Annotated in this window: 45 protein-coding genes and 1 riboswitch (2 of these 46 cut by a window edge); of the genes, 17 read left to right on the top strand and 28 right to left on the bottom strand. The window is 37.3% G+C overall.

The features are described from left to right. From EZ456_RS01685 to EZ456_RS01610, 16 genes are all read right to left on the bottom strand, one after another. Positions 1 to 1,283: the 5' end (the start) of a ligand-binding sensor domain-containing protein gene (locus tag EZ456_RS01685; protein ID WP_165501205.1), read on the bottom strand. It extends 1,582 nt beyond the left edge of the window; 1,283 of the gene's 2,865 nt are visible here — the first part of the coding sequence; the start codon lies at positions 1,281 to 1,283; the stop codon falls past the left edge of the window. Positions 1,284 to 1,393: 110 nt separating this feature from the next. After that, positions 1,394 to 3,763 carry a phosphocholine-specific phospholipase C gene (locus EZ456_RS01680; protein ID WP_131526725.1) on the bottom strand — a complete coding sequence of 790 codons (2,370 nt, stop codon included), beginning with the start codon at positions 3,761 to 3,763 and terminating at the stop codon, positions 1,394 to 1,396. A 131-nt stretch (positions 3,764 to 3,894) separates the two neighbouring features. Beyond that, positions 3,895 to 5,400, bottom strand: a complete 1,506-nt coding sequence (locus tag EZ456_RS01675) for a family 16 glycosylhydrolase (protein ID WP_131526723.1) — start codon at positions 5,398 to 5,400, stop codon at positions 3,895 to 3,897. A 137-nt stretch (positions 5,401 to 5,537) separates the two neighbouring features. Beyond that, a complete protein-coding gene (locus tag EZ456_RS01670; protein WP_131526721.1) occupies positions 5,538 to 6,026 on the bottom strand; it encodes a hypothetical protein in 489 nt (162 codons plus the stop codon). A 17-nt stretch (positions 6,027 to 6,043) separates the two neighbouring features. Further along, positions 6,044 to 6,541, bottom strand: a complete 498-nt coding sequence (locus tag EZ456_RS01665; RefSeq protein WP_131526719.1) for a chitin binding peritrophin-A domain-containing protein — start codon at positions 6,539 to 6,541, stop codon at positions 6,044 to 6,046. Between the two features lies 1 nt (position 6,542). Then, a complete protein-coding gene (locus EZ456_RS01660; RefSeq protein ID WP_131526717.1) occupies positions 6,543 to 7,241 on the bottom strand; it encodes a thioredoxin domain-containing protein in 699 nt (232 codons plus the stop codon). 60 nt (positions 7,242 to 7,301) lie between these two features. Further along, positions 7,302 to 7,505, bottom strand: coding sequence for a helix-turn-helix domain-containing protein (locus EZ456_RS01655; protein WP_205945000.1), 204 nt, complete (start codon positions 7,503 to 7,505; stop codon positions 7,302 to 7,304). A gap of 225 nt (positions 7,506 to 7,730) precedes the next feature. Continuing rightward, on the bottom strand, positions 7,731 to 9,227 hold the full coding sequence (locus EZ456_RS01650) for a retropepsin-like aspartic protease (RefSeq protein WP_165501204.1): 1,497 nt from the start codon (positions 9,225 to 9,227) through the stop codon (positions 7,731 to 7,733). A 19-nt stretch (positions 9,228 to 9,246) separates the two neighbouring features. Next, a complete protein-coding gene (locus tag EZ456_RS01645; protein WP_131526711.1) occupies positions 9,247 to 10,428 on the bottom strand; it encodes a TlpA family protein disulfide reductase in 1,182 nt (393 codons plus the stop codon). A gap of 55 nt (positions 10,429 to 10,483) precedes the next feature. Beyond that, positions 10,484 to 11,869 (bottom strand): TlpA family protein disulfide reductase, encoded by a 1,386-nt coding sequence (locus EZ456_RS01640; protein WP_131526709.1) that lies wholly within the window; start codon positions 11,867 to 11,869, stop codon positions 10,484 to 10,486. An 88-nt stretch (positions 11,870 to 11,957) separates the two neighbouring features. Continuing rightward, positions 11,958 to 13,475: a PKD-like family lipoprotein gene (locus tag EZ456_RS01635; protein WP_131526707.1), complete on the bottom strand. Its 1,518-nt coding sequence runs from the start codon at positions 13,473 to 13,475 to the stop codon at positions 11,958 to 11,960. Between the two features lie 24 nt (positions 13,476 to 13,499). Then, positions 13,500 to 14,258: a DUF4843 domain-containing protein gene (locus EZ456_RS01630; RefSeq protein ID WP_131526705.1), complete on the bottom strand. Its 759-nt coding sequence runs from the start codon at positions 14,256 to 14,258 to the stop codon at positions 13,500 to 13,502. Positions 14,259 to 14,269: 11 nt separating this feature from the next. Then, positions 14,270 to 15,715, bottom strand: coding sequence for a RagB/SusD family nutrient uptake outer membrane protein (locus EZ456_RS01625; protein ID WP_131526703.1), 1,446 nt, complete (start codon positions 15,713 to 15,715; stop codon positions 14,270 to 14,272). Positions 15,716 to 15,717: 2 nt separating this feature from the next. After that, positions 15,718 to 18,804, bottom strand: a complete 3,087-nt coding sequence (locus EZ456_RS01620) for a SusC/RagA family TonB-linked outer membrane protein (RefSeq protein WP_131526701.1) — start codon at positions 18,802 to 18,804, stop codon at positions 15,718 to 15,720. 41 nt (positions 18,805 to 18,845) lie between these two features. Then, positions 18,846 to 19,904 carry a FecR family protein gene (locus EZ456_RS01615; RefSeq protein ID WP_131526700.1) on the bottom strand — a complete coding sequence of 353 codons (1,059 nt, stop codon included), beginning with the start codon at positions 19,902 to 19,904 and terminating at the stop codon, positions 18,846 to 18,848. 100 nt (positions 19,905 to 20,004) lie between these two features. Beyond that, on the bottom strand, positions 20,005 to 20,553 hold the full coding sequence (locus EZ456_RS01610; RefSeq protein ID WP_131526699.1) for a sigma-70 family RNA polymerase sigma factor: 549 nt from the start codon (positions 20,551 to 20,553) through the stop codon (positions 20,005 to 20,007). A 309-nt stretch (positions 20,554 to 20,862) separates the two neighbouring features. Between EZ456_RS01610 and EZ456_RS01605 the strand changes: the two genes are divergently transcribed. From EZ456_RS01605 to EZ456_RS01575, 7 genes are all read left to right on the top strand, one after another. Continuing rightward, a complete protein-coding gene (locus tag EZ456_RS01605) occupies positions 20,863 to 24,180 on the top strand; it encodes a DUF4175 family protein (protein WP_131526698.1) in 3,318 nt (1,105 codons plus the stop codon). A gap of 31 nt (positions 24,181 to 24,211) precedes the next feature. Then, complete coding sequence (locus EZ456_RS01600; RefSeq protein WP_131526697.1) at positions 24,212 to 24,451, top strand: hypothetical protein; 240 nt, start codon at positions 24,212 to 24,214, stop codon at positions 24,449 to 24,451. Beyond that, a complete protein-coding gene (locus tag EZ456_RS01595; protein ID WP_131526696.1) occupies positions 24,451 to 24,744 on the top strand; it encodes a type II toxin-antitoxin system RelE/ParE family toxin in 294 nt (97 codons plus the stop codon). Before EZ456_RS01600 ends, EZ456_RS01595 begins: the two co-directional genes overlap by 1 nt. Before the next feature lie 66 nt (positions 24,745 to 24,810). Then, on the top strand, positions 24,811 to 25,248 hold the full coding sequence (gene ybeY, locus EZ456_RS01590; RefSeq protein WP_131526695.1) for an rRNA maturation RNase YbeY: 438 nt from the start codon (positions 24,811 to 24,813) through the stop codon (positions 25,246 to 25,248). A 555-nt stretch (positions 25,249 to 25,803) separates the two neighbouring features. Next, positions 25,804 to 27,666: an ABC-F family ATP-binding cassette domain-containing protein gene (locus tag EZ456_RS01585; protein WP_131526694.1), complete on the top strand. Its 1,863-nt coding sequence runs from the start codon at positions 25,804 to 25,806 to the stop codon at positions 27,664 to 27,666. A 193-nt stretch (positions 27,667 to 27,859) separates the two neighbouring features. Further along, positions 27,860 to 29,722: a tRNA uridine-5-carboxymethylaminomethyl(34) synthesis enzyme MnmG gene (mnmG, locus tag EZ456_RS01580; protein WP_131526693.1), complete on the top strand. Its 1,863-nt coding sequence runs from the start codon at positions 27,860 to 27,862 to the stop codon at positions 29,720 to 29,722. Positions 29,723 to 29,843: 121 nt separating this feature from the next. Further along, on the top strand, positions 29,844 to 31,490 hold the full coding sequence (locus tag EZ456_RS01575) for an Ig-like domain-containing protein (RefSeq protein ID WP_131526692.1): 1,647 nt from the start codon (positions 29,844 to 29,846) through the stop codon (positions 31,488 to 31,490). 197 nt (positions 31,491 to 31,687) lie between these two features. On the opposite strand, the gene EZ456_RS01570 is transcribed toward EZ456_RS01575, so the two are convergent. Then, positions 31,688 to 32,200 (bottom strand): gamma carbonic anhydrase family protein, encoded by a 513-nt coding sequence (locus EZ456_RS01570; protein ID WP_131526691.1) that lies wholly within the window; start codon positions 32,198 to 32,200, stop codon positions 31,688 to 31,690. A gap of 67 nt (positions 32,201 to 32,267) precedes the next feature. Further along, the gene (gene nadB / locus EZ456_RS01565; RefSeq protein WP_131526690.1) at positions 32,268 to 33,854 is read right to left on the bottom strand and encodes an L-aspartate oxidase; all 1,587 of its coding nucleotides are present in this window, start codon (positions 33,852 to 33,854) and stop codon (positions 32,268 to 32,270) included. Positions 33,855 to 34,304: 450 nt separating this feature from the next. Between nadB and nadA the strand changes: the two genes are divergently transcribed. The 3 genes from nadA (at position 34,305) to thiL (ending at position 37,838) form a co-directional block, all read left to right on the top strand. Continuing rightward, on the top strand, positions 34,305 to 35,303 hold the full coding sequence (gene nadA / locus EZ456_RS01560) for a quinolinate synthase NadA (protein WP_131526689.1): 999 nt from the start codon (positions 34,305 to 34,307) through the stop codon (positions 35,301 to 35,303). Between the two features lie 110 nt (positions 35,304 to 35,413). Beyond that, entirely contained in the window at positions 35,414 to 36,652 is a 1,239-nt protein-coding gene (locus EZ456_RS01555; protein WP_131526688.1) for a dicarboxylate/amino acid:cation symporter, read from the top strand. Positions 36,653 to 36,797: 145 nt separating this feature from the next. Then, entirely contained in the window at positions 36,798 to 37,838 is a 1,041-nt protein-coding gene (thiL, locus tag EZ456_RS01550; RefSeq protein WP_131526686.1) for a thiamine-phosphate kinase, read from the top strand. A 172-nt stretch (positions 37,839 to 38,010) separates the two neighbouring features. Here thiL and EZ456_RS01545 read toward each other — a convergent pair whose 3' ends face one another. Beyond that, the gene (locus tag EZ456_RS01545) at positions 38,011 to 39,387 is read right to left on the bottom strand and encodes a DNA recombination protein RmuC (protein WP_131526684.1); all 1,377 of its coding nucleotides are present in this window, start codon (positions 39,385 to 39,387) and stop codon (positions 38,011 to 38,013) included. A 118-nt stretch (positions 39,388 to 39,505) separates the two neighbouring features. Between EZ456_RS01545 and purU the strand changes: the two genes are divergently transcribed. After that, on the top strand, positions 39,506 to 40,345 hold the full coding sequence (gene purU / locus EZ456_RS01540) for a formyltetrahydrofolate deformylase (RefSeq protein ID WP_131526682.1): 840 nt from the start codon (positions 39,506 to 39,508) through the stop codon (positions 40,343 to 40,345). 363 nt (positions 40,346 to 40,708) lie between these two features. Here purU and EZ456_RS01535 read toward each other — a convergent pair whose 3' ends face one another. Beyond that, on the bottom strand, positions 40,709 to 41,845 hold the full coding sequence (locus EZ456_RS01535; protein WP_131526680.1) for an NAD(P)/FAD-dependent oxidoreductase: 1,137 nt from the start codon (positions 41,843 to 41,845) through the stop codon (positions 40,709 to 40,711). A gap of 84 nt (positions 41,846 to 41,929) precedes the next feature. Between EZ456_RS01535 and EZ456_RS01530 the strand changes: the two genes are divergently transcribed. Further along, positions 41,930 to 42,625: a zinc metallopeptidase gene (locus EZ456_RS01530; RefSeq protein WP_131526677.1), complete on the top strand. Its 696-nt coding sequence runs from the start codon at positions 41,930 to 41,932 to the stop codon at positions 42,623 to 42,625. A gap of 448 nt (positions 42,626 to 43,073) precedes the next feature. Here EZ456_RS01530 and apaG read toward each other — a convergent pair whose 3' ends face one another. Both apaG and dusB read right to left on the bottom strand, forming a co-directional pair. Next, a complete protein-coding gene (apaG, locus tag EZ456_RS01525; RefSeq protein ID WP_029274928.1) occupies positions 43,074 to 43,460 on the bottom strand; it encodes a Co2+/Mg2+ efflux protein ApaG in 387 nt (128 codons plus the stop codon). A gap of 36 nt (positions 43,461 to 43,496) precedes the next feature. Further along, entirely contained in the window at positions 43,497 to 44,504 is a 1,008-nt protein-coding gene (gene dusB, locus EZ456_RS01520) for a tRNA dihydrouridine synthase DusB (protein ID WP_131526675.1), read from the bottom strand. A gap of 43 nt (positions 44,505 to 44,547) precedes the next feature. On the opposite strand from dusB, the gene EZ456_RS01515 reads away from it, so the two are divergent. The 3 genes from EZ456_RS01515 to EZ456_RS01505 are packed head-to-tail and all read left to right on the top strand — an operon-like array spanning position 44,548 to position 46,518. Further along, positions 44,548 to 45,474 carry a CPBP family intramembrane glutamic endopeptidase gene (locus EZ456_RS01515; RefSeq protein ID WP_131526673.1) on the top strand — a complete coding sequence of 309 codons (927 nt, stop codon included), beginning with the start codon at positions 44,548 to 44,550 and terminating at the stop codon, positions 45,472 to 45,474. After that, the gene (locus EZ456_RS01510; protein ID WP_165501203.1) at positions 45,455 to 45,661 is read left to right on the top strand and encodes a putative signal transducing protein; all 207 of its coding nucleotides are present in this window, start codon (positions 45,455 to 45,457) and stop codon (positions 45,659 to 45,661) included. Before EZ456_RS01515 ends, EZ456_RS01510 begins: the two co-directional genes overlap by 20 nt. Before the next feature lie 47 nt (positions 45,662 to 45,708). Continuing rightward, positions 45,709 to 46,518 carry a phosphatidate cytidylyltransferase gene (locus EZ456_RS01505; protein WP_131526669.1) on the top strand — a complete coding sequence of 270 codons (810 nt, stop codon included), beginning with the start codon at positions 45,709 to 45,711 and terminating at the stop codon, positions 46,516 to 46,518. 40 nt (positions 46,519 to 46,558) lie between these two features. Here EZ456_RS01505 and EZ456_RS01500 read toward each other — a convergent pair whose 3' ends face one another. The 3 genes from EZ456_RS01500 to metE form a co-directional block, all read right to left on the bottom strand. Next, entirely contained in the window at positions 46,559 to 47,224 is a 666-nt protein-coding gene (locus tag EZ456_RS01500; RefSeq protein ID WP_131526667.1) for a class I SAM-dependent methyltransferase, read from the bottom strand. A 61-nt stretch (positions 47,225 to 47,285) separates the two neighbouring features. Further along, positions 47,286 to 47,672, bottom strand: a complete 387-nt coding sequence (locus tag EZ456_RS01495; protein ID WP_131526665.1) for an acyl-CoA thioesterase — start codon at positions 47,670 to 47,672, stop codon at positions 47,286 to 47,288. 124 nt (positions 47,673 to 47,796) lie between these two features. Beyond that, positions 47,797 to 50,130 carry a 5-methyltetrahydropteroyltriglutamate--homocysteine S-methyltransferase gene (gene metE, locus EZ456_RS01490; RefSeq protein WP_131526664.1) on the bottom strand — a complete coding sequence of 778 codons (2,334 nt, stop codon included), beginning with the start codon at positions 50,128 to 50,130 and terminating at the stop codon, positions 47,797 to 47,799. A gap of 197 nt (positions 50,131 to 50,327) precedes the next feature. Further along, positions 50,328 to 50,531, bottom strand: a riboswitch (cobalamin riboswitch). A gap of 125 nt (positions 50,532 to 50,656) precedes the next feature. On the opposite strand from metE, the gene EZ456_RS01485 reads away from it, so the two are divergent. Together EZ456_RS01485 and EZ456_RS01480 are read left to right on the top strand one after the other, a co-directional pair. Beyond that, entirely contained in the window at positions 50,657 to 53,353 is a 2,697-nt protein-coding gene (locus EZ456_RS01485) for a M14 family metallopeptidase (RefSeq protein WP_131526662.1), read from the top strand. Positions 53,354 to 53,448: 95 nt separating this feature from the next. After that, positions 53,449 to 54,165 carry a DsbA family oxidoreductase gene (locus tag EZ456_RS01480; protein WP_131526660.1) on the top strand — a complete coding sequence of 239 codons (717 nt, stop codon included), beginning with the start codon at positions 53,449 to 53,451 and terminating at the stop codon, positions 54,163 to 54,165. Positions 54,166 to 54,501: 336 nt separating this feature from the next. Here EZ456_RS01480 and EZ456_RS01475 read toward each other — a convergent pair whose 3' ends face one another. The 3 genes from EZ456_RS01475 to mfd all read right to left on the bottom strand — a co-directional run. Further along, a complete protein-coding gene (locus EZ456_RS01475; protein ID WP_029274918.1) occupies positions 54,502 to 54,723 on the bottom strand; it encodes a DUF3820 family protein in 222 nt (73 codons plus the stop codon). Continuing rightward, positions 54,724 to 55,860, bottom strand: coding sequence for an ATP-binding protein (locus EZ456_RS01470; RefSeq protein ID WP_131526658.1), 1,137 nt, complete (start codon positions 55,858 to 55,860; stop codon positions 54,724 to 54,726). It abuts the gene before it with no gap. A 92-nt stretch (positions 55,861 to 55,952) separates the two neighbouring features. Next, positions 55,953 to 57,671: the 3' portion of a transcription-repair coupling factor gene (gene mfd / locus EZ456_RS01465; RefSeq protein WP_131526657.1), read on the bottom strand. The gene runs 1,620 nt beyond the window's last position; 1,719 of the gene's 3,339 nt are visible here — the last part of the coding sequence; its start codon lies beyond the right edge, outside the window — the gene reads right to left on this strand; the stop codon is at positions 55,953 to 55,955.

Genomic DNA, 57,671 nt, shown 5'->3' with positions numbered 1-57,671 from the left:
TAGCCATCAAACCCGCTTATTCTTTCGGCTTTTCCATCCTTTAAATAAGTAGATGACATGAGCCCGTTTATCCATATTCCTCCCACCTCGTCTTCAGCTATAGAACTGTTATCAAATCTTTCTGGCTTTAATACCTGACTAAATTTATGTCCGTCGTATTTCCAAACACCATTGCCATAGGTAGAAAACCAAATGTTTTTTGCTCTATCCGCATAAACGAAGTAGATTTTTTTATCCTTAAAAGCAGGGATATCGACATTTTGTACATTTTTACCATCGTACTTAAAAACACCCTTGTTAAAAGTGCCAAACCAGAGGTTATCATTTTTATCTGCAGCAATTCCGCTTATAGGGTATGCGATGTTTTGTCCTTTAAACTTATTGTAGTGGATAAAGGCATCTCCCTCATATTTATAAATTCCATCACTAAAACAGGATACCCAAATGTTATTTTCCGTATCGCTAAATATTTCGTTAACCTGGTTATCGCTTAGCCCATTTTCTCCATTAAAATGAATAATCGAACCATTTTTGTGAATAAGGTAAGCTCCTTTTTCAGATCCTACCCACATATTCCCTTTACTATCTTGTGCTATGGAGTAATAGGTATCAATGCCCGGGTTTTTAAAAAATGGTTTTGAAATCCCGTTCTCTAATACATAAATTCCGTTGCGATAGGTTAACAGATAGACTTTGTTTTTAATCTTTCTATCAAAAAGCAACTTACTAATGGATGAAGCAATGACTTCGCGGGGCAATTCCTGATAAAACACCCATTTGTTATTTTTAAGCTGATAAATCCCTTTTTCTGAAACTACTGCATAGAGATTACCGAATTTATCGGCATTGATAGCATGAATACTTTTATCTTCTATCGGATAAAAAACAAGCTTGCCGTTTTCAATTTTAAAAAGTTTACGCCCGGTTATTCCCCACACCGTACCTTGCTTATCTTTAAGTAAATGGCTTACTCCTCTACCTGAAGATAATGTACTTATTTTCCCCTTTTTTAGGGTATTGATTCCTGCTTCTGTACCAAAATAAATCTGATTCTGGTTATCTTCAAGGATACAGTTTATCGAATTTGAACCCAGTCCATCGGCTTTACTATAGGAGGTAAATTGCCTGCCATCGAAATTACTTACCCCGCCAAAAGTGCCAAGCCAAAGCGTCCTGTCTTTTGCCTGATAAATTACCATTACCTGCGATTGAGGCAGGCCATCCTTCAGGCTGTAATTGGTAAAATTATAGCTTTGGGCCGATAGCTTAAGGCTAAAAAGCAAAATGAAAGAAAATATGAAATTTATCTTGATTATAGACAGTTTACTGCACATGTAATACAAAATAAGCATAATTTCTTTCAAAAGCCATCCCCCTTTTTGGGGGATATTTATTATGCGTTGCCCATGTATGGGTCGGTTTGGGTAATTTCTCCGGTTTCTATTTTACCTGCATAACGGTGTTTAAATGTGGTATTACCCGTCTGCACAATACTGAAATCGTACCAATTCGCACTTTTAGCCAGATTAAAGGAAATATTTGTACTCGATTTTGGCTTGATTGTTACCGATTTGCTCCCCGATTTGTATTTGTTATCTACAATTTGGAGTGTAATTAAACCAGCGCCTTTGTTCTCAATAGCGAAAACCAGGGTACCTGTAAGTTTTTTGCTTACCAAACCACCTTGCTCTGGATATGCTTTTACAACAACGGAAGGATTTTTTTTGCTGCCTACGAAATTCCTGTAAAAACCATTCGGACCACTTACTGTTAGGTCATAAACTTCGTTGTCAAAATCATCCAGTTTAATGCTGTCTTTTAACACATCGCCCGCCTTTACGGCATAGGCCCATGTTTTGCCCGCAACACCTTTAAATTTGGCAATGGTATTCATGTTGAAAGGTGCACCAACAGTTTCTATTTCACTACCGAACAAAGTTTTTGCCGATTGAAAAGTAAGTGTTATCTCATTATTAACCAGATTTGCATCAACCGTTAAATGATAAGGTAAGGCACAGGCATGTTTTGTTCCGTTTTCCTGCTTAGGGGCATGATTAGATGTCTCAGCAGAAAAGGATTCGAATTTATTTATTTTTGCAATTTCGGTTTTATTAAGGGCAGTAGGTCCAACCTGAGCGGGTTTATTTTTAGCATTACCAATATTGGTTACCACAACATCCCTCTTTAATGGTTCCGGAGATTTGATTTCTCCTCCATTATATGGTCTAAACACCGAGGTTAAATCGCCACAGATATTTCTTCGCCAATCGCTAATGTTATTACTTTTAATGGTTTTGCCTGTTTTTTTAGCCAACCATTTTTCCATAAACATTAATGATGACGTATGATCGAAAACCTGCGAGTTTACAAAACCACCCTTACTCCAAGGTGAGGCAATAACCAATGGAACCCGATAGCCCAAGCCGATCGGACTTCCCTTTCTTGCTTCAAAATCCGTGGCATAGTTTATTCCTTCAGATACCTTTCCACTGGTTGAATCATCAGGGTTTGGCACCACGAAAGGTGGCTGATGATCAAAGTAACCATCATTTTCATCATAGGTTAGAACAAAAATTGTCTTTTTCCAAACCTCTGGGTTTTTGGTTAAAATATCGAGGGCTTCGCTCACGTACCAGGTTCCGTACAGTGGGGAACTGGTGTGATCGGAAAAACGTTGAGGTGCAACCAACCACGAAACCATTGGTAATTTCCCGCCATCTACGTCCTTTCTAAACTGATGAAAAATATCGCCTTTAGGCACATTAATCGTTTCAGACTTACCCTGGTCATTTTTAAAAGTAAATGGTTCAAGATCGAGATAATCTTTTTGAGAAATGTTTGTCGTAAACGCTTTATCTACTAAGTTCTTTTCTTTTTGAGATAATTTATCATATTTATCCTGAACTTCTTTTGCGGTTAAAGCTGGTTTAACGGTATTATCGCCATTTTTTCTAAAGTAAGCTGATAGTTTAACGTTGTGCCTGCTGATGTACTCTACAGGATTATCGCCGTAATTTCCCAACCAATCGTCTATTTCGCCTTCCGGGAGTTTTGAGGTCCACAGTTCGTTTTGGTATATGCGCCAATCGATACCATTATCTTCTAATGTTTCCTGAAAGGTTGGCCAATCTACGAATACATTATTTTGCGATTCGGCCTGATCGTTATTTACTACCGCAACCCGGTTTGCACTTTTTTCTCCACGAACGGTTCCTGTAAAAAAGAACAGTCTATTTGGTGTTGTTCCGGTTAGCGATGAGCAAAAATGCTGATCACAAATGGTAAAAGCATCGGCCATGGCATAATAGAAAGGAACATCATTCCGATCATAGTAAGCCAACGTCATTGGTGTTTTAACGGGCAGCCATTTATCGTAACGGCCACCATTTCGTGCTGCAACCTGGTCATTCCACGAATGTGGTAAACCACCCTGCCAGGTGATTTTTGTTTTGTTAATATCTACATGAAAAGGAGCATAGGTGTAACCCTGGCCATCTTTTTGCAACCAAACTTTGTTTCCATCAGGTTGAATATGTGGGTGGGGATCGTTAAACCCGCGAACACCTTTCATTTTACCAAACATATGGTCGAAAGACCTGTTTTCCTGCATCAGGAAAACAATATGTTCTGCATCGTAAAATGTACTACCCGGTTCTGGGTTAATCGACATGGCTTTAAGCACCGAACTGGGCAAGGTATTGGCCATGCCAGTGGCTCCGGCAAACAAGGCCGCTTTTTTTAGAAATTCTCTACGTGAGTCCATAAATTATACAATATAGCTTAGATACTGCAATTTATATAAAGCAGTTCAACTTTCAGTTGATAGTTAGTAATTTTCAGTTGGCGATTGGCAGTTTGATTCTCCATCTTCCCTTATCCATATTACATCGTCCATTATTTCTGAAATACCCTAACATAATCAACCTTCATTGTTGCAGGGAAAATAGATTCGTCTATTCCTTTTTTACCACCCCAACCGCCACCTACGGCTACATTTAAAATAATGTGGAAGTTTTGATCAAATGGCCAATCGCCAGATCCTTTTTTGGTATTTTTAAAAGTGAGGTATTTTTGATTATCTATAAAGAAGTCTATCCTATCGGCAAACCATTCTACAGCATAAATATGATATTCAGTATAAGGATTATTAACCTTTAAAGCCTTGCCCACCTGCGTTTTGATTATATGGTTAAACTTTTCGGTATGTACCGTTCCATGAACGCTATCAGGATCATAACCTACATGCTCCATAATATCAATTTCGCCGCTCTTTGGCCAGCCACCATACTTCCCGTCGGTTGGTAAGGCCCATATTGCAGGCCATAAGCCCCTGCCTTTGGGCAATATTGCGCGAACTTCTACCCTTCCGTATTTAAAATCGAATTTATTTTTCGTTACCAATCTGGCCGAAGTGTAATGGTTGTTTTCCTTCTCTGCTTTTACGGCTGTAATATTCAGATTTCGTTTTTTTACAATTGCATTCGAGCTATCGGCATCGGTATAGTATTGAAGTTCGTTATTTCCCCAGCCTTTTCCACCAACATCGTAACTCCAGTTTTTTGCCAAAGCTAATCCTGCATCATTAAATTCATCAGCCCATTTCAGTTTCCAACCTGTTGCAACTGGTGTTTTTTTGAGTTCTTCGAAAGTTAATTCTGGCTCGTTAGTGGTAATGTAATCAACCTGGTGTGCCAATAGCCATTGAATTTCAGGGACAGTATTTACCGTCCATGCATTTACGGTTAAGCCTAGTTTTTGGGCATTTTCAATCCACCCATCTTTTTGGTAAACGCTAAAATGATAATCAACACCGGTTAATTTATCTGCTTTCATTTGTTCCGCACTGATTTCGCCTTTTAAATAGGCCACTTTTGCTTTGGGCATCAAGGCTAAAATACGTTTACAGTAATCGTAATCAAAACTGATATACTCCGCCCACTCCACTACCCCAAGTTTCTGAACCATTTCAACACATTTATTGGTCACCTCAATCCCACGTTCTTTACTAACTAGCGAAGGTTTGATCTCTAAAATAAGTTTGGTTGTTCTTTGCTTTTTACCTTCCAATAAATAGGCTTCGAGCGTTGGAATCTTTTCGCCATTGCTCATGGTTTTGGTCAATAAATCAGCATAGTTTACTTTTTCGATAACCAAACCCTGAAATTCAGGATCGTGATTAATGACCAAAACATTATCTGCGGTCATCCATATATCGAATTCCGAACCATAACAACCAAGCTTTACTGCTTCGTTTAAAGAAGCTATGGAATTTTGAGGGAAATTATTTTTCTTCCATGCGCCACGGTGCGCAATTACCTGGTTTTTATTCCAGTTAAATTTTTGAGCAAAAGAGGCGGTAAAAATGAACAACATTAGCGCAGAAATAAATATTCGTTTCATATTTGGATTTAATTATGCAATATCAAAATTAATTTTTTAGTATGAAACACAGATGGAATTTATGTAACCATTGTATGAATTAAAAAGCAAAAAGCTTACCTGGCTGGGTAAGCTTTTTGCTTTATTGTTTTATATTATTAATTCTTTATTAGTGCATTTAGGTATTCTGATGTTACGGGCGGAGTATCAACAATCTTTCCCGCAGCCTTTTCTTTCTCAATCCAATCATTATTTGCCTTTAAATTGTTCTCAATGAATATAAATGAGTTTTCTGAAATGTTGATGCTTTTACCATTTTCTATCTCAACCTTATAAAGGCCATTAATCAGTTTAACATGAGAATAAAATCGATAAACCGCGGCTTTTGCTTTAGCCATTTCTAGCTCTTGCTCCCGCATCTCCTTTTCTGTCTTATTTGACCTCAATTTAATCGGTGCTATTTTTGCAAAATCCACATCAATAAATGATTTTTTTTCAACAAGTGCCTTAACAGAAATGCTACTCTTGTAAGATGAAATCTTATCCATAAGCTGCTTAGATTCATCGTTTTTCTTTGTGCAACTGAATATTGTACTTGTTGTTAATATCAAGCTAAGCAGAATAGTACTCTTTAATTTTGTTTTCATTATATTAAATATTTAAATTAATTCCATGTTGCTGTAACACTAACCACAGCCTCTCCAGCTGAACTAGCACTAAAATTCCACCCAATAGGAACTGTTCCAAACACAGAATACCCTTTACTCGTAGACCCTAATGGTAGCATATAAGCATTCCAATCTGCACCATTTTGATAATTGGCATGTATTGTTACCCCTATACCCAACACATTATTATTCTTCAGTTCTAAATTAACTGCCTGCCCAGCGCTAAATGATAGTGTTACAGGGCCATTACCCATTAAAGCGGTAGATTTCCTTCCTCCTCCTACCATCTCTACGCAATCTACATTGTCTGCATAATCGCACATTTGGGTATACATATTAAAAAATAAACCTGGGGCGCATTGACCGCTAATCCCATAATCCTCATCATAAAATTTAGAGCAATCATATGGATCTCGGACATAAAAGCCCATACTGAGAGTGACTGTGGTAATTAAGCCTACAAAAATTGCGATTTTTAGAATCTGTTTTCTCATTTTAATTATTAATTGGTTTAAAGTTTTTTATTTCTAAAATTTCTTTATTATATAATATATTGGTAAAATTATTTTGTTTTAAAACACATTCTTTAGCATAAATTTGAGCCCGTTTGTATTGTTTTGAAAGCATGCTATTTTTAAATAATAAGAATAAATTAAAGAAAGAGGGATCGACTGCCCTTAGTTCCTCAAATTGTCTTTGGCTTAATCTATTATTCCTTTTTATATCAACCGTTACCTTTAACAACATGTTGATTCTTGATTTTTCAAAATCACTTATATTAATATTTTGAATTTTGTAGAGGTAATCGTTTACATTCTTGAATCCGAAAACAACATTTTCAACCGAATGCATTTTATTAAATACAATGGTAGCTGGGCTTTTAATTTGCCCAATTATTTTATTTGCTAAAGATAAGTTTGTTATATCTCCTGAATAAACAACAACTAAATAGTCTTTTAGGGCACTCTTAAGGGTGTCATTTTCCGCTATTTTTTTTTGAATAGTATTACAAGGAGAACAGCCGTTAATCGTAGCTATAAATAGAAGTTTTTTGTCTCTTTTCTTTGCCGACTCAATTGCTTTATCAAGGTCAACATTCGTATAAACATCTCTTGTATTGCATCTACCAAATAGTAGGCAACCAAGAATAATTATAATGAATAATTTTATAGTTTTTATCTTACTGAACTGCATATCATAAAGATATATACTATTCAAAACCTACACAATAGGGATTGCCTATTAAATTAAGCCTCATATTTGTTCAAAAAAATCCGTTAGTAATTGTTTGCAGTCAACATTAAAAACCACGGAAAAACCAGCTATATGCTCCATTGTAATTTTTGTGTGCCCGTTTTCCAATAGCCAATAACTATTCTGGGAAATTCCCAATTTATCGGCAACGGTATACTGAGAAAGTTGTTTTTGAACCCTAATATTTTTAATATAATTAGCCATCTTCTTTGAATTAAAAAATTCTGAATGGATAGTTGTTCTTTGATTTTTTTTAAACATAAGGTTGATTATGTCCTGAGAAGATAATTATAGATAAATTGCTTAGTAATACTACAAGCTTAGCTTTACAACATTTTAATTAAACGAAGATTTTATTATTGAATAGTAGTTGTTCTTAAAATTGGCACAGCAAAAAATGCCCTTAGTAATTTTTTCCCTATTCTTGATTTATTTTTTGGTTATAGATGTAGTTTGAAGCTGGCCCTTTAAACTAAAGGCAACCTTAATTTCGCTTCCGGCAGCTAAGCTTAAAAGCTGGTTCATTTTTTTTGTGTCTTTCAATAAAATAGCATCTGGAATTCCATTTATACTGCTGATCATTTGTCCTACAGTTAAAACCGGATTTTCAGTCGTTGCGATCACACTTAAAACACTTAATTTTCCGTTCTCGTTAAACCCGAAAAGATAGCTGCCCAGTACAAAATCACTAGGGTAGGCTATGGTGCGATTGGGGCTAAAATGGATTTCCTTTTTCTGTAGGTTAATGGTGAAATTATAACGCCCAATGGTTCTTATGCCAATTGATCCATCGAAGCCAGGATTCCAGCTTTCGCTCTGTCCACCTCCAGCCATAAGCGTAATCGGAAAATTTGTAAGTTTAGGCATGTTCGAAAAAGAGAATGCCGCAGCCCTGCCGCTGTAAGTAGGTGTGCTTATGCCCATACTTGTTGTAGTACCATTATATTCGGGTTTAAAACCGCTTACCAGTAGTTTGTATTTTTTTACAAATGGCCTAAAACAAATGAGATTGTACGCAGCGCCGGTATCGAAAACAAATTCTCCAGCATTTTCCTGGCCAGGCATTACACTTACTTCACCAGGGATAATAAACAAGCCAGCAGGCACGCTAACCGGAACAGATTTCCCCTGGTCTTGATATTCATAATCGCCAAAATTATAAAGCGAGAGTTCTTTTTTATCGAAATCTACCTTGGTGATGTAGTTTTTGGCAATGCTGTTTCCAATAATGCCATCACTTCCTTTATGCATTTCAGGAAAAATGGCAAAACTTTGGTTTTTTAGTTTAAAAGTATCTAGCTGAATGGTATTCCCTTCTGAAACCGATATCTGCATATTCCCGCCTACTACAGAAGTATTTTGCTGTCGGGTAGCCTTTATGCCTACAGAATCGGCAAGGGCTTTGGTAATAGCCATTCCATCTGCACCTGTATCAAAAAGCAGTTTTAGCGGTCGTTGGCTATTGTTTACCTTAACCGTTAAAATAATAGAGCCATCCTGTATTTCGAAGGGGATTTTAGCAATCAATACCGATTTTTTATATCGGTTCATGCCATAGAGCTGATCGAAAATATCAGCGTAAAGGAGTTTATAGCTTGCATCGGTGTAGAGGAAGCTTTCCTTTCCGGCTTTTCCTTTGTTAAACGCAAGTACGATAAGTTGAACATTTCCATTTTGTTTTGTCTCACTTTTCAATTGCAGCGAATCGCAGGCATAATGCTCCAAAATCGCTTTTAGCATCCTATCGGTCGATGGTCTGGAGTAAGCGGCAATAGAAAAATTAGCACTTAAATTCTCCATTACGGGATCGATAGATTTTTGAGCGAACATTTTGTTTATGCTTTCTACCACACCTTTGGCGTTCTGCGCCTGGACGTTTAGTGACGAAACTAAAACCCCAAAAAATAATATTATTTTAAATTTCATTTTATTGAACTTGATGGATTTAAAACCCATAAATTTTTTCTAGTGCGTGGTCAATGTCATCGGTGGCGCTGGAGGTGATCCGCATCAATATTTTACCCTCTGCGCTAATCAGTATCTTAGTAGGGAAAGCCATAATGTTGTAATCTCGTACCAGATTTTGTTTTTCAATACCATCGTTATTGAGCACATTGATATAGGTAAGTCCATCTTCTTCAATAGCCTTAAGCCAGGCTGTGCGTGCCTCGCTGAGTAATTTTTTCTGCTCTTGCGCTATGGCAATAATTTCGAAGCCTTTGGATTGATATTTTTCATACAGTTTTTTTAAATGCGGATTGCTGGCCCTGCACGGTCCACACCAACTTCCCCAGAAATCTAACAGAACAGTTTTGCCTTTAAAATCGGTCAAACGAACTGGCTTTCCGTTCATATCCACTTTTTGAAAATCGATGGCATTTGCACCATTAGGTGTAGCGCTTATTTTTTTTATGTACTCCTTAATTCGCTCAGCAGCGGGATGGTTTTTATACTTGTTGGATAAACTGTTCCACGTGGAAATAAAATCGCCAGCAGGGTATAGATTCTGCATCCTAGTTAATAAAAAAACAGAGGCGAAGGCATTTGGGTGATTCTTCACAAAATCTTTTTTTACGTTAACCAGCTTTTTGTTGTTTGCCGTGGCTTCTGTCTTTAGCGCAGCTGCATTTTCGGAAGAGGTTTTATCCTCGCCATTAAAAAGCATTTGCATAATTTCGTAATTACGCATCTCGCCTTTTTTAACCTGCTGCTTGTAGAAATCGAGTATATCATTTTCTTCATCCCCAGTCACTTTAGCAAACTGAACCAATAAGGCATCGCCAGTTATTTGGATCCCTTTGTCAAAAACGAACAGATCGAGAACGGGCGCTGGGTTAGAAACTGTTTTGCCATTGTTTGTAGCATTTAAACCTCTCGATATCGAAACATCAAAACGGGCAATGGCTGGTCTTTGCAACCGGGGTACCTTTAAAGAAAAAGCATCGTTACTGGCATTTGCTCTGTAACTTCTCGATACACCATCATCATCAGCAAAAGAAATCCAAACCGATTTATTTCCCAGGCCCTTAAGTTGCCCACTAATTTGGATGCTATCATTTTGACAATATGCCTTGGGTAAAAAAAAGAGCAAAAGCGTGGCTAGCAATAGTTTTTTTATTGTTATCATAGGAATAAGAAAATATAAAAAAGCTTTGCCGCCGATGTAGCGGCAAAGCAATAACCTAATTGGCTAGCGTTTTTTGCAATAATGCTTTTAACTCAGGCTGAGAAGGACGGGGTGAATCAACGGTTACGATTTTGCCCTGTTTATCGAAAACCAAAAAACGGGGAATGGCATTAATTTTATAATATTTAGAAAACTCATTAGCTGGTCCACCAGCAAAAAGCTGCAAGCCACCCAAATTTTCATCTTTAATCATTTTAAGCCATTTTTCTTTGTCCTTTTCTGCATCGGTAGATAAACTGATAATCTGCACATCCGTTCCTTTCATTTCTTCTTCTAATTTTTTAAGGAATGGGATTTCGGCTTTACAAGGGCCGCACCAGGTTGCCCAGGTATCAACCAACACTACTTTTCCTTTAAAATCTTTCATACTATACATTTTACCGGTGTTGTCTGCATAAGAAAATTCGTAAGCATCGGTTCCTGGTTTATAGGTTAACAAAGGGTTCATAATGTTGCTGCTACGTTCTTTCTGCGCTTTGGTAATTACATACTTATCGTATTTAGCCATAAGGGTCTGGTAATCACCAATTGTTTTATAGCCTGTGGCATTATCTAAAGCCAGGTCTCCTTTTAAGGTATCGTTTGGAACAAAAGAGGCAAAAAGGTCTACACCTTCAACACCTCTTTTGTAGGCTTTTCCCTGCTGACGCATATTTACACTGATGATTGCAGACAGTGTACGGAAACCCCATGGATAAGTATAAACCTTATTCGTTGTTTTGGCAAAATCTTCTGCTTTTAAGGTGCTATAAAAATTGCTGTACTCTTCTACCGAAGGATGAGCAGAGCGAGGAGTATTCAGGAAATTGGTTGCATAACTAGCTAAATCCCATGCCATTATTGCCTTAATTTCCTTGTCGAATTTAACATTGCCGGTTGCTTTTCCGTTTAAGAAAGTTTTGGTCTTGGCTACGATTTCTTCTTGTTCTGGAAAATAATCAACAAAAGTACTCTGCACTTTCATAAAGTTGATGGCCTTTTGCTCCAACGGAAAAGTTAAATCATGCCACTGGCTAAGCACAACATTCTCTTTAGAGTTCAGTTTTCCAGTTAACACATAACTCGAATCTAATAGATTTACAGATAGTTGTTCGCCTCCCTTAAAATAGAATTTATAGTTATCATTCGGACCATTTTCATTACCCGTACCAATTACATATAAGCCTTCGTACTCCGGGTAGAACAAAAAACCAAACTGACCAGTCCCCGTTGGGGTTGTATTCGCAATTTCTACACTCTTTCCGTACTTTACCTTAAACAGTTTAACAGCCGATGATCTTTTCTTTTTTAAAAGACCTTTTACTTCAACAGGCAATTGTGCCATTGCAGAAACGGTTGTGATGCACAATAATGCTCCACTAAGTAATTTTTTCAATTTCATGGTTTATGTTTGTTAATTTTTGACACCAATTATGATCTTTTAAGGAGATTTGAACAGGAGCCACGAATAATAATGTGTTCTGATTTTTCTACCTTGTTCTATATACTAGACTCTTCACTTTTCCAAAGCCGCTATAACTATTCAGTAAAACTAAATCTCCATTAATAGATGGAACGGTGAACATTTCCATTTTTCCATTTTTTCCTTCTTCCTTCACAGGATCATAGCTACAAATAATTAATTTATTGGCGTATGGGTATTTTGTTGTGCTAGCAAATGTTTGGAATTTTAATAAAGAGATTTTGTCTGTACCCTTATCTATCATTATCTTACTGGTTTTAAGAAACATATCGTACTCATACAGCTTACCCCCTACATTGTAAAATAAATAACCCAAATCTGGGCTTACAGCAAAGTTTTCAGCTAAATTAATGTCCGTGCCAACAATTTGAGCATAATAAGATTGTGCATTATTTGACGGGTTAAACCTCGCCAGGTATTTATTGCCGGTTGCACCCTCTTTTAATACGCTAAAAACCTCACCACCATTAAAGGGTACATAGTTCATATAAACCAAATCCATTCCGGTAGTAAAACTGAAAAGCTTTCCCGTTGATGGATCAGGAATCAAGGTACATGCAGATGAAGAACCGATATGTTTTACAAATCTTTTATTGTCAGTATCATAAAATATTGCTGGAATTGCAGAATTAGGTAAATCATCGGTGGCAATAAAGGGAGCAACATTAAATGTTTTTTGTTCGGCTGTGATGAAGTTAATAGGAACACTATAACGAATTTGATTAACTCGGTCGTAATTATATGCGTTTCCTGCTCCAATCATATATGAACGAGTTGAGCCAGATCTTAAAATAGCATCTGCATAAAAATTTGGGGGTATGGCGCCATAAATCTCATTTTTTAAGGTATAGGTACTCTGCCATTTAAAGTTTTCAGGATCTATTCTTTCTGTGCTTTGGTCTGTACTTAAATATATGGCATATGATGAAGTTAAACCTGGACCAGTTTGTGCGCCCATCTCATAATTATACACCATTTTCGGCCTACCCTTTAACACCAAGCCCGAGCTGGTTGAGCCCAGTAAATCAGGGATTGTTCTAAAGCTGGTGCCCTCGAGTGAAAGCATATCCAAACGGGCTGATCCATTAACGTCACACAATAGGAACCAACCTTCATTAATTTCATTTTTGACAGTTAAAATAAAAGATTTACGGTATTTAACGCCAGTTGCTTTGTCTGTAACACCATAGTAAAAAGTATAATTACCAGCAATGAGAGACATTTGCACATCCAAATACCTTGTGGTAGCCATTTGGTACAATCTAGTTGCACCCAAACCATTACTACCAATATACGTCCATTCGTAAGAATATTTTGAGGTATCTAATCCATTATCTTGAGTAAAGGTTGGTTCAGGTTTCATGATAAACCGTTTTCCATAAATAGCTGTTACATCAGCTATCCCGGTAAATCCTTTAACTTCGTTTATTGCTTGATAATCGTAATGGCCTAGGTCTTTTTTGCAGGACACAAAAACGAGAACGATAAGGATAGGGAATAAACCGTTATATATTTTCTTTAACATTTTCTTTGATTTTGTTAGTTAAATTTATTGTGCATCAGGGCCCATTGACATTTCTGACCCATCATCCTCATATATGGTTTTGCCAGCAATCTTTTGCTCATTTAGGTAACGCTGTATCAACTTTGGAAATGCAGTACCCTCTGCCACAGAGATAGATGTATCCAAATAGGCCGGGGTGATATTAAGATAATCGCACATAAAAAATAATTTCTTTCGGGTGAATGTGCCCATAAGGTTATCTGACCATCTGCGTGGTTTTTTCAAAATATCACTCATAATAATTTTGTATTTTATGAAGTTCATTTTCGTACCCGTTGCTGCATTGGTTACTTTATCCCTCATCTCAGTTGCAAAATTCTCATTTGCCACGAGGTTTAAGTACAAAACATAACTGTTGGTCTGCATATCAACCGTTCTGTGAATTTTTAATGAAACTGTATCTCGAGTTCGATTTTTTTTGATAAAAAGGCTCGTTGGCAAAGCATCGTAATGTTTACCCACAATTGCTGTTGAAGCGGGGTCAACTTCGAGTTTATAACTTCTATCAGTTGATGACATTGCTCCAGTTGAAGCAATAATTACCTTTTGTACAGAATCTGTGCCCTTTGCCAACGAGAATGAAATACTTATCGAATCTGTATTAAACTGCGAAGAGTTCGTAATTTTACCTGCTTCATTAAAGTAAATATCAGGCTTGCCTTCGTAAGTCATTAATTGTTTTTGACAAGAAACCATTACAATTAAAACCATAATGGCTGAAATACTAAAAATTATCTTTTTCATATTTTTATGTTTTATGGGCGGGTTTGGGTTTCAGATAATGGAAGGGGTAAAACAAATGTATTTGCGGTCATGGTTATGTTACCACTAGTTGCAGATCCATTAGGAATTGAGGTTATATTCCTTCTTTTATAGTAATAGAATAATTGACCCTCTCCAAAAAATTCTTTTTGATATTCCTTTTGTAATTCTGTATTTAACGTTGCGCTTGTAGTTACAGGTAAGCTTGTAAGGCCCCTATTGTTGCGAACTGTATTTATATTTGCAAATGCTTGATTAAGATCTGTTTCGCATTCTGCAGCGATATAATATACCTCGCTAATTTTAATAAGCGGAACCGAAAACCTAAAAGTTTTGGTTTTGTCTATAACATCTGCGTACTTATAAAAAGTTCGATACGTTTTTCCTCCATTTGAAGGAACAGCCCAGTTTAAGTTATAACGATAATCATTTTCATTAGACTCAAACACCGTTGCAAGTCTAGCCGCTAATGGAGCTAAAATTTTCGTCTCCGCTAAGTCGGGTGTAAAATTATTTAAGTAATTGTTATAGAGCTGCGTGCTTTGTGTACCTAAAATCATTTCGGTTGTAAAAACCCGGTCCGGATTAGCTTTCTCACTCAGTGCATTTGTGACTGTTACCCAAGGAAATTTAGAGATATTTTGAATCACCTCTTTAGCCGCAGTTAGGGCGGGCACTTTATTGCCCCTGTAAAGGCTAACCCGTGCTTGCAGTGCTTTGATTGCGTAGTAATTAATCCGATAATTTCTATTTCTTAAAAAATCAGTTCCGTTGTTTAAAACATTGGGCATCACACCATTCACAATAATAGGATCTGCTTTTAATAATTGTTCTGCTTTTACTAAATCTGCTTGAATCCTATCCAAAACTGAATTTGCCGGAAGCAAGGGTTCAATTGTCGATCCCGATCGGGTATAATACGGAATAGCCGTTTTAATGGAATCGGCAGTACTGTACCTTGGGCCAAACAAGCGAAGCATATCAAAATGAAGTAAGGCTCTCATTCCAATGGCCTCACCGCGATAAATAGAATCTGTTTTTCCGCTTAAAATACCTTTATACTTTTCAAGGTTTTCAGCAAACGAATTGGCATTTAATATCAAACTGTAAGCACCACTCCACATTTCATCAATTTTAGTAATGATTGGCTTGTCCGCATAGGCATAAGTAGCCGATTTATACAGATCATGAGTTGATGGTACATTGTACCTTTGTGCTAAAATATCTACTGTTGATAGGGTTAGATTATCACCATAAAGATTATTTTTTGAAAGATTAATGTATAAGCCATTCAGAACGGTGTTAATACCTCTTTCTGTAGAAAACATTTGCCCTTCCAAAACTTTATCTTCAGGCTGCACATCGAGATATTTTTTGCATGATGATAGTACAGCTACTCCTGCTAAAATTATTATTATTCTTGTATAGATTCTTTTCATGATTAAAAGGATGCTTTTAAACTAAATGAAACGGTATTGGCAAAAGGATAATCAATCCCTCTTTCCTTTTTAACCGTAGATATGCGGAATAGATCATTTGTAATAGCAGAAAGGTTTAAAGTCTTTAGCCCAACTTTATTCAACCATTTTTGCCGATCAAACGTATAGCCCATACTTATAGACTCGCCCGTAATTGTGTTTTCCTCCTGAACGAAACGAGAAGACATTGGGGTGGTGCTCGTTTGTGAAATTCCTTTAAATTGAGCGATATCTCCTGGTTTTTGCCAACGATCGTATAATGCTCTTTTATCTTGATTCAAGGCAATTCCTGAGTAAGAGATATTTTCAACTTTATCGTACAAAGCTGTATTAAAAATGTCTCCACCTAAACGATACCTTACATAAAACCCCAAATTAAACCCCTTATAGCCGAAACTCGTATTGAAAACACCCTCAATAATTGGGTTTGTATTCCCTACAGCCTGAACATTTCCGAGAGCGTAATCAAAAGTATACTGGCCATCAGTTGTTAAAAATACTTCCCGTCCAGTTGCAGGGTCAATGCCTAATGATTTTGCTGCCCAAATATCATCTGGACTATATCCGTCAGTAAACCGCAATAACGATTTGTTATTTTCTTGCTGTTTATTCAGTGATCTAAGTATATTTCCAAAACCCTCATATTTACCTTTATTAAAGCCTCCAGAAACACCTACTGTCCAAATTATACGCTTTGCGATATTATAGATTGGCGAATAACCTATTTTAAACTCCATACCCTTACTATTTAGTTGCCCTACGTTTAAGGGATAGCTAAATACGCCAGTTGATGAAGGCAAATCAACCGCTACAACCAAAGGATTTGTTCGTTTATTATAAAAAGAAACATATCCAGTCATTCTATCATTAAAAAACGAATAATCAATCCCTGTACTAATTTGGGTCGTTTTCTGAGGTTGAAGATCTGGATTTCCCAAAGTAGCTAAGCTAACACCTTGTCCAAACTGATTGTAATTGGTTGAACTATTATAGTTATAAACCGAAACTGATGTGATATTGCCATAATTTTGGTTCCCTGTTACACCAATATTAGCGTATAACTTAAGTCGATTTATCCATTTTGCATTGGATAAGAATTTCTCTTTGTTGATGTTCCAGCCTAAACCGCTAGACCAATAAGGTGAGAATTGCTTATTTTTTCCAAAAGCCGTAGAGCCATCTAAGCGATAAGATACATCAAAAAGATAGCGCATATCATAGGCATAATTGGCAGATAATGTAGCATTTGCGGTACGGTATACGCTAGATGCAGCAGTAGGAGCGCTATTTGCTTTATAACTGTAGGCAAACCTAGGGTTACCCGTACTTCCTTCTGGAAATCCTTCAGCAATAAATTCAATAGAGTTATAATCCCGATTATTAATTTCTGCTCTGGCGTTTGCTGTCACAGAATGTTTTCCGAATACTTTTCCATAAGTTAATAGCAGATTACCTTGATAAGAAAAATTATCAGTCTTATTATTAGTATACTTTCCTCTTTGTAAAACAGCTACATCTTCAAATTCACTGCTTTCAGGTGCTCTAAATAATTCGGATGTAACCGAGCCTTTCACAATTTGCATTCCTCCTCTAAGTTGAAGATCTGGTGTAATATTGTAATTTACTTGTAGATTATTCTGAATCTCTAGATTCTTGCTCCCATTTGTATTAGGCAAAAAGGCATCATAAAGAGGGTTTCTCACCTTTAATGATGCACCTACTGATGTACGACTTATTTCCAGATACCGCTGTGAAGGATCTTTAATGTAGTATGGATTTGCATTCACAAAGTTAGAGAAAGAACCATACGGGGATTCGCTAGATTGATATCCTCTTACATATAATATATTATTGATGTTGATCTTTCCTTTTCTATAAGTCAAATTTACGTTTCCGCTCCAGGTGTTACGCCCCGAGCCTTTCATTGCACCAGTTTGATTTTTGTAATTAAAACCAAGCCCGTAAGTAAAAGCATTATCCCCGCCTTGCGCAAAAATTGAGTTGTTTTCAGAGATACCTGTTTGTACAGCTTCATTTAGCCAATACGTATCTACCCCTCTCTTAACCGCAGCCAAATGAGTATTATAGAGCTGCTCCAAGTAAATTTGTGTCGAGGGATCCGGAGGAGTTACAAAATAATTATATCGACCAGCAAGGCGTTCAAACTCAAGCTTCTCAGTCGCATTCATCATATTATAATCTGATAAAATTGGGCTTTCTATCCTTAAGTCATTTGAATAAGTAAACTGAAGTTCACCTGATTTTGGCCGAAGGGTTTCTACCACCACAACACCATTTGATGCTCTTGCACCATACAAGGCCGTTGAGGCAGCATCTTTTAAAATCGTTACCGATGCTACCCTATTGATATCCAAATCAACAATATTTTGCAGTGTTGTTTCAAAACCATCCAAAATAAAGAGGGGTTGATTAGGTTCCCCGCCAAATTGATCTTTTAGAGTAGCCGTAGGTACACTTGTTTTACCCCGAACCTCAATTTGTGGTAAAACATTTGGGTTCGCCCCTGCCAGGTTATTCTCCATTAAAATGAAAGATGGATCAAGCGATCTTAAACTTTGGATGACGTTATTATTGCCAACTGCCCTTAATGCTTCTCCCGAAAATGTAGCTGTGGTTCCTGTAAAACTATTTCTGTTTCGGTTAATTCCTGTACCCGTTACAATAACCTCTTTGTCTAGAGCAATATTACTTTCTTTTAAGTTAACTGACAGCGAAAAAGTTCCACCATCCTTAACTTCTCCTGTAATTGTTTTAGGTTCGTAGCCAATGAAACTGATTGTGAATTTGTAGTTGCCTGCAGCTAATCGGGGAAAAACAAACACCCCATTTTTATCAGATGAAGTGGTTGTTTTAGTTCCTTTCTGAATGTTTTGTGCAATAATTGTTGCCCCAACAATCGTTTCTTTCTTGTCCTTCACTTCTCCCTTAACTGATGGGGTTTGTGCATAAGCACTGAACCCGTAGTAGAGACAAAGCAATAGCAGTAAGACACGTTTTGGAACGTTCCTTTTAGTAAAATTTTTAATCATGAAATTAGTTAGTTTGGTCTAGTTGTGTTTAGGTTTTTTGTTTACTTCTTATTTATGTTATATCCCGCATCTGTTTTTTCTGCAGTCAAATTGTTCAGTGAACAAAGCATATTTAAGAAAGACTCCATATCATCGCGTCCGAATTCATATTGTCCTGTAAATACCTTTTTATTTAATTGATTTGCAGAATATTTTATTTTAATGTTCAATTTAGTTTCAAGCGCGTCAAAAACACCAGCTAATGGTTCATTATCGAAAATGATGGCATTTTCGGTAACAATAGCTTTGTTCTGATCTAAAATTTCAAGTTTCTTAGCTGCTATAATATTAACCTCTTTCACATTTGCTACATAGGTTTGCATATTTAACGTAAATACTTTCCCTGGCAATAAATACACTGTTTTAACACCTGCAGATAAAAGTTCTCGTTGGGGCTTAACCACCACCTTCCCTTCAATTAATCTCACTTTAGTGTAAAGACCCTTTTTAAAGGCCGTTATTTTAAAAACAGTTCCTAAAGCAGTTGTCGCCAAATTATTGGCAAAAACCGTAAAAGGCTTGGTTTTATCTTTATGTACCCTAAATAATGCCTGTCCTATCAAAACCACATCTCTTTTACCCTGATCAAATGGAAAATAACTCACCTCACTATTTGGATCAAGTTCAACAATAGTTCCATCCGGAAGTGTATGAATTTGTTTTATATTAGATGTATTGGTTACAAACTTAGCCACCCTTGCAGGGACACCCCGTTTAGATAATGCAACAGTATTAGATTTAGAAATTTGATTACTGTTAAACTTATAAACTACCAATCCTATTGTAGCAATCAATGCTATTGAGGCTGCATAAGCCAAATAACGCAACCGACTTCTTTTAATTTCTATTGTATCGTGTATATGATCTAATACATTTACATAAATCCGGTCTGATACTTCGCTATCAACTTTTTCTTTCGGTTCAAAATGCTCCCATTCCTCGCTGTTTAAATAAATTTCGCGGTCGTCTCCATCTGCTAAAAATTTACTTACCATGCGGGCTTCTTCGGCAGTACACTGGCCGGCAAAGAACTTCTCAACAAGCTTTTGGTTGATTTGCATAACTACATTACGTTTTTGAAAGTGCTTTACCCCTATTGGGCTGAAATTATTTTGTATAATTTCTAAAAATAGCGGCCATGATGGTCAAAAAAGGCAATAATTATTTATGAATAATGGCCGACATGATGATGGCTAAAGAAATAATAGAAGAAAATGCAGCCCTTAGCTGTTTTAGTGCCTGCGAAACATGATTTTCGACAGTTTTTGGAGAAATAGAAAGCATTTCTGCAATTTCTTTATAAGAATAGCCCTCAACTTTGCTTAATTTGAAGACTTTTTTTCTAACCGGTGCCATTTGTTCGATGGCCTGCTCAACTGCGTGGTGCATTTCAGGCTGATCAACTTCTGTCCGCAAAGCATAATCATTTTCTACTATAGTCAAATGCTTTTTGCCAACCGCCTCTTTTCTAAGTTGATCAATAAGTATCGTACCCGCAATACGGAAAATCTGAGCTGATAAACTATACTCCGATGAAAGATTTTCCCTCTTTTCCCAAAGCCTGATAAAAGTAAGCTGCACCACCTCTTCGGCCATGTATGCTGAACCTGTTTTTTTCAGTACATAGGCATAAAGTTTTGGGTTGAACAAACGGTAAACTGTTTGAAAAGTTTGTAAACAACCCGACACTAAATCAACAACATAGTCCATTAAAAGGGATTCCTAAGAAAATAAAAAGGGTGATTTTACTAGTTATTCGAAGCGGATGATACGCCAAAGATATTTTTTCATTAAATAAGAATCAACCCATTGTTAAATTTTTAACGCATTTTAATGAAAAAAGTAGCTTTTTATCATTAAACAAACGTTTGTCTTATTTTTGCCGTTTTTGTTATTTTAAGAGAATTTCGATAAAAAATCGGCAAATAGTTAAAATTGATAACCAATTTGTAATAAACACGTTATCCTAATATAAGATTTCTTTCAATTGATTGGAACTATTTTTACATTTACGGTGATATGGTGAGCAATAACTACAGTGAATTACTTAGGAAGATAGAGGAGTTTATCCGCAAATTTTATCTGAATAAGATTTTGCGGGGCAGTATTTATGCCGCCGCTATTCTCCTCGGTCTGTATCTTCTTGTATTTTTAAGCCTCTATTACCTCAACCCGAGCGCTGGTTTTAAAACCTTTGTATTTTTTGCCTATTTACTTGTTGGCGTCTTACTTGTTGGCTTCTTAATCATTAAACCAGTGCTTTCGATGCTAAAACTGGGCAAACACCTCACTTTTAACGAAGCATCGGTTATCATTGGAAATCACTTTTCCGATATTAAGGATAAATTATTGAATACCTTACAACTTCATCATTTATCCGAAAATCATCCTGAAAACAACCACCTCATTCTCGCCAGTATCGATCAAAAAATATTGGAGCTTAAACCCGTTCCCTTTTACACGGCAATTAGCATTAACGATAACCGGAAATATTTAAAGTACCTTTTTATTCCGCTGTCTATTATTCTCTTAATTGCAATTATTGCACCCACTATTTTACGCGAGGGCACAAACAGTTTTTTTAAGTATGATGAATATATTGCACCTAAGGCACCTTTCAGTTTCTCGGTTTTAAACAAGAATTTAACCGTTACCCAAGGTGATGATTTAACGTTAAATGTTAAACTGAGCGGTGACGAAATCCCTGCCGAAATTTATGTTGAAGACGGAAAAAACACCTATAAACTCGAAAAAGAGAATATCAGTAAGTTTAATTACAGCATCAAAAATATACAAAGCGATAAAAAATTGGTTTTTAAAGGTGGTGGCTTCAGTTCAGCTGTGTTTACGGTTTCGGTTAAACCACGTCCTGAACTACTAAATGCAACTGCAACTTTAAACTACCCTGCTTATCTGGGAAAAAAACAGGAATTGATTGCCAATGTTGGCGATATGCTCCTGCCCGAAGGCACAAAAGTTACCTGGAACTTTAAAACCGGTCAGAGCAGCTCCCTTCTGTTCATTTTAAATGGAACCGAAAATGTTTTAAAAGTTGAGGATAATGAATCAGCCTTTAATGCCACAATTAAGAACAATTCGAAATATAGCATTACCCCTAAAAACCAATACGTTACCATTAGAGATTCGCTTTCACACCAAATTACGGTAGTTAAAGATCAGGCTCCGGGGATTACCGTAGAAGAAAAGCCAGATTCAGTTAGTAATAAAGCCTTATATTTTAGCGGACAAGTAACTGATGATTATGGTTTTAGCCGCTTAAGTTTTAAATACAACATTAAAGAAAATAACCGCACTGTGGGTACAGTAACTAAGAATATCGCCATTAAAAGCAATGTTACAGAAAACACCTTTTTCTATTTCTGGGATTTAAAAACAACATCGGCCAAGCCAGGTCAGGAAATTGAATATTATTTTGAAGTAGCCGATAACGACGGCGTAAATGGCGCAAAAGTTACCCGATCCGAAATTAAAACCTTTAAGCAGCCCACCAAAAAAGAAACTGCCGAACAGGTAAATGCAAGCAACCAGGCTTTAAAGCAAAAAATGCAATCGGCAATCCACCTGGCCAACACCATCGAAAAAGAAAGTAAAAAGGTAGCCGAAAGCCTGATCGATAAAAAACAGATTTCTTTCGAAGATAAAAAACAGATTGAAGCCCTTTTAGACAAACAAAAACAGCTTGATGAAGCCGTAAAAGAAATTAGGGAGCAGAATGATAAAAATATTCAGCAACAGCAAGACCAAAAGCAAACTGAAGAGCTTCTGGAAAAACAGAAACAGATTAAAGACCTGTTTGATAATGTGCTGGATGAGAAAACAAAAGAACTTTTGCAAAAGCTGCAAAATCTGATGAATGAGAAAAATAAAGACCAAACGCAGAACGAGCTCTCGAAAATGCAATTGGACAATAAAACGCTCAAAAACGAACTCGATCGGATTTTAGAACTCTATAAGCAGTTAGAATTTGAACAAAATCTCCAAACCGATATCGACCGTTTAAATGAACTGGCTAAAGAACAAAAGGAACTTGCTGAGCAAACCAAAGATAAAAAGCAGGACAACGAATCGTTAAAGCAAAAACAGGATGCGCTTAACAAGGAGATGAAAGACCTGAAAGAAGATCTGAAAAAACTGGAAGAAAAAAATCAATCACTTGAAAGGCCAAATCCTTTCGAAAATCCTGAAAAAGATGTGCAGGATATACAAAAAGAACAGCAAGACAGTAAAGATGCTTTAGATAAAAAAGATTCGAAAAATGCAAGCCAGAAACAACAAAAAGCGGGCGAACAGATGGAAAAGCTATCTAAAAAAATGAACGATATGCAGCAGCAGGGCGAAGAAATGGAAAACAACCTGAACGCCAAAGAATTGCGCCGGCTACTGGAAAACTTACTAACGACATCTTTTGATCAGGAAAAAGTAATGCTAGCCTTAAAGAAAATGACATCGGCTGATCCATCTTATACCAGCAATGTTCAGAAACAGCGCAGCATTAAAGATAACCTTAAAACCATTGCCGATAGCTTGTACAGTTTAAGTAAACGCGTTCCGCAGATAGAATCGACTGTTAACGAGGAAATGAACAAGATCAATTTCAACCTGGATAAAAGTTTAGAAAGTTTGGGTGATCGAAGAACCCCTGAGGCCAATCGTTTCCAACAGTTTACCATGACTTCCATCAATAACCTCACCCTGATGTTGAGTGAGGCCCTAAGTCAGCTGCAAAACATGCAGAAGAATGGCAAAGGTGGTAGCGGAAAAAAACAAAAGCAAGGAATGAAACAGCTTTCGCAAATGCAGGAGCAACTGAACAAAAGTATGCAGAAGGCACGGGAGCAGATGCAGAAATCTGGAGGCAATCAAGGTACCGTAGGTAAAGGACAAATGAGCCAGGAGTTCGGTAAAATGGCTCAACAGCAACAGATGATCCGTCAGGCTTTAGAAAAGATTAACCGCGAAGAAAATAAAGACGGTTCTGGCAAAATGGGAAATCTAAATGAAGCCATTAAAGAAATGAAACAGACCGAGAGCGATCTGGTGAACAAGCGTTTACAACAGGAAACATTAAATAGACAGAAAGATCTCTTAACCAAATTGTTAGAAGCAGAAAAAGCAGAACGTGACCAGGAAGAGGATTCAAAACGCGAAAGTAATGCGGCTAAGGAGTTTCCGCCATCATACCAAAAAATGGTCGATAAGTTTAAAAAACAGCAACAAAACGGTAATGATATGCTGCAGAAATTGCCACCTAGTTTAAACTATTACTATAAGAATAAGATAGCTGAGTATTTGAAATCGTTGAATATAGAGCGGTAGGCCACAGTGTTTTTTTATTATATTTGATATTATGACAAGCACAGCAATAAGACAAAGATTGATCACCTATTTATCTGATGCAGAAGATAATAAGATAAAAGCGATTTATACACTCCTAGAAAGGGAAATTGAGGACAAACAATCTTTTAGTCTGTCTGAAGAACATTTGGAAATTCTTGATAGAGAAAAAGAACTTCATCTAAAAGGTGAAACAAAATCTTACACCAAGCAAGACTCATTAGATATAATTAAAGGACTTAAAAAATTATAATGTATACCATTCAAATAAAGCCCATTGCCATTCAAATGGCAAAAGATGCTTATGATTGGTATGAAGAACAAAAAGTCGGCCTAGGAGATTTATTTCTAGCAGAACTGAGCAGATGCTATAGTAAATTAGAAAAGAATCCTCTTTTTTATCAAAAACTAAAAAAGAATTACCGCCATTTAGTCCTGAACAAATTTCCATATGTGCTAATATTTGAAGTTAATGAGAATGAAATAATAATCTTCGCAGTTTTTCATACGGCAAAAAACCCAAAATTAAAATTCAAAGGGAAATAATCTCCTAATCTTTAAATGCTTTTAACTTTTAATATTTCTTAAATTTGCAGCCATAAACACAACAATATGCCTGCAATATCATTTTTCACAGAATCAGTTAGCTATAATCTTCCTCAAAAACTTAAGGTGAAAAAATGGATTAAAGCTACGATTGAAAAAGAAGGTTTTAAGTTACAGGAACTCAATTTCATTTTCTGTAGCGACGAATACCTGTTGGGCATCAACCAACAGTACTTAAACCACGATACCTACACCGATATCATTACTTTCGATAACTCAGAAGAAGAAAAACAGATTGTAAGCGATATTTTCATTAGTATTGAACGCGTTAAAGAAAATGCTAAAACCTTCAAAACTCTGGAACTTGATGAGGTTTGCCGCATTATGATTCATGGTACCCTACATTTATTAGGTTACAAAGACAAAGGAAAACCGGCTAAAACCCTTATGACTCAGAAAGAAGATGAGTATCTCGGTTACAGATCAGAGATTGGTTTAGTTTAATTACTATTTTCTTCCCATAGTACCATTCTGAGGGTTAATTTGATCCCTCTTATCTATTTCTATCGTCATGCTGAACCTGTTTCAGCATAGTTCCTGCTGGTCTTTCATATCAAATATTTAATGGCGTTCGTCTAAAAGTTACGGGCGTTCGTCGACTATTATTCTATACTGGTATAATACACCAAAATTCTCTGCAACATTTCTTAGCTACTGCAGTCTTATAATAAAAAGCAACAGTAAAAATATAAAGCTGATGACCCTAGAAACCATTTTCTAGTCATCACTCAAGATAAAGTTTAGTTTTAGTTAATGATTGAAGCAGCGGTGGAGCGAGTCCGACCGCTGTTTTCTTTTATAGCCCCTTACAATGGGACGCAATACAATGCCTATAGAGATATATTTCAGCATAAATACATATTTCTATCCGATAAAATAATCAATCATACTCCATATTTCGCCTGATACAGATCGCTTTACAATTTGATTATGCCGTTCCAAATATTTTATACTTACTTTTGCACTAATTTTCCTTTATAAATCCGAAATACAAAAAAATTGAGCACACTAATTGCGGCAGAAGGCTTAGGACATGGTTATCATGACGAATGGCTATTTAAAAATTTAACCTTAGGTATTAACTCTGGTCAGCGCGTAGCGTTGGTTGGAATTAATGGTGCAGGTAAGAGTACACTTTTAAAATTATTGGCAGAAAGGTTCCCTCCGCTCGAAGGTAAAATTGTAAAAAATAAAGCTGTTAAAATTGGGTTTCTCGATCAAGAGCCACAATTTACTGAAGGGTTTTCTATTAGTGATCACATATTCTCTCTGGAGAATAAGCAACAACAGTTGATTAAGGAATATGAAGAATTAATTGAAGATCCCAATCCAGACGAAAAAACGCTTAACAGACTATATGAAGAATTAAGCGAGCATAACGCCTGGGAATATGAGCACGAGATCAAGACCATTTTAAACAGAATGGGCATTACTCATCTTCAACAGAAAATATCTACACTGTCTGGTGGACAAAAGAAGCGCTTAGCCCTGGCTAAGCTTTTAATTGAAGATCCAGAAATTTTGGTGCTCGATGAGCCAACCAACCATTTGGATATTGATACCATTGAATGGCTGGAGAAATTACTAACCACCGGACAAAAAACAATTCTACTGGTTACCCACGATAGGTACTTTTTAGATAATGTTTGCAATACCATTGTAGAATTAGATAGAGGAAAAATATTTAACTATAACGGAAATTATGCTTATTACTTAGAGAAAAAATCAGAAAGGGAGGCTTTAGACGCGACGGTTTTACATAAGAACCAACAGCTATTAAAGAAAGAATTGGAGTGGATGAGACGCATGCCACAGGCTCGTGGAACGAAATCTAACGCTAGAATCAATGCTTTTTATGATTTAGAAGAAAAATCAAAGAAAAAGTCTGATAATCAGAGTATTAGCTTACAAATGAAGATGTCTCGCCAAGGTGGGAAGATTATTGAGCTAGAACACGTTGCAAAAGCATTTGATGGACGCACGATTATCAACGATTTTAGTTATACCTTTAAAAGAGGAGACAGAATTGGTTTGGCGGGTAAAAACGGAACAGGAAAATCTACGCTATTAAATATTATAACTAGCCAGCTGATACCAGATAATGGTAAAGTTGACACAGGAGATACCACGGTTTTTGGTTATTACAAACAGGGCGGTTTAACTTTCGACCCAAAGGAAAGAGTAATTGATATTGTAAAATCAGATGCTGAATATATCAAGATGGCTGATGGTTCTGTAATTACAGCCTCTGCCCTACTAACCTTATTTCTCTTCCCACCGAAGAAACAACACGGCATGGTTGAGAAATTAAGTGGTGGTGAAAAGAAGCGTTTGAACCTGATGAAGGTACTGATGCAAAACCCAAACTTTTTAATTTTGGATGAGCCAACGAACGATCTTGACATCGACACGCTGAACGTTCTTGAAGAATTTTTAGAAAACTTTCCTGGTATATTAATGCTGGTTTCTCACGACAGATACCTACTCGATAAAATGAGCGATCAACTGTTTATCATGGAAGGCGAAGGTATAGTTAAAATTTATAATGGTAATTATTCTGAGTACCGTTTGAGTTTAGAGCAACCAAAAGTAAAAACAGAAACCAAGAAAACCCCTGCCCCTGCTGTAGAACAAGCACCTGTTAAAGCGGTAAAAAAATTAAGCTTCAAGGAGCAAAAAGAATTAGAAGAAAGCGAAAAAGGTATTGCAGAAACAGAGAACAAAATAGCTTTGTTAAATGAGAGCCTTGTTAAAATTGACTCTACCGACTACATAAAAATTCAAGAAATTTCCAACGAGATAGAATCTCTTCAGGCAAAACTTGATGAATTTACTATGCGCTGGCTAGAACTTTCAGAATAACCGAAATGCAATTCAAAGATGTTTTCCGCGTTATGTTTCACGTGGAACATCATTAAAAACAAGTAAGTCCCAGTGAAGGGAGTCAAACGCTATTACTTAGTAAATAGTAGGAATTTTGATTCCGCTTTAAGCTAACCGTAGTAAATAAAAACCAATTGTTTCACGTGGAACAATTAAAGAAATACAAAATAAAATGTTTGCAAAATACGATTTGATTGTTGTTGGTGCTGGTCACGCAGGCTGTGAAGCTGCTGCTGCTGCCGCCAATTTAGGATCATCTGTTTTATTAATAACAATGAACATGGGCACCATTGCCCAGATGAGTTGTAACCCTGCAATGGGTGGCGTAGCTAAAGGACAGATTGTTCGTGAAGTTGATGCTATGGGGGGTTATTCAGGAATTATATCTGATAAATCAACAATTCAATTTAGGATGCTCAACAAATCTAAAGGCCCTGCCATGTGGAGCCCAAGAGCACAGATTGACAGAATGCGATTTGCCGAAGAATGGCGTTTAGCATTGGAAAGAACACCTAATCTTGATATATGGCAAGACAGTGTTGTAGGCTTATTGGTAAAAGATAATACGATCTATGGTGTTAAAACATCTTTAGGTATCGAGATAGAAAGTACAGCAGTAGTACTTACCAATGGGACCTTCTTAAACGGCATAATGCACATTGGAGAAAAGAAATTTGGCGGAGGTAGAACAGCCGAAAGAGCATCGACGGGAATTACAGAACAACTGGTAGAATTAGGCATGGAAGCAGGCCGAATGAAAACTGGTACTCCCCCACGTGTAGACGGAAGAAGTTTAGATTATACCAAAATGGAAGAGCAGTGGGGAGACGAGAACCCTAGTAAATTCTCCTATACTGATACAGAAGTTTCAACCGATCAACGCTGTTGCTGGATCACCTATACCAATGGAGATGTTCATGAAACCTTAAAAGAAGGTTTTGAAAAATCGCCTATGTTTACCGGAAGAATTAAAGGCTTAGGTCCGAGATATTGTCCATCAATTGAAGATAAGATTAACCGTTTTGCAGAGCGTGACAGACACCAGATTTTTGTTGAACCCGAAGGATGGAATACCTGCGAAATTTATGTAAATGGATTTTCAACTTCACTTCCAGAAGACGTACAATTTAAAGCCTTAAGATTAATACCAGGTTTTGAGCAGGCAAAAATGTTTAGGCCGGGTTATGCCATCGAGTACGATTTCTTTCCGCCTACCCAATTATCTTTAACACTAGAAACTAAATTGATCAGCAATTTATTTTTAGCCGGACAAATTAACGGAACTACAGGATATGAGGAAGCGGCTTGTCAAGGTTTCATGGCTGGTATAAATGCTCACCAAAAAATTACGGATAAACACGAACTGATCATGAAAAGATCTGACAGTTATATTGGTGTTTTAATTGATGATCTGGTAACGAAAGGAACTGAAGAGCCTTATCGCATGTTTACATCGAGAGCCGAACACCGTTTATTATTAAGACAAGATAATGCCGATATCCGCTTATCTCCTATCGGGCATGAGCTAGGTTTAATTTCTGATGAGCGTTTAGAAAAAGTAAATAAGAAAATTGCAAATGCCGATGCTTTGGTTAAGTTCACCAGGAACCAAGGTATTGAAATGGGCGACGCAAATCCGATGCTCGAAAGTTTGGGATCTACTCCTTTAAATCAGAATGTAAAAATACACAGTTTGGTTGGAAGACCTCATGTTGGATTACCTGATCTGATTAAAGTAAGTAAAACACTTGCAGAAGCAACCAAAGATTTAGATAACGAAACCATTGAGCAGGCTGAAATCAAAATTAAATATGAAAGTTATTTTGAGAAGGAAAATGAAATTGTGGCCAAGATGCTGAAGATGGAGGACAAAGAAATTAAACCCGATTTCGATTACAATAAAATTGTTTCCATTTCAAAAGAGGCTAGAGAAAAATTATTTAAGATCAAACCACGTACTTTAGGTCAGGCTTCACGAATTTCAGGGGTTTCACCTTCAGATATTTCAGTTTTAATGGTATATATTAATAAGTAATTGATAATCAACGATTTAACTATCATAAAGTAGACTTAAAATAAAGCGATATAAGCTAAAAAAAATATTTTTTAATATTACGGTTCCAAAAAGTATAAAAATTCGTCAGAACGTTTAAAATATGCCAAATTTAAAAGCTCAGTATTTTAACCTTAAAAATTTAGCGGTTGTTATAACCTTGCTCCTGTTTTTTGGTTGCGCAAGTATCCAAACGCCACAAGGCGGACCAAAAGATACTAAACCGCCAAAAGTTTTGAGCATGACTCCAAAAAATCAAACAAGGAATTTTAATGCTAAAAAAATAGTAATCGAGTTTGATGAATATTTTAATCTTAAAGATGAGTTTAAAGAATTTTCCATTTCACCCGATCAGGAAAAACTTCCGGAGTTAAAAAAAAGACAAAAGAGATTAGAAATTAATCTTAAAGATACTTTAGAAAAAAATACAACTTATACCTTAAACTTCGGAAAATCTGTTGCCGATGTTAACGAAGGAAATGTAGTTAAAAATCTATCCTATGTTTTTTCTACCGGACCCGAAATAGATTCGCTATCACTAAGCGGTAAAGTAATCAATTCGCTAAGTGACGAACCAGAGAAAGAAGTTACCGTATTTATTTTGCCTTTAGAAAGAGATACCATATTTGGAAAAAAACGTCCATCAATATATACCACTACTGATAGTGCTGGAACGTACAAATTGAATAACCTAAGAAAAGGTACTTATAAAGTGTATGCGGTTAAAGAGAGTAGCGGAGGAGGCGATAAAATATACCAGCAGCTTTCGGATGAAGTTGGATTTATAAAAGAACCCATTGTAATAGATAAAAATATAGAGAACATCAATCTCCAGATATTTAAGGAGCTTGCTCCTGAATTTCGCATTCTTGACCGAAAATTAAATAATGACGGAAGTATATCAATCATATTCAATCAGCAGCTTAAAAGCCCTAAAATAACCATTACAGACCCACCAGCTGTAGATGTAGGTAAGTTTGTCCATTTTTCTAAAAATAATGACACTGCCAAAGTATGGTTAAAGGACTTAAGTTTCGATTCGGTTAAGGTGGCCATACAAGATCAAGGTAAGGTTTTACAGACTTTAAACTTTACGAGAGGTAAAAAAGACACTTATACACGCGATGTTGCTATTTCTGATAATTTATCGGGCGGTAAGTTAAACCCTTTCCAGCAGTTAACCCTAACCTTTCCATTTCCAATGACTGCTGCAGATCCCACTAAAATAACCCTTTTAGAAGATTCTCTAAAACGCACTACTTTTGAGGTAGTAAAAGACAGTGTAGATTTTCTTAAATATTATATTAAATATCCCTGGAAAAATAAAAGAACTTACGATTTAAAGTTAGCTGCAGGCGCATTTACAGCTATATTTAACGCCAAGAATAAAGATATAACCAAACGTTTTTCACTCGAAAGCCAGGATGCTTATACCACCTTGCTATTAAATGTAACGGTGCCAGATACCTCAAAAAGATATGTAGTGCAGTTTTTGACTGAAAAAAAGGATATCATAAAATCTTTTCCGGTCAGTAAAAATTCAAAAATTACATTTTCTAAATATCCAGCGGGCAAATATATGCTCAGGGTGATTTACGACGATAATAAAAACGGAATCTGGGATACAGGAAATGTTAAAGAAGGATATCAACCTGAAAAGGTTTGGTATTTAAAGGCTTTAATGGATTTAAAACCGAATTGGGAACGAGAAGATCCATTAGAGATCCCTGCACCTCCTAAAAGTGATTAAAATAGAATTACTTAATATAGAGATCGTCATTTCGACCGTAGTGGAGAAATCTATATTTTTTTTTAACGCTAAATTTTAGGTCTTTAGTATCCAATCGTCATGCTGATCCGATAGCTATCGGATTTATTTCAGCATCTTTCTAGCGTGATAGACCCTGAAATGAATCAGGGTGACGACTCTTGGTAAAAATGAACAACTTAACTCGTAAACCAGCCCGAATACATAATATAGTTATCAGGCAGTTTATTTAATAAAGCCCTTTGCTCTTCGGTAATGGGCTTTATCTTTTTAGCTGGAGTACCGGCATATAAATAACCGGTTTCGCAAATGGTATTCTCCAATACTACAGATCCGGCAGCTATAATACAATACTCTTCTATAACAGCATGGTCCATTACAATTGCACCCATTCCAATTAATACATTATCCTGAACCGTACAGCCATGTACTATGGCATTATGCCCCACAGATACCCTATTACCGATGTGTGTAGCCGCTTTTAAATAGGTCGCATGAATTACGGCACCATCTTGTATGTTTGATTCATTTCCTATCGTAATGGCATTTACATCGCCTCTAATCACGGCATTAAACCATACTGAACATTTATCACCTATTATTACATCACCAACTATTGTAGCATTCTCTGCAATAAAATTATCTTTTCCAATTTCGGGGTACTTATCTTTTACGGGTAGTATTAAAGGCATTTTAAAATGTAATATGGTTAATGGATAATGGACAATGCGTTAAAGTCCCCTTCAGGGAATTTAGGGGTTAAAAAACAGTATCTACCAATTCTTTTGCATGTTCAGGATAATCAGTAGTATAATGTAACCCTCTGCTCTCTCTGCGCTGCATGGCAGATTTTATAACCAGATAAGCGGTTTGAATTACATTTCTCAATTCGCAAAGCTTAACCGAAACCTTATTTTTTTTGTAAAATTCTTCTGTTTCCTGATAGATTAAAAACAACCTACGATGTGCTCTTTCTAAACGAAAATCAGAACGAACAATACCTACATAATCGCCCATTACTTTTTGTAATTCCCTTAGATTATGGGTTACCAATACATCTTCATTACTTTGTGTAACCCCTTTCGAATCCCACTCAGGAATGTTCTCTGGAATGATATTATTTTTAAAGTTTTCAATAGCATCCTGGTATATACGGTGTGCAAAAACTGTAGCCTCTAATAAAGAATTGGAAGCCAAACGGTTAGCACCATGTAAACCTGTAGAAGAACATTCTCCACAAGCATATAAATTTTTAATAGATGAACGTCCGTATTCATCAACCAGAATACCACCGCACATATAATGAGATGCAGGCGTAACAGGAATATAATCTTTCGTCATATCTATCCCTATAGATAAACATTTAGCATATATATTAGGAAAGTGTTTCAGAATATCTGCTTTTTTACGCATTGTAATATCTAGGTAAACAAATTCATCACCCGATTTCTTCATTTCATTATCTACTGCACGCGCCACAATATCACGTGGTGCTAATGATTTACGTTCATCATATTCATGCATAAACTCCTCACCATTCTTACGTCTTAAAACACCACCAAAACCCCTAACAGCCTCCGATATCAAAAATGATGGATACTCCCCAGGATGGTATAAAGCGGTTGGATGGAACTGGATGAACTCCATATTCCTCACTTTTCCTTTTGCACGATAAACCATTGCCATGCCATCGCCTGTTGCAATGACCGGATTTGTTGTAGCCGAATATACATGTCCGGCGCCACCCGAAGCCATTACTGTAACGTTTGCCACAATCTTTTCCACATCGTTAAGCTCTGTGTTAAAGGCATATATACCATAACAGTTAATATCTTCGGTACGTTTATCCACAAACTCACCTAGGTGATGCTGGGTAATTAACTCCAGTGCAAAGTAATGTGTTAATATCTCTATGTTGTTATTCTCGTGAATTTCATTCAGCAACACCCGTTCAATCTCATATCCGGTGATATCTTTATAGTGTAAAACACGGTGTTCAGAGTGCCCACCTTCCTTCGCCAAATCATAAAAACCAGCGTTATCCTTATCGAAATTTATACCATAATCAATGATCTCCTGAATACGCTGAGGCCCCTCTTTTACAACGATTTCCACAATTTTTTCATCACATAATCCGTCTCCGGCAATCAAGGTATCATCTATATGTTTCTCAAAAGAATCACCTTTATCTACCACTACCGCAACACCGCCTTGAGCGTATTTTGTATTCGATTCGTCTTCGTTCGATTTAGTAACAATTAAAACCTTACCAAACTTCGCTGCTTTAAGTGCAAAACTTAAACCCGCTATACCTGAACCAATTACCAGAAAATCTACTTTCCTCATTAATAAAAACATTTACTTTATCCACGATGTTAACAACTAGTTGATAAATGTTAACTCTGTGTCTAAATTATCCTAACAAATAAATTTGAATGTTTAAAGCTACTCTAAAAAGACAATTTGCCACAATCTTTTAAGTAATTTTTAAGCACCTTTGTACAAGTAGTTAACTTTTTACCCACTTATAAACAATTAACATTCGGGTATTGATAAAAATAGAGTGACTTTTCGATAGTGCTGAAAATCAAACTCATGATGTTATAGAAATGTAATCTAAATGTTAGTAAACGATTAACAACTTACATAAAAGAACTTTTTTTCGAAACTTGCCAACAATACTAACACACTAATAAACAAACAAGATTTATTTATTTAAAAATACTTATTAATTATTGAGACGTTGAAAGCTTTATCTTTGGCCAACGTCAAAATTCAAAAAAGGAAAATTTTAAAATGAACATAGATGTCTTAGAAGAAATCAATAAAAAAGGTTTCGCAGAAGAAGAAATTGATCCTACGCTCGATCTTTTTGCGGAGATTGAGAAATTAAAAAAGGAAAAGAATGCCATTATTCTTGCACATTACTATCAAGAACCTGACATTCAGGATATTGCAGATTATATTGGTGATAGTTTAGGCTTATCGCAGGAAGCTGCAAAAACGGATGCTGATGTGATTGTGTTTGCAGGCGTGCATTTTATGGCAGAAACGGCAAAGATTTTATCGCCTAATAAAACCGTTTTATTACCAGATGTAAAGGCAGGTTGCTCATTAGCAGATAGTTGTCCGCCACATTTATTTAGAAAGTTTAAAGAAAAATATCCAGATCACCTGGTCATCACTTATGTAAACTGCACGGCCGAATTAAAAGCTTTAAGTGATATTGTTTGTACAAGTACAAATGCAGTTCAAATTGTAGAGAGTTTGCCTAAAGAGCAAAAAATAATATTCGGTCCCGATCGAAATTTAGGTGCTTATGTGGCAAAGAAAACCGGACGCGATTTGGTGTTGTGGAATGGTGCCTGTATGGTGCATGAAATTTTTTCACAGGAGAAAATAACAAAGCTGAAAGAACGCCATCCGAACGCTAAGTTTATTGCGCATCCCGAATGTGAAGAAGTGGTTTTGAAAATGGCTGATTATATCGGTTCAACAACCGGACTTTTAAAATATACGATTACCAATCCAGCTACAGAATTTATTGTAGCTACCGAAAGTGGAATTATCCACCAGATGGAAAAGGCAAATCCAACAAAAACATTTATTCCGGCACCGCCGAACAATAGCTGTGCTTGTAACGATTGTCCTTACATGAAAAGAAATACTTTAGAAAAACTATATTTATGTATTAAAAATGGTTTGCCTGAAGTAACTGTACCTGAGCATATTATTGATCTTGCGCGTAAACCTATCCAACGCATGCTGGATATTTCGGCAGAATTGGGCTTGTAGAAAATAAAAATCGTCATTGCGAGGAGGTACGACAAAGCAATCTTAATGCGCTCGCTGGTAGCGATAGTTGTAAGATTGCTTCGGGCCTCACAATGACGGAAAATAAGTATATGGAAAAAAACAACATTCTTAAAAATTACTCAGGCTTATTATGGCTTTTGGCAGGAATAACTGTTGGAAGTATTGTGGGCTTAATTTTTGGGAAAAGTGTTGAGAGTATAAAACCATTAGGAGATATATTTTTAAACCTGTTGTTTACTGCAGTTATTCCATTGGTATTTTTTGCGGTTTCATCGGCAATTGCGAACATCGATCGGACAAAGAAATTAGGAAGATTATTAACCATTATGGTTTTGGTTTTTCTTTCCACGATATTAATTTCTGCTGTTTTAACGCTGGTAGCCACATGGATTTTTCCGATTCATCAGCAATTAGGAAATACGCCTTTACCAACTGAACCAGAAAAAATACAGTCGTTTGGCGAACAAATGACCCAACTTTTAACAGTAGGAGAATTTTTTGAAATCGGAAGTCGGAAAAATATGCTTGCACTGATTATTTTTTCAGTATTAGTTGGTTTTTCTACGCTATATTCTGGGAAAGAGGGCGATGGCTTTAAAAACTTTCTGGTTTCTGGTAATGAAGTGATGAAAAAACTCATCATTTTAATTATGAAATTAGGTCCCGTTGGTTTGGGCGCTTATTTTGCCTATCAGGTTGGGGTTTTCGGTCCACAGCTTTTTGGTACTTATGCGAAAGCTTTGGGTTTATACTATGGAGTTGGTGCATTTTATTTTATCGTTTTTTTTACCTTATATGCTTTTGTTGCTGGTGGATTTAAAGCGATAAAAGTATTTTGGAAAAATAATATTGTGCCGTCTTTAACTTCAATCGGAACCTGTAGCAGTATTGCCACTATTCCTGCGAATTTAGATGGTGCGCGAAAAATGGGGGTACCCGGTTATATTACCAATGTGACGATTCCGTTAGGCTCGACTTTGCATAAAGATGGCTCGAGTATCAGTTCTATTGTTAAAATTGCTGTTGTTTTTGCCATTTTTGGTAAAGATTTAGTACATGTTGATACCATTATTTTGGCACTGGGTATTACTGTTTTAGTGAGTATTGTAGAAGGTGGAATACCAAACGGCGGTTATATTGGCGAATTATTAATGATTTCGGCTTACCAATTGCCCCCAGAGGCTCTACCACCAGCTATGATTATTGGAACTTTGGTAGATCCGATGGCTACTTTGTTAAATGCTACCGGTGATAATGTTGCAGCCATGTTAATTGCCAGGTTTACCGAAGGTAAGAATTGGATGGAAAGTAAGGATTTGTCATCCTGACGAAGGAAGGATCTCCAAAAGTGAAGTATCGGCCTAGTGCAGTTAAAGATTTGCTTCGCAGAGCCTTCGGGTTCTTCGCTATACTCAGAATGACAATTGATTTTAAAAAAATAAAAACCGGGGGCTCCGCCTCTAACTATTGCATATGTTTGAAAATAAAGAGCGTACAGATATTAATGAATTAGGAGAATTTGGGTTGATCAAACACCTAACTACTAATTTTAAAATTAAAAACGATTATTCGGTAAAAGGGGTTGGCGATGATGCTGCCGTTTTAGATGCTAAAGGAAAGCAGACCTTAATTTCGACCGATTTATTGCTGGAAGGAATCCATTTCGATTTGGCTTATGTGCCTTTAATGCACTTAGGTTACAAAGCTGTTCAGGTAAATTTGAGTGATATTTATGCCATGAATGGAAAAGCAAGCCAAATCACGGTTTCGCTGGGTTTGTCGAGCAAATTTCCATTAGAAGCTGTTGAAGAAATTTATAAAGGAATTGAACTGGCCTGCAACAAATACAACATCGATTTAATTGGCGGAGATACTTCCTCAAGCAAGCAAGGGCTGGTAATCAGTATTACCAGTATTGGTTATGCCGATGCCGATAAAGTGGTGTACAGAAACGGTGCCCAAGAACACGATTTATTATGTGTTTCTGGCGATTTGGGTGGTGCTTATTTAGGCCTGCAAATTTTAGAAAGAGAGAAATTAATCTATCTGGAAAACCCACAAATCCAGCCAGATTTAGAAGGTAAAGATTATATCATCGAAAGACAATTGAAACCAGAAGCAAGGATGGATATTATTGCACTTTTAGATGAAATGAATATAAAACCAACTTCGATGATTGATGTTTCGGATGGGTTAGCGTCTGAAATTTTGCATTTGGCAGAACAATCAGATAAAGGAATGACCATTTACGAAGAGAAAATTCCTTTAGATCCAATGACTTATGAAACCGCCCGTGAACTAGGTTTAGATCCTACAGTTTGTGCTTTAAGTGGTGGCGAAGATTATGAATTGTTGTTTACCATCAGTCAGGAAGATTACAAAAAATTGAAACATGATGTAGATATCACCGTGATCGGCCATGTTACCGATAAAAATTCGGGTTGTAAAATGGTTTCTAAATCAGAAAAAGTACATGAGCTGAAGGCTCAGGGTTGGAATGCTTTTAATAAATAATATTATATATTCGTCATTGCGAGAAGGCTTTTCAGCCGACGAAGCAATCTTTTTATTGAGAAAGATTGCTTCGTCATTCTTCCTCGCAATGACGATTTTTATTCGGACTAAAAAGGCACGCTTTTGACTGAAAAAATAAAAGTGATAAAAAATTTAGGTGATTTTGCATCTTCTATTCCTCGTTGATATCCAAATATTTCGTATCAATCTGTTTGGTGGTTTTTGCACCCAATTTTTTAATCTTTTCTGAAGTATTGGTTAAATTTCCGGCGCCTAAAGACAATTTATTGATGGCTTTATCATAAGCATCCTGTCCGTTTTTGATGTGTTTACCAATATTTTCCATATCAGAAATAAAGCCCACAAACTTATCATACATACTGCCACTTAAACGGGCAATTTCCATTACATTCCGGTTTTGGCGTTCTTGTTTCCACATGCTGGCAATGGTGCGCAAGGTGGCTAGTAACGTTGATGGACTCACAATCACAACCCTTCTATCCCAGGCAAAATTGAACAGTTCGGCATCTTTTTGAACCGCAATACTGAAAGAAGATTCGATCGGAACAAACAGTAAAACAAAATCCGGAGAATTGATTTTATATAAATCCTGGTAGTTTTTAGCAGATAATTCCTGAATGTGATTCTTAATTGAGGCTAGATGGCCTTTTATAAAGCCGTCACGCTCTTCATCCGTCTCTGCAGATACAGAACGTTCATAAGCAACCAATGATACCTTAGCGTCGACAACAAGGTGTTTGTTGTCAGGCAGATCGATTACCACATCGGGCTGGTAGCGACCGCCTTCGGCGGATGTATGCGAGGCTTGAATGCGGTATTCCTGATCGCGTACTAAACCAGAGCGTTCTAAAACTTTTTCTAAAATTACTTCTCCCCAGTTTCCTTGCCTTTTACTGTCGCCTTTTAAAGCTTTGGTTAAATTATTGGCATCTTCCTGAATCTGTTTACTTTGATCCATTAATAGTGAAATTACACCTTTCAGTGTATTTCTTTCATCCGACTCCGCTTTGTAAACCTTTTCTACTTTATCTTCAAAAGCCTTAATATTTTCTTTCAAAGGATTTAAAATGATGTCTAAATTGGTTCTGTTCTGCTCGATAAATTTGGTAGATTTCTCTTCTAAAATTTTATTGGCGATTAATTCGAAGTCTTTGTTCAGTTTTTCTTGCGATTGCTCAAAGCTTAGCTTTTGTTCTGCAAGTTTTTCCTTTTCGGCGAGGTAGAAAGATCTGGTACTTTCGAGCTCGCGGTTGGCATCTGCAAGCCGATCGCGTTCAGCTTGTAATTCATCAATTAATCGTTGCTGCTCTTGTTTAAGTAGCACGGTAATGTGCTCTTTTTCTACGGTTAGGTTAGAAACACGTTCGTCTGCTTTAGCTAAACTAATTTTTAACGATTCATTTTCACTTTTTATCTTTTCAAAATCGTCTACTGAAATAACAGAAAGTGCTGCCTTTGGTTTCTTTAATAATAAAAAAACCAGAACAATTAAAATAACGATTAGTAAAGCAATGCCAGCGATCTCCATAATGATAAAAATTTTAGCAAAAATGAAGATTTAAAATAGATATACCAAAAAATTTTAGTTATTGTGATCGGAAAATAACGGAAAAAAATTTCTATAATTGGGCATTACTTTTTTATAAATGAATGCATTAACAGTCCTTATATCCTGCCCCGACCAAGTTGGTTTAGTTACTAATATTACCCGGGTACTCGCTGCACATCAGTTGAATATTATTGCGATGCGCGAGTTCGTAGATGAAGCCAATAAATCGTTTTTTACCCGCATGGCCTGTACCGGAAACCTGGAGGATGCAGAAAAATTAAAGGAAAAACTTTTAGAAAATTTACCAAATGCTGCTGAGGTAAACTTAATTGCCCAACAGGAGAAACAGATTGCTGTTTTAGTAACGAAAGAGTACCATTGTTTAGCAGAAATATTGATTAAAAACCAGTTTAAAACTTTAGGTGCTAATGTTAAATGTGTAATTGGCAATTATGAAAGTCTGAGAGATTTTACCGAAAAATTAGGTATTCCTTATTTTTACGTCGATCATACTAATAAGGATAAAAGTGAATTCGAGACTGAAGTAAAAGATATCATTAATCAGTTTGAGGTAGATTATTTAGTATTAGCCAAATTTATGCGAATCCTGTCTGCCGATTTTGTAAAAGATTATTCGGGTAAAATTATCAATATTCATCATTCCTTTTTACCAGCTTTTATAGGTGCCAATCCCTACCGTCAAGCTTTTGAACGCGGCGTAAAAATTATTGGTGCAACTGCCCATTTTGTTACCGATAACCTGGATGAAGGCCCGATTATTACCCAGCATACCAATCATGTAGACCACAATTTTGGGGTAAAAGAAATGGTTCGTGCAGGAAAAGAAATAGAGAAAAAGGTGTTATTAGAAGCCTTAGAGCTCATTTTCGAAGACCGCGTTTTTGTGAGTGGTAATAAGACAATTGTGTTTAAGTAAGCGCTAGGCGTTAGGTGCTTAGGGTTTGGCGGATTGATTGATATGCTTTCATTTCGAGCGGAGTGCTAGGTAGCTGGAAAATTTATGCGAAAATGTCATCCTGAGAATTCAGTTTTTAGCTAAAACATTAAAGTAATAATGACATTATGCGGGGTATCGTCATTCCCAACTTGATTGGGAATCGTAATGCCTTGATAGGGGGTTGTAGGTTGCATTAAGATTCCCGCCTGCGCGGGAAAGACGACGATTTTCAGAATCTGTCATTGGTAATGCAATGAAGGATCTTTAAAAACAGAAATATAAGAGCATGGAAAAGCGAACTTCGTGCGCGCTGTTTTTTTTTGGTTCTCTATGGTAAAAAAGCTATAATCTCTTCAGTAGCAGGTTTGCTACATCTTCTCCTGTTTGCGAACCAATTGCTATGCCCATTCCGTTGCACCTTGTAGCACAAAAGATATTGGGCTTAATCTCTTCTATAAGGGGTTCCAAAATTTTTCCAAAAGCCATAATACCACTCCAGCGATAATCAATTTCATAATTAACTTTAGGGAGGATTACATTTTTTAATAAATCTTCCAGTGCCTGCTGTACCGCTTCAGTTTGGCCAAATTCGGTTGTTTCTTCGGCTTTAAAATCAATATTTCTACCACCACCTAATAAAATTCTACCATTTATATTTCTGAAATAGTAAAAACCGCTATCATAATGGAAGGTACCTGCTATTTTTAAATCTTTAAGGGGCTTGGTAATTAAAACCTGTCCACGGCCTGGTGTAATATCAACATCAGGTAATAAATCTTTTATAAATGCATTTGTGGTGATCACTACTTGCTTACAAAAAAAGTTTCCATTTTTGGTTAGTAACCTCGAACCGGATATTTCTGGTTGAATTTCATCTACTGTACAATTATTAAAAATACTAATACCGAGGTTTTGCGCATATTGAATTAAGGCAAACATCATTTTACCGCTATCAATTTGTGCTTCATACTGGTTTTCGATTAAAGTTCCGATACCTCCAAAACCAAAGGAGCCAATTTTCGTATTGGCAAGGCCAAAAGCATTTGCGCCAACAACATCGTTAATAAGACGATTAAAATGTTCAATTTTGGATACACATGTGTCGGCCAAAAAAATGTCATCAATTTTAAATAATTCGTATCCGCCTAAACATTGGTAATCAATGGTTTTATCGCCCAATAAACACCGCAGTTTAATTAGGCCCTTCCAGCGTTTTTCTATAAGTAAAGCGAGGCCATCTAAGCCAGTACATTCTTCTTGCTCAATGAGTTCAGAAATGCTACCAAAGCACGCAAAACCCGCATTTTTGGTGCTGGCACCACTTGGTAAAAAGCCCCTTTCGAGTATGGCTATTTTTAAAGTTGGCACAGTTTTTTTAAGCTGGATAGCAGCATTTAAACCCACAATTCCACTGCCGATAATAATGATATCGTAAGTAAAAAATGACTCCTTCTCCCAATATGAAAATGCTGTTGGCATAGTATAAATGTACCATTTTTTAACAGTCAAATAATATGGGAACGCTTTTTGATATGTGTTAAACGAAAAACATACAGAAAGAAAATGGGAGTTTATTTAATATTAATCATCCCGGTATTATTGCTGAGCATGTTTGTACAATGGCGGTTTAGAAATAAGTTTTCTAAGTATGCCGAAATGCAACTTAGCTCAGGTTTATCGGGCAAAGAGGTAGCAGAAAGAATGCTACATGATAATGGGATATACGACGTGAAGGTGATGAGTACAGAAGGACAACTAACAGATCATTACAATCCATCAGATAAAACCGTTAATTTAAGTACAGATGTATATTATAGCCGAAGCGTAGCTGCCGCGGCTGTAGCGGCACACGAATGCGGACATGCCTTGCAACAGGCGAAATCTTATAACTGGTTGCAATTAAGAAGCAGTATGGTTCCTGTGGTAAGTATATCATCCAACCTTTTGCAATGGGTGTTATTAATTGGTGCATTGTTAATAGGCTTTACCGGAAATCCAATTGTTTTGGCTATTGGTGTAGTAGGTTTAGCATTGGTAACCATATTTAGTATCATTACCCTACCAGTTGAATTTGATGCCAGTAACCGTGCATTGGCCTGGCTAAAAAACAATAATGGTGTAATGCAAACACAAGAAGAAAATGCGCAGGCTAAAGATGCGCTTTGGTGGGCAGCCATGACTTATGTTGTAGCAGCTGTTGGTGCATTAGCCAATTTATTGTATTACGCATCGATGCTTTTTGGAAGAAGCAGAGATTAAAGATATATCTAATTATGAAAAGCACAGAACGGCCGGGTTAATCCTGGCCGTTTTTGGTTTATGAATGTTTTTGAAAGTAAAGTAGTTTATTTATTTCTTGTTTGGAAAGCAGGTTTTGTAGTGCTTAGGCGGGCTCTGGTCCTGCTCCCGCTTCTGCCGATGAAGAATCGGCATTCTCGCTCCGATCAGGTTTAGGTGGCGAGGTTAGTAGTACTAGGTGGAGTTGCTGGGTGTAGAATTTTATTTTCTATAGATGAAATTAGACTTTAATAAGTAGCAGGATCATTGCAGTTTAAACCTGATTGACGTGGAAAGCCCACAGCGCAGCGAGGACTTGAAACAAAAAGCAGGACTAACCTAAAAATGAAATGCTGAAATTGCTTTTCTAAAAAATGAATGTTGGTTTTGCCCTTCGACTTCGCTCAGGGTGACAACAATAAGATAATTATTAATTTAATTTATAAGGAGCAATTAACTGAAACTCTGGAATATCAACCTCAAACTCAGATCCGTCTATATCACGTTTCATTAGGTACGCACCTTTCATGCTGCCCATATCGGTTTTTAGATTACAGCCTGAAACATATACATGTGTTTCGCCAGGCTGGATAATGGGCTGTAAACCAACAACGCCCTCACCTTCTACCTCTCTTCGGCTACTGTTCGAATCAAAAATAAACCATTGGCGGCGCATTAATTGTACGGCATAATCAGAAAGATTAGAAATTTCTACGCGATAAGCGAACATATAATGTTCATTGGCCGGATTTGAATATTCTGGCTGGTAAACTGTTTCAACTGAAACTTTAACACCGTCTGTAATAGCTGTAACCATGATGATTTACGAATGTATAAAAAAACCTTTCAAAAATCAAGCCAGTACTTTAGTAGCATCGTAGTCGGCAAATTTTTCTGCCACTTCTTCTAAAATACTGTAAATGTTGTTGATATCGGGTTCGGCCACCAAACGCATACGGTAAGGTTTAAAGTCTGGCAGGCCTTTAAAATAATTTGCATAATGGCGGCGCATTTCGAAAATTCCGGTTTTAGGGCCTTTCCATTCTAACGATTTATCTAAATGCGTACGGCAAACTTCAATGCGTTCTTCAATAGTTGGTCCGGGAAGGTGTTCGCCTGTTTTAAAAAAATGTTTTACCTCGCGGAAAATCCACGGGTAACCAATTGCAGCACGGCCGATCATAATGCCATCGATCTCATATTCCATGCGCCAGTTAGCCGCTTTTTCAGGACTGTCTACATCGCCATTACCAAAAATCGGGATTTTGATGCGTGGATTGCGTTTAATTTCGCGGATAAGCGACCAATCGGCCTCTCCTTTGTATAATTGAGCTCTTGTTCTGCCATGAATTGTAAGGGCCTGAATGCCCACATCCTGAAGCCGCTCGGCCACTTCGTAAACGTTTTTGGTGTTATCATCCCAACCAAGGCGGGTTTTAACGGTAACGGGTAAATGTGAAGCTTTAACTACCGCATCGGTCATTTTTACCATTTTATCAATATCCTGTAACAGGCTAGAGCCCGCTCCTTTACATACCACGTTTTTAACCGGACAGCCATAATTGATGTCAACAAGATCAGGTCCTGCAGCAGAGGCAATTTCTGATGCTTCCCTCATATGATCGATATCACCACCAAAAATCTGAATGCCAATTGGCCTTTCGTATTCGAAAATATCGAGCTTTTGTCTGCTTTTTGCCGCATCACGGATCAAACCCTCCGAAGAAATAAATTCGGTGTACATCATATCAGCTCCATTTTTTTTGCATACATAACGGAATGGCGGATCACTTACATCCTCCATGGGAGCCAGTAATAATGGGAACTCACCTAAATCTATATTTCCTATCTTAACAGACATTTTCTATCTTCAACGATTAATAAAACATACAAAGGTACAAATAATGAATTTTGTTACACCTAACAAGGAGGAAATCAATCCTTTCTTACAATTACTTTTACTTTTATTTTACGCAGTTATAGGCGGGCTTGTGTTTGGGGTTATAGCTGTTGCTATCGTTTTGATGATGTATGGCTTAGGAATAGTAAGTAATTTGGATACGCTTTTAGCCGGTGACCCAAAGTATATTGGTGGTTTTAAAGTGATACAGATATTAAGTTCGATCGGAACATTTATTTTACCTCCAATCGCCCTGGCCCTAACAGAAAGGAAAAAAGTAAAGGAATTTTATCTTTTCAGGCAACCAAAATTCTTGTTAGCTGTGCTTGTTCTGGCCATTATGATGCTGAGTATGCCATTTATGGAATGGACTGTGATATGGAATCAGAAAATGGTTTTGCCTGATTTTTTGCATAAAATAGAACAGTGGATGAAGGAAAAGGAGACTATTGCAATGAAAATGACCATTCAATTGATCACTGTGCGCAGTAATTTCGATTTTGTTGTAAACCTGGTAATGATTGCAGTTATACCTGCTATAGGCGAAGAATTGATGTTTCGTGGTGGTGTGCAGCGATCGTTAAACAGGGCTTTTGAGAACCCCCATGTCGCTATTTGGTTATCAGCCATAATTTTCAGCGCCATTCATGTTCAGTTTTATGGTTTTGTACCACGTATGTTATTGGGTGCAGGTTTTGGCTACCTGTATTACTATAGCGGAAGCATTTGGTATGCCATGCTGGCGCACTTTATAAACAATGCCTATGCGGTTTGTGCGGCTTTTTATATGCAAAAACATCATATGCCGCTTGATAAAGCTGATGAACCGATCGGTTTTCCATGGTATGGCTATTTAATTAGTGCAATAATTACCATAGCTTTGTTTAAATTTTTTAAAGATAGCGCAACACGTGAGCGAAAATTGGATTAAAGTATATACCACCAGCGATGCCTTTGCTGCGGAGGTATTAAAACAGGGATTAACAGAAGCCGGAATTCCAGCGGTAACGATAAACAAACAGCTCTCGGCATATAATATTGGCGAAATAAATGTTTTGGTGAATAAGGTAGATTTCGATAAAGCCATAGAATACATCGTAGAAAACGAAATTGAGTAACATGTTAAACCTTATCCATTTCACATCTCCCATTTTACATTTTTAGCATGAAAACCAGGGCAATAACCGCTTTCTTTTTTACCATCGTAATGCTTGGCTCTATCCTTCTGGGGAGCTATACTTTTACTATATTTTATCTTGTTTTAAGTGTTTTGGCTTTGTTTGAGTTTTATAAGCTGATTAAAAATGCAGGAATCAGGCCACACCGCAATATTGGTTTAGTTGCTGCCTCATTAGTATTTTTGATGGCGGCAGGTCTACACTACCTTAAATACGATGTAAAGTACCTGTTGCTGTGTATCCCGCTAATTTTCTCGGTTTTTATTACGGAGCTATATAAAAAGAACAAAATTCCATTCGCCAACATCTCCTACACTTTTGTTGGCTTTGTTTATGTAACCATTCCTTTCTGTTTTTTTCATGCTTTGGGGTTTTTGAAAAACTGGAACGAATATAACTTTCATCTTCCCTTGGCATTTTTACTAATGCTTTGGGCAAATGATACAGGCGCTTATCTTTTTGGTGTAAAATATGGCAAACGCAAATTGTTCGAGCGCCACTCGCCAAAGAAAAGCTGGGAAGGTTTTTTCGGAGGTATGCTCACCAGTGTTTTGGTGGCTTTTGGATTATCATTTCTGTTTACAGAAAGTCCAGTTTGGGTTTGGATTGGTATGGCTGTATTGATTGCAAGCTTTGGTACTTTAGGAGATTTAGTAGAATCGATGCTTAAACGCAGTTTGGATACGAAAGATAGTGGTGGTTTATTACCGGGCCATGGGGGGTTGTTAGATCGTTTTGATGGATTGTTACTGGCTGCTCCGGTGGTTTACGCCTATCTGTATTTGATTTTATACTAATGGTTGACCACAAAGACACGAAGGCACTAATTGATGTTTCTTATGCAGTAGCTGTTATAACATAATATGCTCTTTCTATCTGTTCACCGGTTTTACTTTGTACCTGCTCTAATTTTTTAACGGTATTTTTAATTGTAAGATCCGCTTTTTCTAATAATTCTTTTACGGTTTCTACCTCGTAAAGTGTAAAGCCATACGGAGTAAAAGGAAGGTTTTGCATGAAGTTTTTATCAGCAAAACATAGGGCTAGTAAACCAGTTGGCTTTAAAGTTCGCATAATCTCATTAAGGTATTCGCCAGGGTTTGCCCAGAAGTATATCGTATTAACCGTAAAAATTTTGTCGAACTTATGACTATCGAAAGGCAGACTATTTCCATCTGTTAGTTCAAAATGAACTTTTCCTTCAGCGATGAAATCCTTATTAATCTTCTCGGCCTCGGCAATAATTGTAGCAGAAATATCAACTCCAAAATAGTTGAGGTTTTCGGCTTCTGATAATAACTGGGCAATATGTCCGCCGTTGCCATGACCGATTTCTAAAAGAGTCTCATTATTTTGAAGATCTAATGCATCAATTGCAGAAGTTGTCATACCGATATTATTGGCATGCATCATTTCGCCTGTTTTAATGCCGTGCTCGCCTTCAGGACAGCCCAACTGCCTGGCAATATTTTTTAAGTCTTCCTCAGAAAGTTGCTGTTCCATAATCAAATTTAAAGATTTAGTCGTTATGATTTTTACATCTTTTTGGCTAAGGCTTATAAGATTATTTAATCACCTGAATCGGTTTTTTATTTTCATCGATCGCCACAAAAGTAAAATCGCCATGTACGGCTAATTCTCTTCCTTCGGCATACATCTGCTCGATATAAATTTCAACATTAACTTTTAAACTGGTATTACCCACATGGTTTACCTTGCCGATAAGCTCTACGATAGTGCCCGCGGGGATTGGTTTTTTAAAATCTATCCTGTCGCTGCTAACGGTAACCATAATCTGACGGCTAAAACGGGTTGCGGTAATAAAAGCAACTTCGTCCATTAAATGCATGGCTGTTCCGCCGAAAAGAGTGTCGTAATGATTTGTTGTATTTGGGAAAACGGCTTTAAAAATGCTGGTTTTAGAATTTTCTATTCTTTCTTCTAGGGTCATGGGTTAAATATAGGTGCTGTAAAAAGCTTTGGCAACTTTCTGGTTATTTTTAGTAGAAAGTTGCCAAAGTAGGGGTTTGCTTTAGAGAAAACGATCCGTGTCTCTGTGGCAAAAAATGAAGAGATTAATTCGCCTGAAGATCTGCAGTCAGAACCTCTTCGGTTTTACGCATTTCTTTAGCAGCTTCTACCATTTCTATTAATGCTTTTTTGGTTTCGTCCCAGCCGCGGGTTTTTAAACCACAATCAGGATTTACCCAGAGTTGCTCGGAGGGAATAACAGCCTTTGCTTTTTTGAGTAGCTGAACCATTTCTTCCCTCTTCGGAACCCTTGGAGAGTGAATATCGTATACACCTGGACCAATTTCGTTTGGATATTTAAAATCGGCAAACGCATCTAATAACTCCATCTGCGAACGTGATGTTTCGATGGTGATCACATCAGCATCCATATCGGCAATGTTTTGGATGATATCGTTAAATTCCGAGTAACACATGTGCGTGTGGATCTGCGTATCGTCTTTCACACCGCTTGCCGAAATTTTAAAGGCTTTAACCGCCCAGTTCAGGTAAGTTTGCCAATCAGCTTTGCGCAATGGTAAACCTTCTCTAATGGCGGGCTCATCAATCTGAATGATTTTTATCCCTGCATTTTCCAGGTCGCAAACCTCATCTCGGATGGCCAGGGCAATTTGAGTGCAGGTTTCGGATCTTGGTTGGTCATTACGTACGAACGACCACTGCAGTATAGTTACCGGACCAGTTAACATACCTTTCATGTATTTTGAGGTAAGCGACTGCGCATAGGCGGTCCATTTTACCGTCATGGGTTTAGGGCGCGAAACATCGCCGAAAATGATTGGCGGTTTTACACAGCGCGAGCCATAACTCTGTACCCAGCCATTTTTGGAGAAAGCAAAACCATCAAGCTGCTCGCCGAAGTATTCAACCATATCGTTGCGTTCAAATTCTCCATGAACCAACACGTCAAGATCAATTTCTTCCTGCCAGTTTACGGCTTTAGCAGTTTCTTTGGCAATGAGGTCATCATATTCTTCAACGGTAAAAGTTCCGTTTTTAAGCTTGGCCCTCCAGCTTCTCACTTCTGCGGTTTGCGGAAATGATCCGATGGTGGTAGTGGCATAACTTGGCAGATTGAGTTCTTGCTGTTTGATTTTTCTGCTCGAAAACGGACTTAATCTTTCAGCATCCTGACCCTTTAAACCTAGAACACGGTTTTTTACTTCAGGATTATGAATGATTTTCGAAACTTTACGGTTAGCAATCGCAATTTTGTTTTCCTCAAGTTTTTGCAGGGTAGATGCAGGGCTTTCGTTGGTGATCAGTTTTTTTAAGGTAGCTATCTCTGCAATTTTTTGCTTTGCATAGGCCAGCCACTGTTTAATTTCTGCCGATAGGTTTTGCTCGTTAGTTTCATTGTCTAAATCAACCGGTGAGTGGATTAATGAACAAGAAGGAGCAACCCATACCTTATCCTGACCCCTTTTTTCTACAACTTGATTAATGATTGAAATGGATTTCTCGAAATCATTTTTCCAGATGTTTCTTCCATCTACCAAACCCAGTGAGAGTATGGTATCTTCTTTTAATGAAGCTAAAACATCCGTCAATTGATCTTCAGCACGCACCAGATCGATATGTATAACATTTACCGGTAATGAAGTAGTTAGTGCTAAATTATTCCCCAAACCTTCGAAATAGGTAGCCAAAACAACTTTTAACCTAGGGAAAGCCTTTCTGATCTCTTTATAAACATATTCGTAAGCTTTCTTGTCTTTTTCGGTAAGGTCTAAAGTCAAAAAGGGCTCATCAAACTGAACATATTCTACATCCAAAGCATCTAAGCGGGATAAAATCTCGATGTAAACCGGAAGGAGGTTTTTGATCAGGTCGATCTTTTCAAAGCCAGCTTCTTTTTCTTTTCCCAATAGAAGGTAAGAAATTGGGCCGATTAAAACGGGTTTTGTGGTAATGCCCAATTGTTTTGCCTCGTAAAACTCATCGATAATTTTGGTAGAGAAAAGTTTAAAAGGCTGATCTTTGTAAAACTCAGGAACGATATAGTGGTAGTTGGTATCGAACCACTTGGTCATTTCCATTGCTACCACATCTAATCCCTCTTTTTGATAACCCCTGGCCATGGCAAAATAGAGATCAAGTTCAGAATTCCCCTTTTTCAGGATCACCTCATTGTACCTTTTCGGGATTGCTCCAAAAGTTAAAGAATGGTCGAGTACATGATCATAAAAAGAAAAATCGTTTGATGGAATCACATCAATCCCAGCTTCTTTTTGAAGGTTCCAGTTTTCGTGGCGAATGTTTTTTCCCACCTGAAGTACATTTTTGTACCCAGTTTTATCTGCCCAGTAATTTTCGCAGATTTTCTTTAATTCCCTTTGGCTACCTATTCGCGGATAGCCCAGATTTTGCGTTAGCATCTCTTTTAAAGATTAAGTAAATAAATCGTTTAAAAGCTCTTAAAGCAATATTTTGTAATACTCTCTGTTAAAAATTAAAAGGAAAGGTTGGTGCACAAACTGCCTACTCATTAGCAAAAAGCTTAAAGCAAGCATATAAAATGATTAATTTTATTGTGTACAATCAGACCTGACCAATTACTTTATAACGCGAAAGCACCGTCAATTCAATATAGGCAGGTCTCCTGACTTATTCCCGATCTTATCGCCTTCCCATCCCGATAAACGGCACAGTGGCATGAATGATAAGACCGTTGTCTTTTTAAAGACAGAATTTACAGTTGCGCGACAGCTCGTGATTTGCACACGATTCCCTATTAATCCCGGGTGTAATTCCGGGAACCTGTATCGGTTGATGAAAAATAAAGTTAAGAACTTACATCAAGGCAAATGTATGGATTAGGATTTAAAACTTGTAACAAATTTACAGCAAGCCATTTTTGGAACTTATTCTCTATTATATTTGATTACCTAACTAAACTTTATTATGATAAAAATCTACTTTAAAAGGCTTTGTATTGCTTTTTTAATGGTAAATAGCTGTGCGGTGCTGGCACAGGAAGTGCCAACGCCGAAATCGCATTTTGGTTTTGATATCGGTGACGATTACCAATTGGCCAATTATACCCAAACAGAAGCTTACTTTAAAAAACTTGCGGCAAGTTCTAACCGCATTAAACTGGTTGATATCGGCAAAACCGAAGAGGGCAGAAGTCAGTATATGCTAATTGTTTCTTCACCAGAAAACCTGAAGAAATTAGACCGTTACAAAGAAATTTCGCAACAACTGGCGCATGCTGAAATTACACCCGAGCAAGCGAAAGCATTAGCCCAGGAAGGTAAAGCGGTAGTGTGGATAGATGGCGGGCTGCATGCCAACGAGGTGGTTGGTGCACATCAGCTGATCGAAACCGCTTATGAATTTGCGTCCAGAAAAGACCCTGAAACCCTGCGTATTTTGGATAACGTAATCATCTTGTTTACGCATGCCAATCCTGACGGGCAAGAACTGGTGAGCAATTGGTACATGAGAGAGAAAGACCCCAAGAAAAGAACAACCTCGGGTTTGCCTGTTTTGTATGAAAAGTACGCAGGTCATGATAACAACCGCGATTTCTTTATGTTAAACCTTAAAGAAACGCAGAATATCGGTCGTCAGCTTTTTGTAGAATGGATTCCGCAGATTATGTATAACCACCATCAGGCTGGTCCTGCAGGAACGGTTGTTGCCGGCCCACCCTACCGCGATCCATTTAACTATGTTTTCGACCCAACCCTGCTAACCAGTTTAGATGCCGTTGGTGCGGCCATGCACACCCGCATGAATGTAGAAAACAAACCAGGTTATACCCAGCGCGGAGGATCGGTTTTTTCTACCTGGTACAATGGAGGCTTACGAACAACCACGTATTTTCATAACATGATCGGGCTGTTGACCGAAATTATCGGGAGCCCTACGCCCTCTGAAATTCCGTTAGTCCCTTCGCGATTATTACCGAACGGCGATTCGCCAAACCCGATTACCCCTAGGAAATGGTACTTTAAAAACTCGATCGATTATTCTGTATCGTTAAACTATGCTGTTTTAAATTATGCGCAACGTTACCGCGACGAATTGTTGTACAACATTTACCAAATGGGCAGAAATTCCATAGAGCGAGGTAAAAGAGATACCTGGTCTTTTTCTCCTAAAAAGATAGATGCCATTAATAATGCTACAAAAACCGATAAAAGCACTGCTGTAGCGGGTGGAGATGCCGATTTTGGGTCTCGACGTCAGCTTAGCATGAAAGCTTTTGATACCGTGATGAAGGCACCGGTAAACAGAGATCCACGAGGATACATCATAAGTGCTGATCAACCAGATTTTAATTCTGCTGTTAAGTTTTTAAATGCTTTAATCAGAACGGGTATAGTGGTTCAAAAAGCAAGCACTTCATTTACTGTTGCAGGGAAAAATTATCCTGCCGGAAGTTATGTCGTAAAAACCGATCAGGCTTTTCGTCCACACGTTTTGGATATGTTCGAGCCTCAGGATCATCCTAACGACTTTAAATACGAAGGAGGTGCTCCAATTCCGCCATATGATGCTGCCGGATGGACTTTGGCCTATTTAATGGATGTTAAATTCGACCGGATTTTAGATGATTTTTCAGGGCCGTTTGAGAAAAATCCTTATGGGCAATTATTAAAGTTTGATAATAAATTGCCAAGCGGATCGAGCTATGTGTTAAGTGCGGCACAAAATGATTCCTATACCGCAGTTAACGACTTATTGAAAAACAAGGTTGAAGTTTACCGGTCGACTGAAAATGGCGATTTTTATGTTTCGTCAGCGGGGAAATCAATATTGGAAAAAGCAAACATCAAATTGAAAAGTGCTGTTGCACCAAAAGATAAAATTAAAATCTCTGCCAAAAGAATTGCCCTTTGGGATACCTATGGAGGATCTATGGCCTCGGGGTGGGTGCGCTTTTTAATGGAGCAATATCATTATAACGCAACAGTAATTTATCCGCAGGATATTGATGCCGGGAATTTAAAATCTAAATACGATGTAATTGTTTTTGTGGGTGGTGCCATACCATCGGTGCAAGGCGGAGGGATTGGAAACAGATTTTTCGGACCAAAGGCAGAAGAAATCCCCCAGGAATTTAGAAACCGTTTAGGAAGGATTACTGCAGACAAATCGATTCCTGAATTAAAGAAATTCTTAGAGGCTGGGGGCAATATTGTAACCATTGGCAGTAGTACCAATTTGGCCTATCACTTAAACCTTCCGGTCCGCAATGCGATGGTTGAAATTGTAAACGGAGAGGAAAAAAGATTGCCAGCCGAAAAATACTATGTTCCGGGAAGTGTTTTAAATGTGGGTGTTGATACTACTTTGCCAACAACCTGGGGCATGGAAAAGGAAGCCGACGTATATTTCGATAATAGCCCTGTTTTTAAGCTCACAGGCGACGCCATCGTGGCGGGAAAGATTAAACCTTTAATGTGGTTCGAAAATACCACACCGTTGCGCAGTGGCTGGGCTTGGGGACAAGCTTATTTACAAGATGGCGTAACCGCTTTTGAAGCAAGAGTTGGAAAGGGCAAATTGCTTGCTTTTGGACCGGAAATTGCTTTTCGGGCACAAACACATGGTACTTTTAAACTGATATTTAATCAGTTATATAAATAATTACGATAATTATAACGAGAGCCACTATCCTAAACGATAGTGGCTTTTTACTTTGGCCTTACTATAGGCAAGTATAATCACCTTAATTTTGTGTTATGAAAGTAGAAATCTGGTCGGACGTAATGTGTCCGTTTTGCTATATCGGAAAAAGACATTTTGAGCATGCGATAGAAAAACTGCCGTTCAAAAACGAGATTGAGGTAGACTGGAAGAGCTATCAACTGAATCCTGAGTATCACAATACCAATAACGAAACAGTGTACGATTACCTTTCTCGGAGCAAGGGAATGCCAATTGAGCAGGCTAAACAAATGACTAAACAGGTTGTGGATATGGCTGCAAATGCTGGTTTGAAGATAGATTTTGATACCAATATCCCTGCAAATACCTTTAATGCGCATCGTTTGATCCACCTAGCAGCAAAGCACAATCTTCAGGATTTAGCCGAAGAGAAATTGTTTGAAGCCCATTTTGTAAACAGCAAAAATATTGGCGAAACTGATGTTTTGGTTGATCTTGCTGTAGAAATAGGCTTAGATAAGGAAGAAGCTGTAGCGGTTTTACAAGGTGATGAATTTACCGAAGCAGTTCGTTATGATATTTATGAAAGCCAGAATTTAGGCATCAGAGGGGTTCCTTATTTTGTAATGGACCGTAAATATGGTGTTTCTGGCGCTCAACCTGTCCAATCTTTTACCGATGCGCTTACACAAAGTTTTACGGAATGGAAAGAAAATCAACCAAAAACTACGCTGACTTCATTAAATAAAAATGATGATGCGGTTTGTGATGAAAATGGTTGTGAAATATAGATTTGTTTCCCGCAGATTACGCTGATCGCCGCAGATTTTTTTCTGCGAAAATCATTTTGATCTGCGGGGATTTTACCCGACTCGTTTTGCTGAACTTTTTTCAGCATCTACTGAAAGAAATCAATGCAAGTTAGATCCTTCGACTGAGCTCAAGGTGACAGATTCTAAAACAGTCGTCTTTCCCGCGCAGGCGGGAATCTTAATGCAACCCTACTAAGGCATTACGATTCCCAATCAAGTTGGGAATGACGATTCACCTAAACCCGCCATCATCAATTTTTTGCTCAGGAAGACAGTAGCCTGGAATAAATGCACGCATTAACTTAACATTTTTAACTACCGATTTTGATTTTTCAATGGTGTTAACAGATACTCTAACCCATTAACCCGTATTTCGAACATCGTAGCCATTAAATCGCCCAGCTTCCCTTTCGGGAAACCTTTGTCCTTATACCAAAGCAAATAACTTTCAGGAATATTACATATCAGGTAACCTTTGTATTTTCCGTAAGGCATTTGCATTTTCACTAAATCGAGCAACAAGGTTGGGTCTAACATTTATAATATAAAGTCTAAATAATTCTCTTTGTTAATTACAGAAAAGGATGCTTGGGGATAATTTTTGGCAAAAAAGGCAGGTATTTTCTTTTTTTGGTTCCCCCATTTAAAATCGGCAGCTGAAATTTCGCCGTTTTCAACTTCTATTAGGTCAATTTCTTGTTGATCATAGGTTCTCCAAAAATAATAGGTAGTATTTTTCTGTTCGTATTCCATCTTTTTGATGCGTTCACTAAAACAATAATTTTCCCATAAAATACCTTGGTCATTCCGTAGTGCCAATAATCTGAAATCGTTTACAATCGCATTTCGGATGCCATTATCATAAAAATACCATTTGGATGATTTTGTAACCTCTTTGCGTAAATTATTGCTGTAGCCACCAACTTTATAAATAATAAAAACCTTCGAAAGTAAATCAAGATAGCGATCTACGGTGTTTTTGCTAATACCTAAGGTGCGCGAAATTTCATCAATTGAAACCTCTGAACCCACTTGGTAGGCAATAAGTTTTAATAACTCCAAAAGTTTAGTACTGTTCTGGATATTCTCATACATCAAAATATCTTTTAATAAATACGATTTAACCAGTTCTGTTAAATATTGTGCTTTTTCAGTTAATGAACTTAAGTGGAATAACTCTGGGTACGAACCGAAAATTAAACGTTCTTCGAGGTTCTGAGCGGTTTGTAAAGCGTTTTCCTGTTTATCCAATTCAGCCTGTGCTATGGGGTAGAGATAATAGGTTAAACTTCTTCCGGTTAACGGCTCACCTGTTTGGTTCGAAAGATCAAAAGTAGAAGATCCACTTGCAATTATAGTGAGGTCTTTGAAAGTATCGATCAGTAACTTTAATATTTTTCCAATTTCGGGTATAACCTGTGCCTCGTCGATGATAAGTAATTTGGCATTTCCTAATACTCTTTTGTAATTGGCTGCGGTTCGTGTAGATAGTATTACCTGTATATCTTGATCTTCTCCATTTAAAGATAGATAATCGATGTTTGCATCTTTGATGATGTTTTCTATCAGCCATGTTTTTCCTACCCTTCTTGTTCCAAAGGTTAAGATTACTTTATTTTTCCCAATCTTGTTGAGAATAATAGGCTGTAAAGATCTAACAATTTGACTCTCCATTTAAGCCAAATATAGCAAAAAACGTTAATTCAGTCAATAGACTGACTCAATTAACGTTAATTCAGTCAACGAACTGACTGAATTAACGTTTTTTAGTTAATTAGTTCTAAAGTTTGAATGGCTTCTTCAACGTTACTTACGTTATCAAAAGCGATCCTTAACGTATTTTTTACCTCTTTTAAATTGCACATGCGCGGATGATTTTGTGCAAAAGTTAAAATCTTGGTAAAGGTATTCGAATCGAAGTAGGCCGATTGTTTATCACTTAGAAAATATCCGCGTAAACTATTTTTCTTGAAACTGATTTTCTCGAAGCCTAATTTCTTGCCCAACCACTGTAAACGCACCACACTAAGCATGGTTTTTACTTGTGGCGGAACCGGTCCGAAACGATCGGCCAGGTGTTTTTCAAAAATGGCAAGTTCCGCTTCGTTATCGAGTTTAGAAAGTTCTGTGTATAAATTGTAACGCTCGGTGATATTGGTAATGTATGCGTCAGGGATATACAATTCGAGATCGGTATCTACCTGTGTAAAACCAACAAAAGGACGGGCGGGTTCGTTTTCGAAGAGGCCCTTAAACTCAGCTTCTTTTAGTTCCTGAATGGCTTCGTCCAAAATTTTGTGGTACATCTCAAAACCAATCTCGGCAATAAAACCACTTTGTTCAGCGCCCAATAGATTTCCACTTCCACGGATATCCAAATCGCGCATGGCCACGTTAAAGCCACTGCCTAGATCAGAAAACTCTTCAATGGCGCTCAAACGCTTCCGGGCTTCAGAAGTTAAAGTGGATAATGGTGGCGAAAGCAGATAACAGAAAGCCTTTTTGTTGCTCCGACCTACCCTGCCACGCATCTGGTGCAGATCGCTCAAACCAAACATGTGTGCATGGTTAATGATGATGGTATTGGCATTGGGAATATCTAAACCCGCTTCTATAATAGTGGTGGCTACCAGAACATCCTTTTCTCCGTTAATAAAATCGAGCATTACATCTTCCAATTGGTCGCCATCTAACTGCCCATGGGCAATACCAATCCTTGCTTTTGGAACCAATTTCTGAATCAGTCCACCCAACTGCATCAAGTCGTTTACGCGGTTGTGGATAAAGAAAGCCTGTCCGCCACGATCTAATTCGAACTGAATGGCTTCCTGGATTAGTTTATCATTAAAAACATGTAATTCAGTACTTACCGGTTGCCGATTTGGTGGTGGTGTACTAATAATGGATAAATCTCTTGCGCCCATTAAAGAGAAATGCAGCGTTCTCGGAATGGGAGTTGCCGTAAGCGTTAAAGTATCAACATTTACCCTAACGGCTTTTAATCTCTCTTTTGCTGTAACACCAAATTTCTGCTCTTCATCAATAATCATGATGCCGAGATCTTTAAACTTCACATCCTTGCTTAGTAAACGGTGTGTGCCGATTAAGATATCAACTTTGCCTGTTGCAGCTTCGGCCAGGGTATCCTTAATCTGTTTATTGGTTTTAAAACGGTTAATGTAATCAACCGTAACCGGGAAATCTTTTAAACGTGAAGAAAAGGTTTTAAAATGCTGTAGGGCCAGAATGGTAGTGGGCACTAATATAGCAGCTTGTTTGCCTTCTGCTACAGCTTTAAAAGCCGCACGTACCGCAATTTCTGTTTTTCCGAAGCCCACATCACCACACACTAAACGGTCCATTGGGTGTGGCGATTCCATATCTTTTTTCACATCTTGGGTAGCCTTTAACTGATCGGGGGTATCTTCGTAAATAAAAGAAGCCTCTAGTTCAGTTTGTAAATAGCTATCTGGTGAAAAAGCCGT

The sequence above is a fragment of the Pedobacter psychrodurus genome (genome assembly GCF_004331735.1).
Classification (GTDB): Bacteria; Bacteroidota; Bacteroidia; order Sphingobacteriales; family Sphingobacteriaceae; genus Pedobacter; species Pedobacter psychrodurus.
Note: the sequence above shows the minus strand (reverse complement) of the source record. Positions and strands in the feature narration are given on the sequence as shown.

Bases quoted from the DNA above. Each gene is read 5' to 3' on its own strand.
- dusB (WP_131526675.1), bottom strand. From the start codon at position 44,504: ATGTCTGTTAAGATAGGAAATATAGATTTAGGTGAGTTCCCATTATTA.
- EZ456_RS01545 (WP_131526684.1), bottom strand. From the start codon at position 39,387: ATGGAGATCGCTGGCATTGCTTTACTAATCGTTATTTTAATTGTTCTG.
- nadB (WP_131526690.1), bottom strand. From the start codon at position 33,854: ATGAGGAAAGTAGATTTTCTGGTAATTGGTTCAGGTATAGCGGGTTTA.
- EZ456_RS01680 (WP_131526725.1), bottom strand. From the start codon at position 3,763: ATGGACTCACGTAGAGAATTTCTAAAAAAAGCGGCCTTGTTTGCCGGA.
- EZ456_RS01500 (WP_131526667.1), bottom strand. From the start codon at position 47,224: ATGGAACAGCAACTTTCTGAGGAAGACTTAAAAAATATTGCCAGGCAG.
- EZ456_RS01555 (WP_131526688.1), top strand. From the start codon at position 35,414: ATGGAAAAAAACAACATTCTTAAAAATTACTCAGGCTTATTATGGCTT.
- EZ456_RS01495 (WP_131526665.1), bottom strand. From the start codon at position 47,672: ATGACCCTAGAAGAAAGAATAGAAAATTCTAAAACCAGCATTTTTAAA.
- EZ456_RS01530 (WP_131526677.1), top strand. From the start codon at position 41,930: ATGGGAGTTTATTTAATATTAATCATCCCGGTATTATTGCTGAGCATG.
- metE (WP_131526664.1), bottom strand. From the start codon at position 50,130: ATGCTAACGCAAAATCTGGGCTATCCGCGAATAGGTAGCCAAAGGGAA.
- EZ456_RS01505 (WP_131526669.1), top strand. From the start codon at position 45,709: ATGAAAACCAGGGCAATAACCGCTTTCTTTTTTACCATCGTAATGCTT.
- EZ456_RS01650 (WP_165501204.1), bottom strand. From the start codon at position 9,227: ATGAAATTTAAAATAATATTATTTTTTGGGGTTTTAGTTTCGTCACTA.
- ybeY (WP_131526695.1), top strand. From the start codon at position 24,811: ATGCCTGCAATATCATTTTTCACAGAATCAGTTAGCTATAATCTTCCT.
- EZ456_RS01655 (WP_205945000.1), bottom strand. From the start codon at position 7,505: ATGGCTAATTATATTAAAAATATTAGGGTTCAAAAACAACTTTCTCAG.
- EZ456_RS01635 (WP_131526707.1), bottom strand. From the start codon at position 13,475: ATGTTAAAGAAAATATATAACGGTTTATTCCCTATCCTTATCGTTCTC.
- apaG (WP_029274928.1), bottom strand. From the start codon at position 43,460: ATGGTTACAGCTATTACAGACGGTGTTAAAGTTTCAGTTGAAACAGTT.
- EZ456_RS01605 (WP_131526698.1), top strand. From the start codon at position 20,863: ATGGTGAGCAATAACTACAGTGAATTACTTAGGAAGATAGAGGAGTTT.
- thiL (WP_131526686.1), top strand. From the start codon at position 36,798: ATGTTTGAAAATAAAGAGCGTACAGATATTAATGAATTAGGAGAATTT.
- nadA (WP_131526689.1), top strand. From the start codon at position 34,305: ATGAACATAGATGTCTTAGAAGAAATCAATAAAAAAGGTTTCGCAGAA.
- EZ456_RS01625 (WP_131526703.1), bottom strand. From the start codon at position 15,715: ATGAAAAGAATCTATACAAGAATAATAATAATTTTAGCAGGAGTAGCT.
- purU (WP_131526682.1), top strand. From the start codon at position 39,506: ATGAATGCATTAACAGTCCTTATATCCTGCCCCGACCAAGTTGGTTTA.
- EZ456_RS01615 (WP_131526700.1), bottom strand. From the start codon at position 19,904: ATGCAAATCAACCAAAAGCTTGTTGAGAAGTTCTTTGCCGGCCAGTGT.
- EZ456_RS01645 (WP_131526711.1), bottom strand. From the start codon at position 10,428: ATGATAACAATAAAAAAACTATTGCTAGCCACGCTTTTGCTCTTTTTT.
- EZ456_RS01600 (WP_131526697.1), top strand. From the start codon at position 24,212: ATGACAAGCACAGCAATAAGACAAAGATTGATCACCTATTTATCTGAT.
- EZ456_RS01470 (WP_131526658.1), bottom strand. From the start codon at position 55,860: ATGGAGAGTCAAATTGTTAGATCTTTACAGCCTATTATTCTCAACAAG.
- mnmG (WP_131526693.1), top strand. From the start codon at position 27,860: ATGTTTGCAAAATACGATTTGATTGTTGTTGGTGCTGGTCACGCAGGC.
- EZ456_RS01640 (WP_131526709.1), bottom strand. From the start codon at position 11,869: ATGAAATTGAAAAAATTACTTAGTGGAGCATTATTGTGCATCACAACC.
- EZ456_RS01630 (WP_131526705.1), bottom strand. From the start codon at position 14,258: ATGAAAAAGATAATTTTTAGTATTTCAGCCATTATGGTTTTAATTGTA.
- EZ456_RS01660 (WP_131526717.1), bottom strand. From the start codon at position 7,241: ATGCAGTTCAGTAAGATAAAAACTATAAAATTATTCATTATAATTATT.
- EZ456_RS01670 (WP_131526721.1), bottom strand. From the start codon at position 6,026: ATGAAAACAAAATTAAAGAGTACTATTCTGCTTAGCTTGATATTAACA.
- EZ456_RS01595 (WP_131526696.1), top strand. From the start codon at position 24,451: ATGTATACCATTCAAATAAAGCCCATTGCCATTCAAATGGCAAAAGAT.
- EZ456_RS01515 (WP_131526673.1), top strand. From the start codon at position 44,548: ATGAATTTTGTTACACCTAACAAGGAGGAAATCAATCCTTTCTTACAA.
- EZ456_RS01665 (WP_131526719.1), bottom strand. From the start codon at position 6,541: ATGAGAAAACAGATTCTAAAAATCGCAATTTTTGTAGGCTTAATTACC.
- EZ456_RS01620 (WP_131526701.1), bottom strand. From the start codon at position 18,804: ATGATTAAAAATTTTACTAAAAGGAACGTTCCAAAACGTGTCTTACTG.
- EZ456_RS01485 (WP_131526662.1), top strand. From the start codon at position 50,657: ATGATAAAAATCTACTTTAAAAGGCTTTGTATTGCTTTTTTAATGGTA.
- EZ456_RS01610 (WP_131526699.1), bottom strand. From the start codon at position 20,553: ATGGACTATGTTGTTGATTTAGTGTCGGGTTGTTTACAAACTTTTCAA.
- EZ456_RS01575 (WP_131526692.1), top strand. From the start codon at position 29,844: ATGCCAAATTTAAAAGCTCAGTATTTTAACCTTAAAAATTTAGCGGTT.
- EZ456_RS01570 (WP_131526691.1), bottom strand. From the start codon at position 32,200: ATGCCTTTAATACTACCCGTAAAAGATAAGTACCCCGAAATTGGAAAA.
- EZ456_RS01535 (WP_131526680.1), bottom strand. From the start codon at position 41,845: ATGCCAACAGCATTTTCATATTGGGAGAAGGAGTCATTTTTTACTTAC.
- EZ456_RS01475 (WP_029274918.1), bottom strand. From the start codon at position 54,723: ATGTTAGACCCAACCTTGTTGCTCGATTTAGTGAAAATGCAAATGCCT.
- EZ456_RS01480 (WP_131526660.1), top strand. From the start codon at position 53,449: ATGAAAGTAGAAATCTGGTCGGACGTAATGTGTCCGTTTTGCTATATC.
- EZ456_RS01675 (WP_131526723.1), bottom strand. From the start codon at position 5,400: ATGAAACGAATATTTATTTCTGCGCTAATGTTGTTCATTTTTACCGCC.